Below are 56848 nucleotides of genomic sequence, written 5' to 3'. Positions count from 1 at the left end.
GGATTGTAAACTTTTATTCCCTTTGTAAATTTAGTGTAAATTTTACTAGCAAACCGTTTACAGTGACTCAAGGTTCAGTTAATAATTACATCGTACATGAAATTTAAGGAGTGGAATGCGTGGAATATAATGTTCAAGATATGATCTTCCAGTTCATTGGTGGATTAGGTATTTTCTTATTCGGGATTAAATACATGGGCGATGGACTGCAACAAGCAGCTGGAGATCGTCTTCGCGATATTCTAGATCGTTTTACAACAAACCCACTTATGGGTGTACTAGCAGGTATGTTAGTTACTGTATTAATCCAATCCAGTTCAGGAACAACCGCTTTAACAGTCGGACTTGTAAGTGCCGGATTTATGACATTAAGACAAGCAATCGGTGTTATTATGGGTGCAAACATCGGTACGACAGTTACTGCATTTATTATCGGAATTAAAATCGGAGAATATGCTCTCCCAGTTATGGCAATTGGAGCAATCTTACTATTCTTCTTTAAAAATAAAAAAGTACATTCTGTAGGTCAAGTTGTATTCGGTTTTGGTATGTTATTCTTCGGTTTAGAGTTAATGAGTGCAGGTATGAAACCTCTTCGTTCTTTAGAATCATTCCAAGAATTAACAGTTAGCATGAGTGATAATCCAATTTTAGGAATTGTTGTCGGTACAGTCTTTACTTTAATTGTACAAAGCTCAAGTGCAACTATCGGTATTTTACAAGAACTATTCGGGCAAGGTGCAATCGATTTACAAGCAGCTCTTCCTGTATTATTCGGTGATAACATCGGTACAACAATTACAGCTGTATTAGCAGCAATCGGTACTTCAATTGCAGCAAGACGTGCAGCATTAGTTCACGTTATCTTTAATATTATCGGTACAATTATCTTTACAATTTTATTAATACCATTTACAAGTTTAATTCAATATTTCCAAACATCATTAAACTTGAATCCAGAAATGACTATTGCATTTGCACACGGAACATTTAACGTAACAAATACAATCATTCAATTCCCGTTCATTGCAGTGTTAGCATGGATCGTAACAAAAATTATTCGTGGTGAAGATGCAGCGATTGACTTCAAACCACAACATTTAAATCCAATCTTTATTGAACAATCTCCAGCCATCGCTTTAACTGAAGCTCAAAAAGAGATTATCCGTATGGCTGAGTTCTCATTACATGGATTAAAAGAAGCAAATCAATTTTTAAATACACAAGACAAAAAACACGCAAACATGGCTACTCAATTAGAAGGAGCTATTAACAATTTAGATAAAAAAATTACCGAGTATTTAGTTTTACTATCAGAAAAGCCACTTTCACCTACGGATTCTGAAAAACATTCTGTTTTAGCAGGTGTTGTTGGAGATATTGAACGTGTCGGTGATCATGTAGAAAACCTTGTAGAACTTGTAGATTTCCAAATTTCAAACCGTGTTTCACTATCAGATGAAGCATTAGCTGAATTAAACGAAATGCTTGAGTTAACAATTTCAACACTACAAGACTCAGTTGAAGCTTTAACAAACTTCGATACTGAACTAGCTCAAACTGTTATTGCCAAAGAACGCAAAATCGACCAAATGGAACGTGTTCTTCGTAAACGTCACGTATTACGTCTAAACGAACGCAGCTGTTCAGGTGATGCAAGTATCATCTTCGTCGATATGGTAAGTAACTTAGAGCGCATTGGCGATCACGCTGTAAATATCGCTGACGGTGTTTTAGGTGAACAAGGAAAAATCAATCTAAAACAATCATTATAATAAGAAAGAGACGCTAACTTAAGCGTCTCTTTTTTCATTATATTTTAACAACTGTTCTTCCTTTTAACTTTCCTTGCAATATAAGTGCAAACTTCTTCTCTAATTCTTCTAATGTACATTCTTCTGTATAAGATAGTAACTCTTTATTTCCCCATTCTTTCGCTAAAAGCGTCCAAACATCTCTTCTCACATCTACTGGGCATTGCACGGAATCTATCCCTAAAAGGCTTATGCCTCGTAAAATAAACGGATATACCGTTGTTTGTAGTTCCTGGCCTGCCACATTACCGCATGTCGTTACACAACCACCATACTTTACTGTTTTTAAAGCTGTTTCTAGCATATGTCCACCTACAGTATCGATAACTCCCGCGTATATCCCTTTTAACATCGGTCTTCCTGATTCATCATTCAATTCCGCGCGATGAATCACTTTTTTCACTCCTAGACGTAGTAGCATATCTTCCTCTTCCATTTTTCCTGTCGCTCCTACTACGTTAAACCCTAACTTACTTAATATACTAACAGCTACACTCCCTACGCCGCCTGTAGCACCCGTTACTAAAACATCTCCCATACTAGGCTTGATTCCTGCTCCAATAAGCTTATATACCGACAAAGCCGCAGTAAAACCTGCTGTCCCATACATCATACTTTCCTTTAATGACATTCCTTCCGGTAAAGGCACGACCCAAGATGATGGCACGCGAATATATTCTCCGAAACCACCAGAGGTATTCATACCTAAGTCATATCCCGTTACAATAACTTGATCTCCTGCTTTAATGGTAGCATCTTCACTACTCACAACCACTCCTGCAGCATCAATTCCTGGCGTATGAGGATATGTTCTCGTAACACCCTTATTACCAGTAGCTGAAAGAGCATCTTTATAATTTAATGAAGAATAATGAACCTGTATTAACACGTCTCCTTCAGGTAAACTACTTACTTCTCTCTCAACAACTTTTCTTACAAACTGATGATTTTCCTTTTCGTTCACAACGATTGCTCGGAATGATGTATGATTCATTATGCTCTCTCCTTTATCCGTAAAGTTCTTCTTTATTATATAGAAAAACTTAGTAAACCTACTCGTTTCTTCTTGGCTATATTTCAACAAATCTTACTTCTCTATCACTTTCTCACAATATATATTTTCATTTCTACTAAAACAACTTATACTTATTCTACATCTCAAAAATATAATATAGAAAATCTGACTTTTTATAAATATATTGAATTTTTACGAAATGTAAATGTTTTGTAATGTTTTTTTTCGCTAAATTTCATTATAATAAGTGGATATGAGTGTCGTATTTCAATCCAAATGAAGGAGTACAGGAAATGGAGCAAAACCCATCTTTGCAAGAAAATACACGCAATAAACCGAAAAAAAATAAGAAAAAAATAAAAATTATTATAAGCGCTATACTATTCGTTTTATTAATAGGCGGCGGTTATACTTGGTTTTTAGTAAATAAAGCATCTTCTGCTGTTCGAAATGCCGCACACGATTTAGCACGCGGTGATAAATCTGATTTACGTGATAAGGCTGTAAAACCTATTACAAACAATGTCTCTGTTTTAATAATGGGTGTTGATGAAAGCGATGTCCGTGGAAAAGAATATGGTGAAGCTATAAGAACAGACGCGCTTTTACTTGCAACATTTAATAAAGATAGCAAAACTGTTAAACTATTAAGTATCCCACGTGACACATATACTTATATTCCAATAGAAAAGAAAAAAGATAAAATTACACACGCTCATGCATTCGGTTCTGCTAAAAACGGAAAAAATGGTGGACCACAAGCAAGCATTGATGCAGTTGAAAAATTAATGAATGTTCCTGTCGATTATTTTGTAAAATTCAACTTTAAATCATTTATAAAAATCGTCGATGACTTGGGCGGTGTTGAAGTTGATGTACCAGTTGAATTTACTGAGCAAGATAGCAATGATAATGCTGAGGCTATTCACCTAGAAAAAGGTGTTCAAAAGCTAAATGGCGAAGAAGCTCTTGCTCTTGCTAGAACAAGACACATCGATAGTGATGCAATGCGTGGACAACGTCAACAACTCGTTATCGAGGCTATTTTAAAGAAACTAACAAGTGTTGGTTCTGTAACAAAAGTTGGCAACATCATTGATGATATTAACGGCCAATTCGTTACAAACTTAACATTTGATGATATGCTTTCATTCTATAAATATGGATCGGATTCGGAAATTGAGAAATTACAAATCCAAGGTGATGATTGCTATATGGCAAAAGGTGACGATACTTGTAGCAAATCTGCTGGTGGTGGTCGAACTTACTACTACAATCCAGATAAAAAAGAATTAGCTAATGTTACAAATGAACTTCGTACTCATCTTGGACTACCTGCATATACAAAGTTTGACTCAGACTCTGATTCGAAAAAGACAAAAGAATCTAAGTCTGAAAATTCAAGTGAACGCGAATCAAGTAACAATGAAGTGAAAAATAAGAACAAAAATAGCAGTGAAGATACAGAAACATCGTCTAACGACAATGAATAGTAAAGAAGCCGTACTCTATGGAGGTAGAGTACGGCTTCTTTTTATTTCTTCAGAATTAAAAATCAGAACTTTCTAACTATCTTTTTTAATATTTTTAAATTATAATAAATAGTAGCAATCTATTCCAATTATCAGGGGGCTCATACATATGAAAGCTGCAGTAAAACATAACATCTCAGATTTTAAAGACTACTTAAAATCCAACGATATATACATGGAAGAAAATATAGATGAAAATGATGGCTCTGTTCATTTTTCAGTAGGATTAGAGACTGAAGCTGGCGCAAAAATTCAACTTATCGCTGCTTTCCAAAACGAACATCCTACGGTGGATATATACTGCTTCAATGTTGCTCACGTACCTGATGCAACATCAACAAATGATATTTTACATGTCATCAATGAATTAAATACATCTTATCGCTTTGCAAAATTCACATTAAATAAGCAAAATGCAATTGATATTTCAACATCTCTTGCATTCTCAGAACCAAACTTTAATCCAGCACTTGTCTTTGAACATACGAGAATGCTATATAAATTAGCGAATGACGAATATAAAAACTTAATGAAAGTTATTTGGGCATAAATAAAAGGATGGGCTGCAAGCAGCCCATCCTTTTATTTCGATATCATATCAATCCACATCTTAACAGCAGTGCCGACAATTAAAATCGATAACATATATTGTAGTACTTTTTGATTTATCCTCTTCCCGACTCGCGCTCCAAGTGGCGCAGCAAATATACTTGCAACCGCAATAATTAGAGCTGGAATGATAACTACTTGTCCAGTAATCACTTTTCCAGTCGTAATCCCTACTGAGGAAATAAACGTAATAGCAATAGATGTCGCTATCGTCATGCGCAATGGTAATTTTAAAATAACTAGCATAATAGGAACTAAAAGAAACGCACCGCCAGCTCCAATAATGCCCGAAACACCTCCTACAATAAACGCTAACACACTTGCTAACCATTTATTATACTTAACTGCTCCACTATTATTTTTCTTCGGTACAAACATCATCATAGCTGCAATGGTCGCCAATACTGTATAAACAACATTTACAGCGTGTTCATCTAATAGATTTGCACTAAAACTTCCTATAAAACTTCCTATTAATATACTAGCTCCCATATACACAACTAACATTTTATTCATATCAGTACTTTTCCGATATGCCCAGGCACCTGCAAAAGTTGCAAAGAATACTTGTACTGCTGTAATACCGCTCACTTCATGTGACGTATAGCCAGTAAATCCTAACAATACTGGAATATATAAGATCATCGGATAATTAATAATTGCACCGCCAATTCCAACCATTCCTGATATAAACGATCCTACAAACCCAATTATAAAAAGTAATAATACTCCACTCACCTTACATCCCCCTCCTTCTAAAAAGAAGGTGATTAAATGAATAAGTTTACATTCCCATCCGAAGCATCTGCTAAATATGCCCCTACACCTGCAAACTCTACGCCTTCCATAATCTCTTCCTCTTTTAACCCTAATAAATCTACTGTCATTTGACAAGCTACAAGTTTAATCCCCTGTTCTTTTGCCAAATCAATTAAATCTGGCAAAGGCATTGCATTATGCTTTTTCATAATGCCTTTAATCATCTTTGGTCCCATACCAGCAAAATTCATTTTGGATAACCCCATCTTATCAGCACCGCGTGGCATCATTCTTCCAAATACTTTTTCTATAAATGTTTTCTTTACATTCACATATTCATCTTTCCTTAAAGCATTTAATCCCCAGAAAGTATGAAAAATAGTTACCTCTTGATCATACGCCGCTGCACCATTTGCAATAATATAAGCAGCCATTGCTTTATCGTAATCTCCGCTAAATAAAACGATTGTTGTTTTCTTCTGTTGTTCCATATTGTTCTCCCTCCAATTACCTATAGGGGTATTTTTTTATTTATAAAAAATTGTTTCTCCCTATTCTACTTTTCCTTCCCAAGCTAACATACCACCTACCACATTGATTACTTGAAAACCGTAACTTTCTAAAAATTGAACAGCTCTTGCACTTCTCCCGCCTGAACGACAAACGATAATATATTCCTGATTTTTATTTAATTCATGCATACGAAACTCTAATAGTCCTAGTGGAATATTACATGCTTCTGGAATTTTCCCTTCAGCTACTTCTTCTACTTCACGTACATCCACAATATTTACCGCTTCTTTACGCAACAATTTTTCTTCTAATTCTTTTGTAGTCATTTCTTTCATTTTACATTTCCTCCTCACAAACCATTCATACCACCTGAAACGTTTATTACTTGCTGGAACCCTAGTTTTTTCAATACCTTTGCTGCTTGCTTACTTCTCATTCCACTTTGGCAAATAACGATTACTTCCTTATTCTTATCTAATTGATTCGCCTTACTTGCTAGATCATTTAGGGGGATATTTTGAAAGCCTTTCATATGATTCCCTCTATACTCACCTACTGTACGGACATCAATAAAATACTTCCCCTTTTTCCCCACTATACTTTTCAATTCTTTGCCATTTATATTTTGCACACCTTTCACTGGTAAAAATCGTGAAATAACAAACCCTGCAGCAAGTACAATAAAAAGCATACTTAATATTGTGTTCATATAACCAACCTCTCTATATTTACAAAACTATTGCTTCACTACGCCTTCCTAATCCAAAACTTCAGCACATCGCCTTCTTCTTCAAGCTTTACGATGTCATGGCCACATTTATTTGCCCACGCTGGAATATCCTTAACTGACCCTTTATCCGTTACATGTATTTCTAACACTTCTCCAGTTTGTAGAGCATCCATTGCTCTCTTTGTTCTTACAATCGGCATTGGACATGCTAAACCTTTCGCATCTAACACTTGTTTTATATTCATCATCAATTCCTCCATTTTTTATTTCATTATTCGTGCACTGCACAACGATTTGGACCAATCTCCATTTCACGCTCTTTATCCACACTTGGGTGAATTTTACCCATATTGGTTTGACGAATTTCTTCATATGCATTTGGCTGAGGTGGTAAGTTTTCTGTTACAGTTTTACGGAACTCTACCTCATCCTCAATATTTAACCCCGCATTATTCGCAAACAAATCTTTTAATTTTGCGCTAACAATACCACTTTCGTTCATTTCACTTATTTTTGAATAATGAGCCGGTAACACAACTAAATTTTGAGATAGCTCTTTATATCGGCTATACAAAGTATTACGTAAATCACTCACCCAATCTTCAGCCTTACCAGCAAGATCAGGACGCCCAATTGAATCTACAAATAAAATATCGCCTGATAATAAATAAGAATCATCTACAATGAATGACGTACTTCCAATCGTATGTCCTGGTGAGTATAATGCGTCAATTACAATTTTAGTCCCCCCCACCGTAATAACAGATCCTTCAACAAGCGGTTCGTATGAAAAAACAACTTCCTCTGCATCTTTTGGTGGTAACCAATACGTACCACCTACCTTTTCCGCTAACTTACGTCCTCCGGAAATATGGTCTGCATGTAAATGTGTATCCATTACATTCGTAATCGTAACGCCATGCTCTTTCGCAAATTCTTCATATGCCTCGGCTGTTCTTACTGCATCAATAACTGCTGCTTCACCATTTGAAACGACCATATAAGATAAACAGCCTTTTCCAAGGCGGTTAAACTGATACATACTTCCACCATTTTTTAAATCTCCAACTTTTATAGGCTTTACATATTCACTCCAAGCCTTCATGCCACCAGCTAAATAATAAATATTTTCTAATCCAGCCTCTGTTAATTGCTCTGCCACAAATATAGAAGACCCTTCTTTTGCACATACTACTAAAACATCTTTATCTTTAGGTAATTCACTTACAATATGATCTACACCATCTAACAAGTCAAAGTAAGGTCTATTAATAGAAGAAACTTGTTTCCCTTCAATTTTCCAATCTTCATAATCCGCCTCATTACGAACATCTAAAATGAATAACTCTCCGAATAACACTTTCTCTGCCACATCTTTTGCTTGTAACGGTTTAACACTCATTCTATTACCCCCATAGGTATATTTTTATTCAAAAAAATTTATTTCTCTATATTCCCTTGCCACTCTAACATACCTGGAATGACATTTTTCACATTTGAATAACCTTTTTCTTTCAACATTTGGCAAGCTATATCACTGCGATTACCAGTTCGGCAAATAACATAAATTTGCTCCGTCTTATCTAATACTGCGCTGTCTAATTCACCTAATGGTACCGAAATGGCGGATGGAATATGACCAAAAGCAAATTCCGCTGCTTCGCGAACATCTAATACAATGCTCTCTTCTCCATGAGACAATATAGACTGTAATTCTGCATTCGTAATTGTATGTGGATATTTCACAACTTCATTCACTTCATGCTCGTTTGCTTTCCTAACATAATGCACCAATACATCACCCTCGTGTTTCGTCCCTATATATTGATGTCCTACTTTACCCGCCCAACTTTTTATATCTACCGTAGATCCTTTATCTGTCGCCTTAACTTCAATCACTTGCCCTGGTGCTAATCCTTCTATCGCCTTCTTCGTTTTCACAATCGGCATCGGACAAGCCAACCCTTTACAATCTAAACTCATATCCACTTTTATACTCATAATCGATTCCTCCACAATTCATATACATATACCCGCAGGGGTATATTAAAGTGTTTTTGAAAATCTGTCAACAATTATGTTTGACAGATTATCGGCTTTTTACAAGTAATTGAACAGCTTCTTTAATTAACTCTTCATTTGAACCATTACCACTTTCAAACTGTTCACGCAAACATTGCTCTAAATTCGTTCCAACAACGAGCCCAATTGTACGATCAAGGGCAGAACGAGATGCCGTTAACTGTGTAATAACTTCTCGGCAATCCTTTCCTTCTTCCATCATACGAAGCACACCACGAACTTGACCTTCAATACGTTTCAATCTATTTTTCATATCTTGATTATATTCCATCCTATAATCACCTCATTACCATTATGTCACTATTTATAACCTATGACAATATATTATACCCTATAGGGTATTTTGTAAACCCCTATTTTAAATTTTCACCTTATATGTTCGCAAAACAAAAAATAAAACCTTAATCTATAAGTTTTTATCTTCCACTAAATCTTGAAGTAGAAAATGAAAAATATCAATATACAACACGTTCTGGCAGTACTGTCCCATACAATTTAAAACCACCATCTACATTCTTTACCTTATATCCTTTTTCCATTAACATGCGCGCTGCAACATACCCTCTCATACCAAGTTGACAAGTGATATATATTTCTTTGTCCATTGGCACTTCATCCAATCGATCACGTAATTCATCTAACGGAATATTAATAGAGCCTTTAATCATTCCTTGTTTTAGTTCATTGGGCTCCCGAACATCTATAAGATATCCACCATTGTCAACAATACGATCTATTTCATGCCATTGTACCGTTTCCACAAAACCATCTACTATATTACTTGCGGCATACCCCACCATGTTTACTGGATCTTTTGCAGAAGAATACGGCGGGGCATATGATAATTCTAAATCTGGTAAATCGATTACAGCTAAGTTTGCCTTCATTGCCGTCGCGATAACATCTATACGCTTATCTACCCCGTCACGCCCTAAAGCCTGTGCTCCGTAAATCTTTCCGCTATCTTTATTAAAAATTAATTTTATTAGCACTGGCGTAGCATTCGGATAGTATCCTGCATGAGAATTTGCCTGTACATGTACTACCTCATAGGGTATATTTAATCGTTTTAATATTTTCTCATTTACTCCAGTCGAAGCAACTGTTAAATCAAAAACTTTAGCCACAGAAGTTCCCATCGTACCTTTATATAAAGAATCTGTATGGCCATGAATAATATCTGCTAACATACGACCTTGACGATTAGCGGGCCACGCTAAAGGAATCATCGTTTCTGTTTCTGTAACAAAATCTTTCACTTCAATCGCATCACCAATTGCATATACATATGGGTCAGATGTTTGAAATTTCTCATTTACCTTTATCGTTCCTCTAACTCCTAATGATAATCCTGCATCTTTCGCTAAACTACTCTCTGGTTGTACACCAATTGCTAAAATAATCATATCTGTTTTTATAACTGAGCCACTTTTTAAACGTACAACAGTCCCATTCTCTTCTAACGCATCTACACCATCTTCAAAAACAAGCTCAACATTGTGCACCTTCATATGCTCATGTACATATGCCGCCATTTCGTAATCAATTGGTGGCATCACTTGATTTGCCATCTCTACAAGAGTAACCTCAATCCCGCGTTCTCTTAAATTCTCAACCATTTCCACTCCAATAAATCCTCCACCAATAACCGTCGCATGACGTGGTTTCTTCTCATCAATATACGCTTTTATACGATCTGTATCAGGTACATTTCGTAACGTAAACAACGCCTTCGCTTCTTCAATGCCCGGAATAGGTGGAACAATTGGTTTCGCCCCTGGTGAAAGAATCAAAACATCATATTCCTCGTTATATGTTTCATCTGTAGTTACATTCTTTATCGTAATTGTTTTCTCTTCTTTATTAATCTTTACAACTTCACTCAATACACGTATATCTAAATTAAAACGTTTTGACATCCTTTCAACAGTTTGTACTAATAACTTTTGTCTTTCTGTAATGACACCGCCAATATAATATGGCAATCCACAGTTTGCGAACGAAATGTATTCACCGCGTTCAACCATAATAATTTCATCTTCCTCACTTAAACGACGAAGCCTTGCAGCTACTGATGCCCCGCCAGCAACTCCGCCCACTACAACAATTTTTCTAGACATATTTCGAACCTCCATATTATTTAATTTTCTCATGCATCACACAGAAAAACATATACCTGTATGGGTATATGATAGAGTATAAAAAATTTATTTTCAATCAATATGTCTTTCTTTCACAAATTTGAAACAAAAAAAGAACTTAGATATTTCCAAGTTCTTTACGAATGAAGCAATCCATCGTTCTATCGTCATACTTCCTATAATCTCTTTGTAAAACTATACTCCATATTCCCGCCTAGGGCTGCCGCTGTATCACCAGTTTCTCTAAAATCATGTGTATATATTTTTTCAAATGAACCGAAATCTACTTGCTTATAAAATTCAAAACAAGGGAATCCATCATGCTCCCCTTGAATATCAATACTACCATCCTGTTTCACACATACATTTAATACATAATCCACAGGAGGTGCATATACATTTAATGGATTACTTGCACTCGCACTCATTTTGAATTGCACACCTTCAGAATTCCATGTGATATCAGTGCACACAATATTTTCTGTACTTGCTTTCCCTGTTCTTTTACTCACAGAACCATCTGGACTTGTAATCTTCTCGGTCGTAATACCCGTGTTCGCATATGAAAACACTTCTTCTTTATAGAAATCAACTACTACCTCTTGCTCAACTCTAGAGCGCATCGCATTTACCGCATACGGTGTGAATTCACGTGAATCACCTTCGAATTGAATTACTTTTCCTGTTTCCATATTCTTCTTAGCCTCAGTCCAAGACATTGGAATAAATACACTGGCTCTAATTTTCACGATATTAGTCATAAGAAACACCTCTATAATTTTATTTTAGATGCTGAATGCTTATTAAATAAAACAGACCATAATTTCAATCCTAAAACCACTAGATTTCTCTTTTACTTTTCTATTTCTTTCTAAAAAATAACGCTATATTTATGTTTAGACTGTCGTTTTAAAGCTATATTCCATCTCTCCAGCTAGTGCTGCTGGGGTATCATCCGTTTTTCTGAAATCATGTGTGTATATCAATTCAAACGAACCAAAATCTACTTGTTTATAAAATTCATAGCAAGGGAAACCATCATGTACACCTTCAATATTCACAGTACCACTTTCATTAGCTCGTATAGTCAAAAAATAATCAGCTGCAGGTGCTGCTGCGTTTAAAGGATTACTTGCACTTGCTCTCATTTCAAATGAAACTTCATCTTCACTCCATACAATATTTGTACATACAATGTTTTCTGTACTTGTTTCTCCCTTTTGATACTCAATTGAGCCATCTGAATTTGTAATCTTCACGGTGACGATACAAGCATCTGCATATGTGAAAATTTCTCTTTTATAAAAATCAATATTCACTTCTTGTTCTAACCTTGAACGCTTTGTGTTCACAGCTTGTGGTGTAAACTCACGTGCATCTCCAGCATATTCAAACACTCTTCCTGTTGTAGGGTTCTTAATAGGTTCCAGCGATGCATACGGTGCAAATACACTCCCTCTAATTTTCACGATATTAACCATGTGAAACCTCCATTGATTCTATATTATATAAATCATTATTTGTTCTACCGACATAATATAGTCAATTTGATTGACTATATTATGTATAGTACAATAGGTATTACATATAGTCAACTTAATTGACTACAAGTGCGGAGGTTATATATATGGATCAAACATTTAACGAGTTAGATCTTACATCGCTTTTATCATTATCATTTAGCACATTAATTACTGAGCTACATGACAAATTAAGTGAATTAGGATTTGAGGATATTAGGCCAGCACATGGTTTTATGTTCAAACGCATCCTTCCTAATGGGGCAACTGGTATAGAGCTAGCTGAGTATTTGGGGATTTCCAAACAAGCTGTAAGTAAAATGGTGGATTCTCTTGAGAGTAATGGCTACGTTACACGCAAAACACATCCTACTGATAAAAGAGGTAAAATCATCGTTTTAACCGAACGTGGTTTGTCAGTAATGAAAGCAAAAGAAGAAATAGTAGCTGAAATAGAGCAGCGCTGGATTGAAAACATAGGTACAGAACGAATGCAAATGCTAAAAGAAGATTTAACAACATTCGTTACTAAAGAAAATACAGAGAAATTATCATCAAATATACGACCTGTCTGGTAAACAAAAACGAATCCATTTTAATTCATCTTCTTCAAAATGGATTCGTTTTTCTATAGCTGTATTAAAAATCATGAATTTCTTTACATTTTATTCTACTGAATATATTTTTTACGCGGTATATAATTCCATAACTCTCTTCACAACCAACTCCGCTGTATTCTCCTCCGATGGCATCAATAAATTCGTAACCGGTCCATACACAACAGGGTTTAATTCCACTTCATACCCACCATATGAGAATTCTTCCTTCGTTGGTAAGTAACCAATATATCCATTCGTATATCCACCAAAGAAAGCTAATTCATTTTGAAGATTCTCTTTCACTTCTAATGCCGTTTCCGAAAAAGGTTCCATCGGTACACCTGAAAACATACCATCATTAACTTGAAACAGTTGCACTTCTAAATTGATACTTAATTGCCGAATACCTTGCTTATATTTCTCTAAAACGATAGTAAGCCATTCATCCGTATTCACACCCCACTGCTCTTCAGCTAACTGGGCCATGCTTCGTATCTCATCAATTTCAGGAATATCCTTCAACTTCATTTGCATCGTACTCGAAACTGTTCTTACATTTACAATCGGGCTATAAATAACTGTTGGAAGCATCGTTAATATATGTCCACTAAGTATGTGAGCCATTTGTTTTAATGCTTTCCTTGAACCTCGATACTTCGCATTCACATTACCAGCAGCACCTTGAACAATCATAACAGGACAATTTACGGTCTTCTCAAGAATCTCTCTTGTCATCCCCGGATAGTCTGCTGATAATACATCACTATCACCTTTTAAAACATTCGGATGCGCCGTACAAAATACTACAATCCCAGAGAACTCCTTCGTTTCAGCATCTCTTATTGCTAACATGCCAATTCGTTTATCTACAACACCACCTATATTTGTGCCCATCTTTGCTCTTCCATCAGATGTTCGCTCTCTTCGGTTGACCCCAATATCACCTGTCGTAACACCCCAGCCTACTTCGCATCGCTTCAAGTTTTTATTCGCAGTAACAGCACCGTGTACTACATTATTTACTAAAATCGTTTTATACGACTGTACGAGCGGATTATCACCGACCGTTTCTGGACCAGAGTGGGTATGTGTATAAACAACTGTTATTTGCTCAAATGGAACATGAAGTTCTCTTGCTACTCGCTCACGAATCATATTCGTATCTTCTATTAACATTCCAATATTATCAATGCTTATAAACACAGTTTTCATTTCATCTTTTTCAAATACAAAAACCGTTCCATAAATACGTTCTTCAATATTATTTATTCCTGTCTCTCTATGGTATCCGACAAAATCAATACCTATAGGCGGCGTAATATCCACCTTACCTACCCCTACTTTGCCCATTTGAACCTCTCCATTTCTCTATGTAACTCCCTTTTTTCAAGAATAACATATTTAACTTAGTTCCAAATAAAAAGAACGGACACAGTATCCTATGTCCGTTCTTCCCCTCACACATACTTCCGATGCACCATCTTCCCATCATAAGAAAACACAACGCCCTTACTCTCCACAATAGACTCCATATGCACCGTTCTTCCCCATAGCTGATGAAGATATGGTAATACCTTTTCTAAGTATTTTAAATCGAGCTCGATTCCTTCGTAACTATGTTTAATGTATAATTCTCCGTTCTTTAAGTAGTCTCCATCTTCTACTACTAAGTACGGGAACCCACCATTTGTCCGCATATTTACAAGTTGATCACGCACATTTTCCCATTCTTTATCTATTACTTTATATTCTTTTCCTTGGCGCTGGAATAAGTACATATCTTCTCGCATAACAAGATCTTTATTTAAGTAGTTTCTTAGGAACGATACGTCCCATTCAATTTCGCGTACTTCAAACATTTTGTCACGGCCAGATCCTGGTTTTACGCCTCGTCGCTTCATTTCTTCTGTTGGATTGTTGTACCGTTCTTCAATATCTTCAAAGATTTTAATACCTAGGTAGTATGGATTAATACTTGTTTTTGATGGCTGTACAACACCTGCATTTAATTTCGCAAATTCAATAGCTTCATCAGAGGTTAAGTCCATTTCACGAAGTATGCGTTGATGCCAGTAGGATGCCCAGCCTTCGTTCATGATTTTCGTTTCAAGCTGTGGCCAAAAATATAACATTTCTTCGCGCATCATCGTTAATATATCACGCTGCCAATCTTCTAACTCACGGCTATATTCTTCAATAAAGAGCAGTAAATCTTTCTCTGGTTGTGGTGGAATTTTCTTCTTTTTACGCACATTAGAACGTTCCTGCTTTTTATTGCGATTATCTAAATTCCATAAATCATCGTATTGCGACACCTTTTTCTTTTCTACTTCTTCATCTTCTAAATCATCAATACTCCATGCGAGCTTCGGACGCATAAGCGACGGATCAATATGCTCTTGAATGGCAAGTACGGCATCTAAAAATGTTTCTACCTCTGCCTTTCCGTACTTATGCTCATACGCTTTCACACGGTCCGCTGTTGCCGCCATACTCTCTACCATATCTCGCTTCGTATTTGAAAAACGAATATTATTTTTGAAGAAATCACAGTGTGCTAAAACGTGCGCTACAATTAATTTGTTTTGAATTAAAGAGTTCGTATCTAATAAAAAGGCGTAACATGGATCAGAGTTAATAACGAGTTCGTATATTTTACTAAGTCCTAAATCGTATTGTAATTTCATTCTGAAAAATTGTTTTCCAAAACTCCAATGTGAAAACCTTGTCGGCATCCCATATGCACCAAATGTATAAATAATTTCCGCTGGACATATTTCATAACGCATCGGATAAAAATCAAGCCCAAATCCAGTCGCAATTTCCGTAATTTCCGCAATCGCATATTGCAGTGCTTTATCGTCACTTGCTCTCATTATTTTCCCTCCTTACACTTTCCCTTAAGAAAGTGTATGATGAAGAACAAGCTTTCATGAGGATTGATTGCATAATAAAAAGACACCCCCGCAAAAACGAGAATGTCTCATCTATTAACCTTCAATAATCTCCATCTTCTCCGTAATCGGAGTACGAGCTTTTCCTTCTGGTGCTTTATCGAAATAGCCGATATGAAGAATTCCAACGATACGTTGGCCTCTTGTTAAACCGATTCCTTCTATAAATAATGGATTGTAGTTTAATCCGCCTGATTTCCAAACACAACCTAATCCACGTTCCCAAGCAAGAAGTTGGAAGTTTTGCATAAATGCACATGTTGCAGCGTAATCTTCGTCACGCTGAATTTGACGTGGATCTTCATTCATATATACAACGATTTGTGCAGGTGTGCTTAAAAAACGATCTGATAAAATTTTACCGCGTTTCGCTCTTTCTTCTTCTGTGAAAGAGTTTAATACTGCGTCTACTAATTTCTTGCGGCCTTCTCCGATGTATAGTTTACAATTCCATGGTTCACGGTGCTTATGATTAGGTGCCCATGTTGCGTCGTTTAATAGTTCAATTAATAAATCTTTTTCTACTGCTTTATCTGTAAATGTACGTACAGAACGTCTTTCTTTAATCACATTTGCGATGGAAGTATATGTAGTCATATTTATCTCTCCCTTATTTTTATCTATATGTATAAGTTTATCGTTAGTATTGATATTGATTTTCAATTTCGATTATACCTTAGTTTTTTACTATTAATCAATGTTTTATGTTGGAAAACTTCTAAAAACGTCATTTCATGCTGTGAATAAAAAAACTTAGCTTGTTCACAAGTATTTCACATTTTATGGAAATGATATGTGTACAGTTTTCTACATTATCCATCTAGGAGGAGTTTACATGTACAAAAAAATCGCTGTTTGTATGACTATGGCAGCATTATTATGCGGGATATCCACCTTCCCTATATCCGCTGCCACGCCAAAAGAAGTAACACTGCATCACCATAACCCAATTTCAGAAGAAGAAATGCAATCGCTAGAAAAACTCGGCTATAACAAACATGAAATTTGGAAAGCTGCTCATATTGCAAGAATTAGTAATAAAGAAATAAAAGATGTTTTAGCTTACTATAAGCAAAATAAATCTTGGGAGAAAACAGCCGAGCATTTCGGTATAGATCCAAGTAAGCTGAAAAAGCATCATATGAATAAAGAAACAAAGCAAGCACTGCTACAACAGTTAGCAACTATGCAAAAATCCACACCGGATCAGCTAAAGCAAAAAATGAAAGAATATAACATCAAATTGCGTCATCTTACTGTGTTAACAATCATCTCTCAAAAAAGCAATACTCCTCTTGATGATGTATTAAAGATGAAAAAAGATGGAATGGACATTAAACAAATTGCCGAAAAATTAAATGTAAAAAGAGAAGATATACGAGCGGAAATGATGAAATTAGTGAAGTCTATTAAAGAACAAAAAACAAATTAAAATGCTAAAAAGGAAGAGCCATTCACCACTCTTCCTTTTCTTTATGAACTTTCAATTTTTAAGTATAAATTCCCGTATTTCCCAAAAACTAACACAAGTAAATGATATATGTTAGGGGTGAGAAAATGTTCGGTTTATCATCTAAAAAATCAAAAAAGACTAATACAAAAACACTTTGTTCTATCCCAGAATTTATAAAAACCATGAAAGAATCAAGCGATTTTGTCTCTTATAACATACTTAAAGATGAAACGTTGTGCTTGTTTTATTATAAATCTGTCGTGGAAGCACTTATTATTAAACAATTTATTTTAACTCCTATAAAAAAAGAATCGGAACAAATCCAAAACATCTCTGATTTATGTAATATCATCTCTATTGAAGACATTATTACCTCCCCTTCTATTGATGATATTCGTGAAAAATTATTAGGTGGATATATTTTAATACGCTTAAAAAACAATTCGAATCCTGATCAATATGCTTTAATTCGTGCCGAAAGTACTGTTTTAGGAAAACGATTATATAACGATACAGAAAATGAGTATAGTGTAATCGGGCCTAAAATCGGTTTCGTTGAAAATCTTGATACAAATATCCACTTATTACGCCGAAATATCGTAACGGAGCAACTCATTTTTAAAGAAGTTACCGTCGGATCTATATCAAAAACGAAAGTAGCAGTTGCTTATATAGAAGGAATTACAAATGAACAATTTGTCAACACCGCAATTCAACGGCTAGAAGACATTGACTTTGATGTCCCATTTGATTCAACTATGATTGAGCAATTTATTAGTGATAATAGCAATTCACCTTTTCCTGTTCTATTACCTACAGAACGATTAGATCGAGCTGTATTTGCATTAATTAATGGGGAAGTTTTAATCTTAACAGATGGCTCTCCATATGCTTTATCAGGACCAACAACGTTACTGGATTTTTTCATTTCACCAGAAGATTATTATTTACCGTGGATGATTGGATCGTTCTTTCGTATTATTCGTTTTTTCGGAGCTATATTTTCTCTTTTTTCCTCCGCTATTTATACAGCGGCTTTAACATATCATTATCAAATGATCCCTGCCGATTTACTAGGTCCTATTATTTTCTCGAGAGCTAACGTACCTTTTCCTCCTATTCTAGAAGCACTCTTTTTAGAAATTACAATTGAATTGCTCCGTGAAGCTGGAGCGCGTTTACCGACAAAAGTCGGACAAACAATCGGAATTGTTGGGGGGATTGTAATTGGCCAAGCATCCGTGGAGGCAGCTTTGACAAGTACAATTTTATTAATTGCAGTTGCTTTATCTGCTCTTGCATCTTTCACAACACCAACAGTAAAGATGTCTTCTACTATCCGGTTGTTACGCTTTCCGCTTATTCTTTTAGCCGGTGCATTCGGAGGATTAGGCCTCGCTGTCGGATTTGTATTTATTTTAGCTCATTTAATTAAATTAAAATCGCTTGGATCACCTTATTTGTTACCTTTATATCCATTTCGTGGTTTAGGTACAGCAGAAGGTTTTCTTCGATTACCATTTAGTCAAACGGCACAAAGACCTTCTTTTCTTAGACCAAAATCAAAATGGCGCTACAATCCAAACAAATCGAAGCAAAAACGTGATGGTGAGAATGAATGAAGAAAATTTTATTGCACCTTATTATCATTATCTTCTTCATTTTACAAACTGGCTGTACACAAACGTATATAGTAGATACGCAGCGTATTATTCATGTCGCTGGATTTGACATCACAAAAAACAAAAGATTCCAAGGAACTATTCTCTTCCCAGAGTACACACATGGTGTAAAGTCTAAACCAGAAACTCAATCAACATCTGCCCGTTCACTTGAGACAATCGCTTCACGATTAAATGCAAAATCACCTCACAATGTCGTTGTAGGTCAAATGCGTGTCGTCCTATTTGGAAAGGCTCTAGGAGAACGCGGAATGGGAGAGATTATTACTAACTTACAACGTGACCCAAATATCGGGCGCGATGTACAACTAGCAATTGTAGATGGATCAGCTGAGGAACTTTTAAATTACGGAAAAAAAAATGGATCTTTATACATTGCTGATTTACTTGAACAAAATATCCGAAATGAGAACATTCCACAAACCGCATTAGACATTTTTTTATATAATTACTACTCTTCTGTATGTGATGCCTATGTCCCTTATCTTAAAATGGACGATAATCATTCCGTCGCTGTCAAAGGACTTGCTTTTTTAAAAGGCGATAAAGTCGTTATGTATACGGATAAAAGACATTCTGTTTTAGCAAAATTACTTATTAACCCTACGAAAAATGGACGTTACGAAGCAGCGATAACAAAGGATAAACATAAAGGTATGGTTGTTATACAAAACTTAGCTGGGGAAAATAAGTATGATATAGATCAAACTGGCGACATACCAAAAGTAAAAATCCATTTAAAATTAAATGGATTAATTAAAAACTCTCCAAATTGGATTGATCTAAGAAAAAAAACAAATATCAACTATATAAAAAAACAAATTGAACGAAATGTTGAAAAAGACTGTGAAGATTTAATAAAACAATTTCAAGAAAAGAAAATTGATCCTTTAGGAATACGAGATGAAATTAGAAGCCATACGAGAAAATGGAATATAAAACAAATTCGAAATATGTATCAAAATGTAGCGGTGGATATAAATTTAGATCTTAATATTGTACAATCTGGAATCGGGGAATAGTGAGGTGAAATGAGCAATGAATACAATGAATAAAACAAAAACTGTCTCTCCATATTTTGCATTTATTTTATTGCATTCTCTCCAAATCGGAATAGGAATTCTCGGATATCAACGTGTAATTTTGAAAAATGCAGGTTATGATGCTTGGATTTCTCTTATTATTGCAGGTATTGCAACTCATATTGTACTGTTTTGTATGTTAAAAATGCTTGAAAAAGACGGAGATTTAATTAGCATTCATACAACAACCTTTGGAAAATGGATTGGCTCTATATTTTCTGTAATTTTCACTCTCTATTGCTTATTATTTTGCCTTACTGTTCTTCGTACATATATGGAAGTAATACAAGTTTGGATCTTTCCTACCATTAAGTTATGGAAACTTACCCTAATGTTTTTATTGGTCACTTACTACATTATAAAAGGTGGCTTCCGTTCTGTGACAGGGATATGTTTTTGGGGTATTGTTCTTCCTATGTTCGTTGTATTCTTTTTAGTCTATCCGATGAAGTATGCACATTTTCGTAATATTTTACCTATTTTTACGCATTCCCCTTTCGACATACTTGTGTCAGCAAAACAATCTGCATTAGAATTTCTCGGATTTGAAACAATTCTTATCTTCTATCCCTTTATTGAAAAAGGAAAATCTTTAAAAAGATGGGCTCACGCAGGGATTGTTTTTAGCACTCTAATTTATGTAGTTTTAGCTATTGTATCATTTATGTATTATAGTGAAGGACAATTGAATCACACTATTTGGCCTACTTTAACGATGTTAAAAATAATTAAAGTTCCTTTTATTCAACGGTTCGAATATATTATTATTTTTGTTTGGTTTTTAATAATTTTGCCGAATCTTTGTTTAACTATTTGGTCATCATGTCAAACGATGAAGCGTTCCTTTCATATTTCATTTAAATTTACACTACCATTTTTTATTTTCATCGTTTTTACAGCTTCTTTATTTTTTAAAAATCGGGAAAGTATCAACGCATTAAATACTGTACTATCTCAAGCGGGATTGTATATTGTATACGCTTATATCCCAATTTTATTTCTAGTTCATTCGCTAAGGTGGCGCTTCAAAAATCAGTCAAAAAAATCTTCAACCGATACACCGTAATCTCTGATACAATTTGATTAATACATTTGTAAAGGGGACAAGCGAATGAAAAAGTATGTATTTTCTTTACTTGCAGTACTAAGCTTAATTCTTGCTGGATGCGGAAGTACTGGTACAAATGACCAAAAATCTTCTGAATCAAAAAAAGAAGAACATGACCACGCATCGCACACTCAGCAAGCTGACATTCAAGAGAAAACAAAAGGAGTCGACACACTTCCGACCTTCCTAGATAAGCTTGATCCACAAATGAAAGATATCTACACCGTGGCTGGACAAAATGTAGAGCTATTAGATTGGATTCCATGCTATTGTGGTTGCGGCGAAAGTGTAGGACATAAAAATAATAAAAACTGCTTTATCCGTGAAATTAAAAAGAATGGTGAAGTTGTTTGGGATTCCCACGCAACGACTTGCGTCAATTGCCTAGAAATCGCAGTTGAATCTGCTTCCATGAAACAAAAAGGAAAATCAACGCTAGAAATTCGTAACTATATCGATAATAAATATAAAGAAGGCTATGGCAAACCAACACCTACGCCAATGCCAAAAGCTTAAAAAACGAGGAAACTCCTCGTTTTTTCTTTTCATTCACTTTTTTTCTTAACAAATTCTTTCAAGTGTATTTCTCCTTACTTATCACACACTATATATAACTCTCGGTAAGGAGGGTACACAGTGCAAACATATAACGACTATGATAAAGCTCTCTATTACACGTATTGCTGTAATTGGGATAAATTACTCGTTCTCATGGTTCAAACGAACGATCAATTATTTTCTAAGCGTATTGAGCATTTTTTACACGCTTATCAATACAGCAAGGAACTACCAGAAGTTGATAAACAATTGCAGCTCCTATTTCAATATATTGACCATGCATCCCAAAAGTCGCATGTAGAAGAAGTAGAACAAATTCAAATGTAAAATATAGCGCTATTCTCTTCCGGAGAATGGCGCTTTTTTAAAATGTTTATATCAATAAAAGTTTCTCCTTATAAAACTTTTATTGATAAACATATTTTTTCTTTCTTTTCCATACCACTTCATACTATAATTTAGTATGTAACTATTATAAGAGAGGTATAAAATATGGGACGAGAAAAAAAGCAAGAATATGCTTTACTTACCGCATGGGGAGCTTCTTTTATCGCTACACTAGGAAGTCTGTACTTTTCCGAAATCATGAAATTTGAGCCTTGTGTTCTTTGTTGGTATCAACGTATTTTTATGTATCCATTCGTTTTATGGCTTGGTATCGCTGTAGCAAAGAAAGATTATCGCATTGCAAGTTATTCTTTACCAATTGCAAGTATTGGTGCTTGTATTTCTTTATATCACTATGCAATTCAAAAAGTCGCAGCATTTTCAGCTGCTGGGGCAGCTTGTGGACGTGTACCATGTACGGGAGAATACATAAACTGGTTCGGCTTTGTGACAATCCCGTTTTTAGCACTTATCGGCTTTATTACAATCGCTGTTTGTAGCTTTATTGTCATCAAAAACAAATAAGGAGATGAAAGAATGAAAAAAATGCTTATATTTGGTGGTATTATTATCGCCTTGTTTGCGGCAATTTTCGCTGTAACACAAATGGAAGAAAAAAACGCTTCAACTAGCCAAAAAATTGATAATGCTACTGGTAGTCAAACAGATGGCCCTGACTACTACACAAATAAAATTTCTCTTTCAGATCTTCAAAAGAACTTAAAAGAGAAAAAAGAAGAAACAGTATACTTTTATCAAACATCTTGCGTTCATTGCCAAAAATTATCTCCTGTCGTAGTGCCAATGGCTAAAGACTTGAACGTTGATATGAAAGTTATGGATATTGAAAAATTAGATGTTCCTTGGGATGAATATAAAATTCAAGGTACACCAACAATCATTCATTTTAAAGATGGCAAAGAAGTGAGCCGTATTAGCGGTGAACAGCCGAAAGACAAATTAAAAGAATGGCTTGAGCAAACGAAAAAGTAACGAGAAAAGGAAACTCCTTCTACACATGAAATGGGCGTAAAATCCCACACTAATGTATAAGGAGGGGGTTTTATGCCAGAAGTAAGATGTTCTGTTTCCAACTGTTCTTTTTGGGGACAAGGTAACTTTTGTCAAGCAAGTGCGATCATCGTTCAGCCTGATGCAGATGAAACTGGTCAAACTGAAAATGATTCATATACAGCTGCTGTTTTAACAAACGAAACGCTAGAAAGTTCTGTAGCAACGAGTGTAGAGACTTGTTGTCATACATTTAAGCCTAGATATTAACAATTATTCCACCTCATATACGTGAGGTGGTTTTTTCTTTCTCTCTTCTGGTTTACGTCATCTCTAATTCTCCCTATAATAAAGTTAACATTTTTATGAATACGAAGGTGGAATACTATGGCTAAAACAATTGCAGATATCGCCAAATTGGCTGGAGTTGCAAAAAGCACAGTCTCTCGTTACTTAAACGGCGGATATGTAAGTGATAAAACAAAACTTAAAATCGAAGGTATTATTCAGGAAACAAATTTCTCTCCCAATACATTTGCTCAAAGTTTAAAAGCAAAAACAACAAATTTAATTGGTGTCATCATCCCCCGATTAGACTCCTTCGCTACAATGAAAACACTTATCGGGATCGATAAAACATTACAGGAAAATAACTATCAAATGCTTGTAGCAAATGCAAATCAAACAACCGGAACTGAAATACAAGCAATTGAAAACTTTATAAAACAAAAGGTAGCTGGCATTATTTTATTAACAAAAACATTAACGAATGAACATCAAAAAATTATGGCTAATTCAAACATCCCTATTTTATTCGTCGGGCAAGAATATAAAGATCAATATTGCCTCGTTCACGATGATTATGATGCAGCTTATGAGTTAGGGGCATACGTTTTATCGCAAGGCCATCGACATATTGCCTATTTAGGGATAGAAAAAGATGATATTTCTGTTGGAATAAATCGAAAAAATGGTTTTCAAAAAGCAATTGAAAATTTAGAACCGACTTGCAACGTTTCATATTACGAAACAACTTTCCGCATAGAAGATGCCATGAAACAAGTACAACATATTTTAGATAATAATCGCCCAACTCTTATCGTATGTGCTACAGATAACATCGCTCTTGGCGCAATGAAAGTCATTCACTCCCACTCTCTTTCTGTACCAGGTGATATTTCTGTAACAGGATTCGGTGGATATGATATTTCAGAAATGGTACACCCTAGTTTAACGACAATTGCGTTTGACTATGAGTATGCTGGAAAGCTTGCTGCCACTTCTCTTTCACAGCTTGTTGAAAACAAAACTATACCAAAAATATTACACTCTCGTTATACATTAAAAATCCAAGAAAGCGTTGACAAAATATAAAGGCGCTCTATAATAAAATTAAAACCGGTTCCACATTTTAAAAACAGGATTTTCAACATCATTTCCCTGTTTTTTATTTTAACTTTTTGCGGAACCGGTTCCACAAAAGGAAATTTATAGTAAGGGGGAATTTTTATGGATATGAAACAAATTGCAACTCAAGTAATACAGAATATTGGTGGAAAGGAAAACATTGTTCGTGCCACACATTGCGCGACTCGCCTTCGTCTTATATTAAAGGATGATACGAAAATAAACGCTGCAGAAATCGAAAACATCGATGGAGTAAAAGGTGCTTTTGCAACGACCGAGCAATATCAAATTATTTTTGGAACTGGCATAGTAAACAAAGTATATGATGAATTCTCAAAACTAATTGGAATAGCCGAACTAGATTCTACAACATCAAACGATATACCTAAGAAAAAAATGAATCCTATCGCCCGCCTAGCAAAGACACTATCTAATATTTTTGTTCCAATTATTCCAGCTATCGTCGCAAGCGGTTTACTTATGGGTCTACTCGGAATGTTGAAAGCGTTTAAATTAGTTCCTGGAGATCACTCACTTATCCAATTACTTGATATGTTCTCAAGTGCAGCTTTCATCATTTTACCTATTTTAATTGGAGTTAGTGCCGCTAAAGAATTTGGTGGAAACATTTTCTTAGGTGCAGTTGTTGGTGGTATATTAACTCACCCAAACTTAACAAATCCTTGGACTCTTTCAAATGCAAAACCCACTGTTTTACATTTCCTTGGTATGGATATTGATATGATTGGCTATCAAGGTACTGTTTTACCTATTTTATTATGTGTATATGTTATGAGTACAATTGAAAAAGAACTTCGAAAACGTGTTCCGAACTCTTTAGATTTATTAGTTACACCATTCTTAACAATTATTATAACTGGCTTTTTATCACTTATTATTATCGGACCAATTGGATATAAAATCGGTGACGGCATTACGTACCTTTTAAATACAATTTATCAATTTGCAGGACCAGTAGCTGGACTTATATTCGGTGGATTGTATTCAACAATCGTTCTTACTGGCTTACATCATAGCTTCCACGCTATTGAAGCGGGCTTACTCGCAAATAAAGATATCGGTGTCAATTTCTTACTCCCTATTTGGTCAATGGCGAACGTTGCACAGGGCGGTGCTACTTTAGCTGTCTATTTCAAAACAAAAAACAAAAAAACGAAAGAAATTGCAATTCCAGCAGCAGCTTCAGCATTTTTAGGAATTACAGAACCAGCTATTTTTGGTGTCAATTTAAAACTTGGTAAACCATTTATTGCAGCAGCTATTGGCGGCGCAATTGGAGGCGCTTACGTTGTTTGGATGCAAGTAGCGGCTAATGCATACGGTTTAACAGGTATTCCGATGCTTACAATTGTTGCACCTCTTGGCATGATGAACATGATTCACTATATAATTGGTTTCGCTATTGCAGTTATCACTGCTTTTGTTGCCACATTCATTTTATATAAAGAAAGTAAATAATAACGGGGTGAAAACCTATGTCAAAATATAAAACAATACTGCAATCTAATAAAGACGAATTACATTCTTTATATGAAATTGCAAACCAAGATTCATGGAAACCAATTTATCATATCCACCCACCATTTGGATTAATGAATGATCCTAACGGTGTATCATACTACAATGATGAATATCACGTTTTTTATCAGTGGTATCCATTTGGTCCCATTCATGGAATGAAGCATTGGGGGCATGTGAGGTCAAAAGACCTTATTAACTGGGAGCGTATGCCTGTAGCCATCATCCCTACTGAAAGCTATGAATCACACGGTGCATATTCTGGTAGTGCTATCGTAAAAGATGGCCTTCTTCATCTACTTTATACAGGGAATATAAAAAAGCCTGATGATTCCCGTGATGCAAAACAATGTATGGCAACAATGGATTCACAATATACGATGACGAAATATAGTAATAATCCTGTTATTGATATAATTCCTGACGGATATACAAAACATGTACGTGATCCAAAAGTCTGGAAACATAATGATATGTACTATATGTTACTCGGTGCCCAACGTGAAAATAAAACAGGAACTCTATTACTATACAAATCACAAGACCTATACAATTGGCATTTCCAAGGCGAAATTACAACAAACTTAAAAGAATTCGGATTTATGTGGGAATGCCCCGATTACTTCCAATTATCAGGGAAAGATGTACTTCTCTTTTCACCGCAAGGAATTGAAAAAGACGGAGAAAACTTTCACAATGTATACAATGTCGTTTATGCTATAGGCCATTTCGATATTAAAAATTTATATTTCCATGTTGATTCCTATTACGAAGCTGATAAAGGATTCGATTTTTATGCCCCTCAAACTTTAGAAGACTCTACTAGTCGTCGCCTATTGTTTGCTTGGGCAGGATCAAGTGAAATCACATATCCTTCTGATGATTATATGTGGGCTCATTGCCTAACACTTCCACGTGAATTAACATTAGAAGATAACATCTTAAAACAAAAACCAGTTTCAGAATTAACAAAACTACGAACAACAAAAAAAGACATTTCAGGAGATATAACAGCTGGATTAAATGTATTATCAACGCTTGATGATGAAGACTCCTATGAATTAATTGTTACACTTAAAACAGAAGATGCAAAGCGTTTTGGTCTTTCTCTCTTCCACAATGAGGAGGAATGTTTCCCCATTACATTTAATCGGGAACAAGGTACTATTTCTATAGACAGGGGCAACTTCTACCATCAATTTGGCGGAGAATATGGATTTGAACGCTGTAAAAAAATCAATATTCAAGATACGATAGAACTACAAATATTTGTAGATAAAAGCATCGTGGAAATTTTCTTATACGATGGTTCAACAGTCTTTACGTCCCGAGTTTTTCCCCGAAAAGACATGAAACATCATATCGCAATCTTTTCAGATGCAAAACTAAGCTTTACCATCACACAATATAAGCTGAAAAGAGGGATTGTATGAGAAATGTCTTTTGTATAGGTGAACTATTAATTGATTTTGTGTGCCGAAATACTAACGTTTCTTTAGTAAACGGTTCAGATTTCGAAAAAAAAGCTGGTGGAGCACCCGCTAACGTTGCTGCTGCGATTACAAAATTAGGTGGACACGCTACATTTATGGGGCAAGTAGGAAACGACCCATTTGGTGAGTTTCTTGAACAAACTTTACAGCGTGCGCAAGTCGATACATCCATGCTCATAAAAGATAAACAAACAACACTTGCATTCGTATCCATCGATCAAGATGGCGAACGTGATTTTACTTTTATGCGTGGTGCAGATGGTGAATATCAATTCAATAGCATTGATTTATCAAAAATACAAACGAATGATTTAATACATTTCGGTTCAGCGACAGCTTTACTATCAAGCCCATTAAAAGAAACGTATTTTCAGTTGTTACAATATGCGAAAGATAAAGGCCATTTTATTTCTTTTGATCCAAATTATCGAAGTGCACTCATTACAAATACAGAACAATTCTCTCAAGATTGTCTAACCTTTATAAAACATGCACACTTCGTAAAAGTAAGTCAAGAGGAAGCTACTATGCTCTCTAAAGAGAGTGATTTACAACAAGCTGCACTCAAATTATTAAATTATGGCGCAAAAGTAGTAGCTATTACACTTGGAAAAGACGGTACCCTTCTTGCGACAAATGAAGGTCAAACTATTGTCTCTTCTATTTCCATTCAACAAGTCGATACAACTGGTGCTGGTGATGCTTTCGTTGGAGCAATGTTATATCAGATTGCCCAAAGTGAACATACACTTTCGTATCATTTCAAAGACTTAACAGCATTTATCTCCTTTGCCAATAAAGTAGGCGCTATCACATGTACAAATTACGGTGCAATTGCCTCTCTTCCATCATTAACAGATATAAAAGCATACGATTAATCGTATGCTTTTTTTACATTCCTCTCCAAAAATCATGCATAATAAAAAAGTACAAAATAACGAGAACGGCCGTCCCGCATAGGGTAATGCGCCGATATATACTCTTCTCTCCTTCCCTCGCTTTCACAAACGCCCAAATAAATCCGAAGAACAATATTAAATCAACATATGGAACATAAAAAGAAAAGACGAGAAACGCATATAAATACACGATAAATAAACAGGTTGTTACTAAGAAAACTTTAAACGCAAATTCACTTTTCATAATATAACCGCCCCCTATCTGTACTGTATTATATTCAGCAAAATACAATAGTTGCAGTTAAACTCCAAGTATAAATAAGCTACCGTCTATAATACGGTAGCCATTACGGAACATTGTATTTCCGTTTATATATATTACTTAAAATCGAAGAAGGAATTTGCTCGTAACGAACTTTCTCTCCTGTTTCATCTATAATATACGAATTGTTTCCTATATAATATATTCCATCTTTTCGTTTTGAGTACACTGGATATCTTTCATTTGGCAATACCGTTTTCACTTTCGTTAACTGTCCATTTGGTTCTTGCCAATATATATCCGCGCGGTCTACTAGCGTAAGTACTCCAATTTGTTCTTCTTCTATTTTTCGACCATTCCAGCTCACAACGCGATAACCAAGCTTATTCGCTTCATATTCGGGGCTCGTATGAAAACGAGAAATGATTACTTTTGTTTGTAATTGTACTCGGTCATATAACCATTGTATATCCCTGTCATGCATACGAATGCAGCCATTTGATTCCCTACTTCCAATCGTCCATTCCCGGTTCGTCCCGTGAATTGCATATTCATTCTTATCTAGTCCAAGCCACCTCGTACCAAGAGGGTTATTCGGTGCACCCCCAGGTATTTTTTTTCGATGGTATTCTTTATTTTTAAATTTAGTTATAATACAAAAATTACCTTCAGGCGTAGGTGTACGATCTCTTCCAGTCGTTACTGGAAATGTTTTTGTGTAATTTCCATTTTCAAAAAAAGACAACTGGTTCGTCGTAAGATTTACTAATATTAAATGATCTGTATTAGCAAAAGCACTAACCGGTAGGATGAAAAATAATAGTATGATGAAACATAACTTTTTCAGCTATATCCCCCCTAGCGCTCCCTATAATAAGTGGAATTAACATTACTTTGCTCTTATAAATGAAAACTATCCATTTACAATAACGCCCCCATTTACATGTATCATTTGCCCAGTAACATAGGATGAATCACCAGATGCCAAGTATACGTATGCCGGCGCTAATTCATATGGTTGACCAGGTCTTTGCATCGGAACATTGCTCCCAAACTGAGAGACTTTCTTCTCATCAAAGCTCGATGGAATAAGCGGTGTCCAAATCGGGCCTGGTGCAACACCATTTACCCGAATCCCTTTTTGCACTAACGATTGAGAAAGTGATCTTGTAAAAGCTACGATTGCTCCTTTCGTTGCGGAATAATCAATTAACGTTTCATTTCCTTCATATGCAACGATAGATGCCGTATTTATAATGACATCCCCTTTCTTCAAATGAGAAAGGGCTGCTTTCGTAACGTGAAAATAAGAAAAAATATTAATACGAAATGTTTTTTCTAGCTGTTCTGCTGTAATATACTCTAGCCCTTGCTGCGGATATTGCTGTGCAACGTTATTAACTAAAATATTTAAACTACCTAACTGCCGGGCGGTCTCTTCCACAATATCTTTACAATGCTGTTCATTACTCAAATCCCCCGGCAACAATACACACTTTACACCTTCTTTTTCAACACGTTGTTTCGTCTCATTTGCATCTTCTTCCTCATCTAAATAAGCAATCGCAACATTTGCTCCCTCTTTTGCAAAAGCGATGGAAACTGCTCGTCCAATTCCGCTATCCCCTCCCGTAATTAACACATTCTTCCCTTTTAACTTTTCACTTCCTTTATAGTTTGCATCTTCAAACTGCGGAAGGGGGCTCATTAATGATTCAATACCTGGCTGCTTATTTTGATGTTGCGCAGGCATTGTTATAAAGTTTTTTTGTTGTGGCATAGCTTCTTTCAACTCCTTTTCCTTAGCATGTGCACAATAAAAAGCTGAAATTCACACATCGTTTTACGATTAATATTCGAATTTAAGACACAAAATATGAATTGTTATAAACTTTTTATGCAAAACTATTGCAAAATAGATAAAAAACGAATATTATATATAACTGTTGTGAAAATTATTCGTAAACAGAAAGGATGTTTATATGTTTAACCTTTCAAAACATAAAACTTCTATTAAAACTGAAATTATGGCAGGTATTATTACCTTCTTAACAATGGCATATATCATTGTCGTAAACCCTGTTATCCTTGGAGATGCAGGTGTTCCATTTGAACAAGCATTTACAGCAACAATTATTGCTGCTGTTGTCGGAACATTATTTATGGCAATCTTTACAAACTTACCAATCGCAATCGCGCCAGGTATGGGATTAAATGCTTACTTCTCTTACTCTGTTGTAAAAGCGCATGAAGGCATGACTTTCGCAATTGCATTCTCTGCTGTATTCGTAGCAGGTATGATTTTAATTTTGCTATCATTTACATCTTTCCGTACAAAATTAATGGAAGCAATTCCTGAAAACTTAAAACATGCAATTACTGCTGGTATCGGGCTATTTATCGCCTTTATCGGTTTACGTTTAACAGGTATCGTTACAAAAAATGATGCAAACTTAGTTGGACTTGGTGATCTTCACTCTGCTCCAGTACTACTAGCATTAGCTGGACTTGGAATTACAATTGTCCTTATGTCTTTAAATGTAAATGGCGCACTATTTATCGGGATGTTATTAACTGGTATTATCGCTTTCTTCACAGGACAATTAACATTCTCAAACGGTGTTACATCAATGCCTGGATTACCAGAAGGAATTATCGTTTCAAATCCAATTACTGCTGTATCTGACGTAATTAACTACGGATTATACGGCGTTGTATTCTCATTCTTCCTTGTTACACTATTCGATACAACAGGTACATTACTTGGCGTTGCACAACAAGGTGGATTTATGAAGGACGGAAAGCTTCCAAAAGCAGGACGAGCTCTTCTATCTGACTCATTCTCAGCAACTATTGGTTCTATGTTCGGAACGACACCATCAACAGCTTACATTGAATCATCTGCTGGTGTTGCAGCTGGTGGTCGTACTGGTTTAACAACTGTTACAGTAGCTGTTCTATTCGCATTAGCAGCATTCTTCGGACCATTAGTAAGTGCTGTTTCTGGTGTATCAGCTATTACTGCTCCATCATTAATTATCGTTGGTAGTCTTATGATGGGTTCAGTTCGCCACATCGATTGGGACGCATTTGATGAAGCATTCCCAGCATTTTTAGTAATCTTAAGCATGCCACTTACATCAAGTATCGCAACAGGTATCGCACTTGGATTTATTTCATACCCACTTATGAAAGTGGCAAAAGGTAAATTCCGTGCTGTTCACCCACTTGTGTATGTATTTGGAATTTTGTTTGCTTATCAATTGATATTCTTACCACATTAAAATCCCTCATAAAGAGGGATTTTTTTATACATAAAAAGTAGAGCATCGAAATTCGATGCTCTATTTTCCTTTTTTAAAAGCAATATAAAAAGGCTACAGAGAAATTCTTCTCCGCAGCCTAATATTTATTTTTGCAAGAACGCCTGCAAATCTGCAAACTGTCTCTTTGCATCTTCATAGCCTTGCTCATATAGATTTTGTAGTTTTGCTGTATCTTTTTCCATACGATCTACTTGAAGCGGTACTTCTGGACGAATAACAAATAAATTCCCAGCTTGTTCTTCTTTTTCAATATAGTGAAGTGTTTCATTATACACTTCATAACGATTTAGCATCGTGTTCACAAGGTTCGGATATTTTTTATAAGCTTTCGCAGCAATCCACCCAAATCTTGATTTTTTCTTTGCGTAACCATGATTTCTCGTTAAAATTACGACTGATTTTTTAAATCCATCTTCCTGTGCTTTACGAACTGGAATTGGATCAGAAATCCCGCCATCTAACAGTTGCTTACCACGATAATTTACTACTGGTGCAATGAAAGGCAATGAACTAGACGCTTGTAATAAATTTAGTGCATCATCATTCGTTCCTTCTTTTTCAAAATAAACAGACTGTCCTGTTTCACAATCCGTCGTTCCTACAAGGAAACGTTCTGGGCTATTAAAGTATGTTTCAAAATCAAACGGCACATGCTTTTCTGGAATTTCATGAAAAATGAAATCCATATCAAATAGCTGACGTTTTCTCCATAAATTTTTATACGATAAATATTTCGGATGTGATGCATAATCAATATTGACCGTTTTATTTCTATTTCTTTGTCTGGAAAGATACGACGCTGCATGACAAGCACCAGCTGATACACCGATTACATATGGAAAATATAAATCTTGTTCCATAAAGTATTCTAATATCCCGCCCGTGTATACACCACGCATACCGCCGCCTTCTAATACTAACCCCGTATTTTCAAGCATGTTACTCTCTCCTCTATATATATTGACTCTTTAATTATTCACCATGTTAAGTATCTTTTTCTATTATATATGAGTTCTTTCAGAAATTATATTTAAAAGTCTTGAGAAAAAGGAGTTTTTTCTTCCAATTATATTTCCAAATGACCGGAGACATCCTTTATAAACCTTTGAATAAAGTCTTGCTCTTCTTTCGTATATCCATCTAAAAGTAACAACCACTTTTCTTCAGCTTGCTTATGCAATTTTTCATGAGCTTTATATATTTCATTCCCACTCTCCGTTAAGCTGAAGAAGATTTCTTTTTGATTATCTAACATTTGCATCTTCTCAACGAATTGCTTTTGAAACAACTTTGTACAAATTTTAGAGATTGCTCCCTTCGTCATGCCCATTTCTGTCGTAATTGCCGTTACATTCATCAAACCATTTTTTCCGATACATTCGATTACATGTAACTCAGATAAAGACATACTACTTACGCCTGTCTCACGAAGAAACTTCTCATTTTGTCGTTTTAAATGTTCTTCTTTTTTATGCAAAAGTGTACGAATGTCCGAAAGTATTTCCATTTGCTTCGTTGCATGCTTCAATCCGTTCGCCTCCTAAGTTTCCAAAGAAACAATTTAACTATATACCATTTTAAAACCATTTTTTCATCTTTACAAGTAAGAAAATCATGTTAAAATAAATTTAGTTTCCAAGGAAACTAATTCACAAGGAGGTTAACATGATGAAAAACTCTAAACTAACTTTTATTTTATATGTTGTCTGTATTAGTGCCTTATTCGGTTCCTTCGCGCAAAATATTTACACACCTATCTTACCGATGATTCAAAATTCTTTTCACACTTCTCTTTATCTTGTAAATATAACCGTTTCACTTTTCACATTCGTTCTTGCAATTATGCAGCTCGTATATGGACCTTTAATTGATACAAAAGGAAGAAAATCTGTCCTTATTCCTAGTTTGGTCATTAGTACAATTGGTTCAATCGGATGTGCTTTTTCGGCAAACATTTATTTATTTCTCTTTTTTAGAGCTGTTCAAGCTATAGGAATAGCGGCTATACCTGTAGTTTCAGCAACGATTATCGGCGATTTATTTGAAGGAAAAGAACGCGGAGAAGCGATGAGCCTATACCAAATGTTACTTGCCCTCGCACCTGCAATGGCTCCTCTCATAGGTGGTTATCTTGGCAGTATACATGGTCACTTATCTGTATTTCTCTTTTTATCTACACTTGGCATTATCTTATTAATTATAAACATTTCACTACTCCCAGAAACAAAGCCAAATATAATTAAACAATCTAAAGCACAAAAGAATTACTCTCTTATCTTAAAAAATAAAACTGGATTTTCTATTACTCTTATTGGCTTCATTCAATTTTGTATTTACTTTTGCTTTCTCGTTTTTTTACCGAGTATTTTAACAAATTCATTTCATTTAACTGTAAATAAAATTGGTCTTATGTTTGTACCAATGTCTCTTTCTATCATGCTAGGAAGTTTTTGCTACAAATTTTTGCAAAAACGCCTCACAACAAAGCAAGCTTTATTTATTACGAGTTTCTTCAATATTATATGTGTCGTTTTATTCTCTTTCACATATAACATCAATATCCCATTTATCATTATCGTTACATCTTTGTACGGTTTTAGTATGGGACTTTCTATGCCAACTCACACCACTTTATTAACAGAAGAATTCGTACAAGAACGCGCAACAGCTATCGGTATGTACAACTTCATCCGCTATCTTGGTATGGGCACAGGGCCACTTATAGGTGGATTTCTTTTATTTAACCAAAATTACTTTTGGATTTTCTTCCTAGGCGCAATTATGTTTTTACTTGTAATCTTATATGCAATGAAAATGCTAAGTTTTCATTCTGTACAAAAAGCAAAATAGAGCCCCAAAAAAGGTCGGCTCTATTTATCCTCTTTGATCCGCAACAATATGAATATCAATATACTTTGTTTGTCTCATAATTTCATTTACAATAGAACCTTTTCGAATTTCTTCCCACCGCGTTCTCGCTGATTGCCCAAGTAAAATTTGTGTTACTTGCAATCTTTTCGCGACTTCAATAATAACATCCGCTGGCTTTCTTCCCTTTGCTTCTTCTAATACAAAACTTGCATCAAATTGATTCGTGAGCGCCTTCCACTCTTCGATCGTCTGCTTTTTTCCAGCTGAAATAGAATCTATATTTTCCCTCTCAACGTTTAATACGTACAATTCAGCATTTAACCGATCAGCCATGCGCCATCCCCGTCGTATTAATTTCTCCGCTGTTGAACTGTATTGTACACAAACGAGAATTTTTTCTTTTACGCCAATCGGTTCTATTACTGTTTGGCTAATTTTCTCGTCCATATCATCCGCAACTTCTCGAAGTGATAATTCCCTAAGTGCTCCTAAATTATTAAGTGTAAAGAAGTTTTGTAAGCTTTGCTGAATTTTTTCTTCTTTATATATCTTTCCGTCTATTAGTCTCTTCCTTAATACCTCGGGCGTTGCATCAACGAGCTGAATTTCATTTGCTTTTTGTAAAATAAAATCTGGAATTCGTTCTCTTACTTTTACATTCGTAATTTGAGCTACAATATCATGAACACTTTCTAAATGTTGAATATTAAAAGCTGATAATACCGATATACCAGCCTCTAACAATTCCTGCACATCCATATAACGTTTCTTATGTTTAGAACCAGGAACATTACTATGCGCAAGTTCATCCACTACAACTACTTGCGGCGCGCGTTTTTTTATTCCTTCCACATCAAGCTCATAAAATACCTTTCCTTTATACTGTATTTCTTTCAAAGGAACTTTTTCTAAATCAGCAATTGCTTCTTCCGTCTCTTTTCTTCCATGCGTTTCAATTAAACCAATTACAATATCAATTCCATCTTTTTTCATTTCCCTTGCATCAAAGAGCATTTTATAACTTTTTCCTACGCCTGGAGCTGCTCCTACATATAGCTTTAACTTTCCGCGATTTTGCTGACGAATATATTCTAAATATTCCTCTGGCGTTCGCCTTTGAAACTTCGGTTCATAATCATCTGCATACAAAATAAACACTACCTTTCATTCGAAACAACGCTACCTCAATCCATTAGATTGAGGTAGCACTGTTACTATTTCATTAATTTCTGTAATGCCAAATTTAGCTTTAAGACGTTTACGCGGGTCTCTCCAAATAAACCAAGCGCAGCACCTTCTGTTTGATCTTTAATCAATTGATTAAGTTTTTCTTTCGGAATATTCGTTAATTTCGAGATGCGATCCACCTGCACCGAGGCCGCCTTTGGACTAATATCAGGATCAAGCCCTGAACCTGAATTTGTCACTAAATCTATTGGTATTTCTGTAACCGAAACAGCTGGATTTTTTTCCTTCCAGTCCGCAATACTTTTCTCTACTCGCTTTGCTAAATCTGGATTAGATGGTGCATAGTTATTTGAACCAGATGCTTCAGCCTTATATTCAATACTAGAAACACGCCCTTGAAAATAACGTGGATTCGTGAAGTTTTGACCAATTAATTTAGAACCAATCACTTCATTTTTATCATTATATATTAGACTTCCATCCGCGTTATCCTTCATTACTGCTTGTGCAATACCAGTAACAATAAGTGGGTATACAAGTCCACACAACACTAGAAATGTAAAAGTAATACGGATAATTGGTGATAGTATACTTTGTTTCTTCTCCATCTTTTTCCCCTCTTCCTTATATAAACAAGCCGACAATCATATCAATTACCTTAATTCCAATGAACGGAACGATAACTCCGCCAAGCCCATAAATAAGTAAGTTTCGGCTAAGCAATGCATTAGAACTCATCGGTTTATATGCAATACCTTTCATCGCTAACGGAATGAGTAATGGAATAATAACAGCGTTAAATATTAATGCTGATAAAATTGCTGACAGTGGTGATGTTAGTTTCATAATGTTTAATGCTTCCATTTGCGGAATCGCAAGTGTAAACATTGCTGGAATGATTGCAAAATATTTCGCTATATCATTCGCAATACTAAACGTCGTTAAAGCACCTCGCGTCATTAACAATTGCTTACCGATTCCTACAACCTCAATAATTTTCGTTGGATTCGAGTCTAGATCAATCATGTTTGCCGCTTCTTTTGCTGCTGTCGTACCACTGTTCATCGCTAATCCAACGTCCGCCTGTGCTAATGCTGGAGCATCATTTGTACCATCACCTGTCATCGCTACAAGTTTCCCTTTATCTTGCTCTGCTTTAATAACAGCAATTTTATCTTCCGGTTTACACTCGGCAACGAATTCATCTACTCCAGCTTCTTTTGCAATCGTTGCTGCTGTTAACGGATTATCACCTGTACACATAACCGTTTTAATCCCCATTTGGCGCAACTGTTCAAAACGATCACGCATACCCGGTTTTACTGTATCCTTTAAATAAATTAAGCCATAAATACGATTATCTACTGCAACTACAAGTGGTGTTCCGCCCTCTTTTGAAATTAAGTCTGCTTTTTGATTTACATCTTTCGGAATTGTTCCGCCTTGTGACTCAACCCATTCAATAACGGCACCTACAGCACCTTTTCTCACTTTCGTTCCGTCTTGTAAATCAACACCACTCATTCTCGTTTCTGCTTTAAACGGAACAAACTCACCTTGTTCTGCAAGTTCTCTATTATATGATATAGATTTTCCCTGCACATACTCGATAACAGATCGACCTTCTGGTGTTTCATCTAAAACAGAACTAATAGCGGCCCACTTTCCAACTTGCTCAATCGTTTCATTTCCTACAGGTAATAATGTATGAGCCATTCGGTTCCCAAAAGTAATTGTACCTGTTTTATCTAAAATAATTGTATTAATATCGCCAGCAGCTTCTACTGCTTTCCCTGACATCGCTAACACGTTAAATTTTGTTACCCGGTCCATCCCAGCAATACCAATCGCTGATAGCAAACCACCAATTGTCGTTGGAATTAAACATACTAACAATGCTACGAGTACAGCTGTATCAATTTGAAAGCCTAAATAATTTGTAAAAATCGGCAACGTCACAACGACGATCAAGAAAATAAGAGTTAAGCTCGTTAATACTGTATTTAAAGCAATCTCATTCGGCGTTTTTTGACGAGCAGCTCCTTCTACTAAAGAAATCATTTTATCGATAAATGATTCACCAGGATTACTCGTAATGACAATTGTAATTTCATCACTTACGACCATCGTTCCACCTGTTACGGAACAAAAATCACCGCCTGCTTCTTTTATAACAGGAGCTGATTCACCTGTAATTGCAGATTCATCTACAGATGCTAATCCTTTGATTACTTCGCCATCACTTGGAATCATTTCTCCTTGTTTTACGATAACAACGTCACCTTTTCTAAGATCAGTTGCTGAAACTTGGACAATGTCTCCATTTTCTTTTACTACATTTGCAAACACATCTTTCTTCGACTGCTTTAAAGAATCGGCTTGCGCTTTACCACGACCTTCTGCTAATGCTTCTGCAAAATTCGCAAATAAAACTGTAAATAATAGAATGAGAGAAACTGTTATATTAAACCATCCTGGTATACTACTAGAACTGCTTGGAAGAAAAGATAAAATGAACGTAATGATAAATCCAATTTCCACAACGAACATAATCGGATTCTTTATCATGACCTTCGGATTCAATTTCGCAACGGATTGCTTCATCGCATGTGTTACGATATCACGATCCATCGTTTTCGCTTGTCTAACTTCATCTTCTACAGCATGTATTTGGGACTCATTTAATTGTTTTTCTTTTACTACTACCGGTCTCATCATTTACCCTCCATTACTTCAATGTAAGAAATTCTGCAATTGGACCGAGTACTAACATTGGGAAGAATGTTAATGCACCGACAATTACAATTGTTCCGATGAAGATGCCACCAAATAAACTATTATCTGTACGGAACGTTCCGACTGTTTCTGGCACTACCGTTTTTTCTTTCAATGAAGCTGCCACAGCTAGCATCGTAATTAAACTGAAGTAACGTCCTAAAAACATAACTAAACCAGTCGTAATATTCCAAAACGGTGTATTATCTCCTAATCCTTCAAATCCAGATCCGTTATTCGCAGCTGACGATGTATATTCATATACCACTTGCGTCAAACCGTGGAAACCGGAATGAGAAATAGCATCCGTCCCTAAATTTGTTGAAAGAGCTAATGCCGAAAATCCTAAAATGAGCAATGGATGAAATAAAATCGTGACCGCGATTAATTTCATTTCCTTACCTTCAATCTTTTTACCTAAAAACTCTGGTGTCCGTCCAACCATTAACCCAGATATAAACACCGCGATAATTGCATACATAATAATGTTTACAAAACCTGCTCCAACGCCGCCATACACAGTATTTAACATCATATTTACAAGCGGAACTAAACCGCCAATTGGTGTTAACGTATCATGCATCGTATTAACAGCGCCTGTTTCAGCAGCTGTCGTTACCGTTGCGTATAATGAAGAAAATACTGTTCCAAATCGTACTTCTTTCCCTTCTGTACTTCCTTGTACATGTTCGATACCCATTCCATTTAATGCCGGATTCCCATTTAGTTCAGATGTCGTAATCGTTATAAATCCTAGTAAAAACACCATAAAAAGTGATACGAAAAGGATGCGACCTTGTTTTTTATTTCCTACCATTCGTCCGTACGTAAATGGAAGTGCTGTTGGTAATAACATCATAAGCATCATTTGCAAAATATTACTCATTTGTCCTGGATTTTCAAAAGGATGCGTAGAGTTCGCTCCGAAAAATCCACCGCCGTTATTTCCAAGTTCCTTTATGGAAACGAATGATGCAACAGGTCCACGTAATATACTTTGCTTTGCCCCATCAATCGTTTGTGCTGTAACCGCCCCATCTAACGTTTGGGGTACGCCAAGTGCGACAAAAACTAGTGCCGCAATAAATGCGATAGGAAGAAACACTCTCGTTAACGCTCTCGTAAAATCAACGAAAAAGTTACCAAGTTCTTTTCCAGCAAGTCCTCTTATAAAAGCCATAACGAGCGCTAATGTCGTTGCTGGTGCCGCAAACATTAAAAATGTAATCCCGATTAATTGTGATAAATAGGATAAACCATTTTCACCGCTATAATGCTGTAAATTTGTATCAGCCATAAAACTAATCGCTGTATTAAAAGCGAGCGTAGGCTCCATCCCTTCAATATGCGCTGGATTTAGCGGCAGCACACCTTGTAATCTGAAAATGAAATATACAACAACAATCATAAATCCGTTGAGTAAAACTAATGATAATGCGTACTGTTTCCACGTTTGATTGTATTCTTTTACACCCGTAATTTTAAAAATAAATTTTTCAAAAGGCCCAAATACTTTATCTAGCGTTTTGCTACCTTGAAAAGCTTTTTCTAAATAAACCCCCGTTGGCTTTGCTACTAAAATAAACAAGAGCATTGTAATAATGACTGCAACCCAAATCATAATGAATGATTCCCCCTAATTAAAACTTCTCTGGATTTAATAATGCATACACTAAATACACTGTAATTGCTGCGACAATAACCGATAAGACAATCATCATGATTGCTTTCCTTCTTTCACAACTTTATCTGACCAACTTGCAAGACTTGCCATTGATGCAACTAATAAAATAAAAATCCCGACCATTACAACATCTAACATAGCTATCCCTCACTTTATTTTTGTTAAAATTTACCATTTAAATATTAAAAAAGAACACTGAGCTCTACTCAGTGTTCAAAAAATGAACAACAAAAAGTAAACCTCCTCTCTAAACGCTTACGAGGTTAGCTGTCGGATTCGGGCCTAAAGAGTAGCCCTACTTTCAAAACTGAAAGATTCACCCCAAGTGACGATGCACAAAATTGGTTCCCCCGCTCCATTTCTGGAACTCAGCGATTTTAGGTTTTTTTGGAAATTTTATGAATGATTTATGAGAGTAAATATACTCCTCTATATTTCACTTGTAAAGGAGTAAATTACTGAAAATAATAATATTTACATTCATTTAAACGCTTACATTGAAGATTATTACTATTATTTCATCTATTTTCTTTATTTCTCTTCTCTTTTCTTAAAAATGACCTTTTAAATATGAAATAAAAAGAGCGAATGACATGAAGTGCATAGCTTGTTGCACTCAGCATTCGCTCTTTTTTATTCAACCTTTATTCTCCTCGTAAAAATGCACGTAAATTTCTCCCGCGAATATAAACTTGTGTCAATTCTGCATGTAGCTGCTCATACTCGGTAATATCTACCTCTAAATACAAAGCATCTTTTGATGGTAATATAATATACGGCCCTGGAAAAAGGGGATCGATCTGAACCAATTCTTGAACTCGCTCTACCGATACTGCCCAACGATTTGCTATATCTCCAAGTAATAGTACCTTCATCATTTCTTCCCCCGCCCTATTCAAAAAATAAAAAAGAAATATTATCACAATTTGTAAACACGACAAACTTAGCTCCAATTGTTTCATAGAGCCTCGCTGGATATCGTTTATTCCTTGTAACAACAGTAATAGGTGCTTGAAAAGAAAAGCGAATGTGTTCTGTGAAAAAACTAACGATTGGAAGCTCATCCCCTAGTAAAATCACCTTCTTAATACACTCACAAATACTAGTAAAGTCCTGCTCCTTACTGCAGCTATAAGTCCAATCAAACCCACAATTCCTAACTTCAGCCGCTATCTCTTCATTTGCTGTAAAAATAATTAACTCATGTTGAAATGATACTAAATCTCTTAAACTATTTACCTTACTTTCTTCTCCAACACAAATAAGTGTTAGTTCCATGTACCTCATCCTCCTTAGTATAAAAGAAATCAAACATAGATTGATATTCCCCTATACTAATCAGATCGATGAAGTGATGTATCCATCATGGCACCGTCCTCTCTCAAGACGCTTACGAAGTTAGCTGTCGGATTCGGACTTTGAGAGTAGCCCTACTTTCAAACTTGAAAGATTCACCCCTAGTGACACTGCACAAATTGGTTCCTCCGCTCCATATAATTGGACTCAGCGTTTACAAAAAAATGTATTCTGGCTGATATATTACTCCTGTATTTTGAAAAAGTAAACAGAAAAAAAGCCAGTTATAAAACTGGCTTTTCACTTATCTATACACGCGTTCTATTCACTTTATACGCAAAATGATTCGTCGGTCCATGACCACTACCAATATTCAATGGCTCTTCAATTGCTATACTAATAAATCGTTTTGCTTCTTGAACAGCATCTTCAATTGAGTATCCTTTCGCAAGTCCTGCTGTAACCGCTGAAGCAAATGTACACCCACTTCCATGCGTTTGCTTTGAAGGAATTCGCTCGCTTCTAAACTCAATAAATTTTTCTCCATCAAAGAGGAAATCAATTACTTCATTCCCTTGATATTCTGCATGTCCGCCCTTCATAAGCACATATTTAGCACCTAATTCATGCAATATTTTTGCAGCTTCCTTACTATCTTCAACATTATGAATCTCCATCCCAGTTAACACTTCTGCTTCTGGGACATTCGGTGTTATAACAGTTGCTACTGGTAATAAATATTCTTTTAATGCTTGAACTGCTTCTTGCTGTAATAATGATGCACCGCCTTTTGCAATCATAACGGGATCTAGCACAATATTATTCCAGCCAAACTTTTTAATTTGTTCTGCAACAATTTGAATTATTTCACTACTAAATAACATTCCTAGTTTCACTGCATCTGGTGTTACATCCGTACCAATTGAATTCAGCTGTTCTGTAATACCTTCTAATGGAACAGGATATACCCCTTGAACGCCAAGCGTGTTTTGAGCAGTAATTGCCGTAATAGCCGTCATTCCGTATACACCAAGCTCTTGGAATGTTTTTAAATCTGCCTGAATTCCAGCACCGCCGCCGCTATCAGACCCTGCAATTGTTAAAGCTTTATTCACTTTCATCCCACTCATCCTTTTCTATCCAAAATAGCGATGATAAATCGTTTTTGCTTCGCTTATATCTTTCGTTCCATGTACGAGCACACGGCCATCTTTAAAGGCTACTAACCTCTTGTCTTCAACAGAAAATGATAGTAAATATGGATTTATATTTAAATCATTTACACGACCTTCCAACAACTCTTTATATTGTTCAAAATTCATTTCATCTTTATGAGGTGGTCTAATTTGAACTGTATTTCGCCCGCATAAAACTGCTGTTTTTGATGTGTTTTCTTTATTTAAATACGGATATAATGCATTCTCTCCGCATGAAGGACAATTATGCTGGCGAAGTTTTTGCACATTCATACATGAATACTCATTCTTCCACATATCAAACGATACAAGCCCATCTCGAAGTGATTCGTAATCTTCTACTAACAGTTTAAGAGCTTCTGTTACTTGATGAGAAACGACAAGAGATACAGCAGGTGATATAATACCCGCTGTATCACATGTTGCCCCGCCAAGCGGAATCGACTGTAATAAACATGATAAACATGGTGTTTTACTAGGAAGGATTGTGTAAGAAAGACCGTAACTACCTACACATGCACCGTAAATCCATGGAATAGAATATTTTTGTGATATATCATTTACAATAAAGCGCGTTTCGAAATTATCAGTCGCATCAATAATTACATCAACATTTATAACAAGTTCTTCTAGCTCTTCAGCTGTTACATCTTGAACGAGAGCTTCTATTGTTACATCACTATTAATCTCTTCTAAACGTTTTTTAGCCGCTATAGCTTTTGGAAGATTATTCTTTACGTCGCTCTCTGCATACAATTGTTGTCTTTGTAAATTACTCCAATCTACATAATCACGGTCAACAATTGTTATCTTGCCAACACCTGCTCTTACAAACATCTCTGCATTTGCACTACCTAATGCACCTGCACCGATAATAAGCACATGCTTTTCTCTTATCTTTTGCTGTCCTTCTTCTCCAATTGGAGAAAATAGTTCTTGACGAGAATATCGATTATTCAACTACGCTCATTCCTTCTAAAGGACTACTTGCAGTTGCACAACGCTTACGTGCAATGCGACCTGCTTCAAATCCTAAACGGCCTGCTTCAATACTTAATTTCATTGCTTGTGCCATTTTAATAGGATCTTTTGCTCCTGATACAGCTGTATTTAATAACACGCCATCTGCTCCTAATTCCATTGCAAATGCCGCATCAGCTGGGCTACCAATACCGGCATCAACGATAACTGGTACTGTCGCTTGTTCAATAATGAAGCTCAAATTTAATGGATTTACAATACCAAGTCCTGATCCGATTGGAGATGCTCCTGGCATAATCGCATGCACGCCAAGCTCTTGTAATTTACGTGCTAATACAACATCATCAGATGTATACGGAAGTACGATAAATCCTTCTTCCAGTAACATTTCAGATGCCTTTAATGTTTCTACCGGATCAGGTAATAACGTTCTATCATCACCAATAACTTCTACCTTTATCATGTCACAAAGCCCAGAAGCTTTTGCTAATTTTGCAATACGAACAGCCTCTTCAGCGTTTTTTGCTCCTGCTGTATTTGGTAATAACGTATATTTTTTCACATCAAGTTTCTCTAATAAATTAGGTTGCTTTGCATCAAAGATATCCATACGACGTACTGCAAACGTTAAAATTTCAGCTTCAGAAACGTCAATTGCCTTTTGCTGTACGTCAAAATCAGGGAATTTACCTGTTCCTAATAAAAGTCTAGAATGAAATGAAAATGGTCCAATGTTTAACATAATCAACCGCCTCCTACGAAAGTTACAATCTCAATTTGGTCTCCATCAAAAACAGATGTATCTGTATGATCATCTTTTTGTAAAATATCTTTATTACGCTCTACTACAACAATTCTGTTATCTAGCTCTAAATGTGTAAGTAGCTCAGCTACTGTTTTTACACTCGCTGGCACTTCAATTTGGTTACCATTAATTTTTAAATTCAAACTTCCATCCCCTTTCTAAACTCTTCTAGAAAGCAATGAATCTAGCAAATGATTCTCTTGCTTTCCTTCTATTAAATCAGCCATATATTGGCCAGAAATAGGACTTAATAAAATACCGTTTCGATAATGGCCCGTGCAAGCATATAAACCTTTTATTTCTTCATGCTCTCCCATATAAGGAGCTTCATGATTCGATTGTGGTCTTAATCCTGCCCACGTGCTTTCCCATTCTGCTTCTTTTAAAGCTGGCAATATTGTATAAGCACGCTCTAATATAGAAGTTATACTTTCTGGCTGCACAGTTTTATTGAACGTATGTGGCTTCATTGTTGCCCCAATTACGTAACGTCCACCGCGCTTTGGAGTAATGTAAAATCTTTCTTGAAAAATAGGTGCTTTTAAAAGTTGTTTTCTACTTCTTACCGCAACCACTTCTCCTTTAACTGGATATGTACCCCAATCGCGGTGAAAATAACTGAGTAACTTCGTGCTCCATGAACCTCCTGCAATAACGACTTTCTCACATGTGACAATACCTTCACTTGTAATAACTCCAGTCACTTTATTATTTTCAATACGGATATCAAATCCTTCTGTCTGTTCATATATATCAGCACCGGAAATCGCTGCAGAATGTGCGAATGCTTTCGTAAGCTCTGGTGCAATAACATGACCGTCTTTCGGATAATATACTGCTCCTATAATAGATTCGGATAGATATGGCTCTTTTTCCCGCACATGGTCTCCCGTTAGAAAATAAGAATCTTCACCTGTTTTCTGCTGCCAATCCATAATGTGAAGAATTCTTTCCTTCTCATCTTCATTTTGAGCAATACGATAAATTCCTTTTTCTTCATATCCAATATCAACACCCGTCTTTTCACGTAAAACTGCTGCAAGTTGTGGAAATATAGCTCGGCTTTCTCTAGCAAGTTCAAATAGCGGATCATACGCATCCCATTCTGCCTGAACACCAAGTAAACCAGCAGCTGCTTTTGAAGCTTCCGATGCAATACTTTGCTTCTCCACAATCGCTACTTTATGTCCTCTTTCTGCTAGAAAATGTGCAACTGAACTACCAATTACACCACCACCAATAATCGCTACATCATACTTCTCACACATGTTTTTCCGCCCACTTTCTTATTGATTCCTTATAAGATTTCGCTTTGCTATACGGGTTACTATTACTTACAATTCCAGACATAACTGCTATACCGCTTACACCGTTAGTAAGAACATCCACTGTGTTTTCTGGGGTAATTCCTCCAATTGCTGTAATCGGTATAGATAAACACCTTGCAATGTCTGAAATTTCTTCAAGCCCTCTCGCTGGCACACCTTTTTTACAATCTGTCGGAAATACATGGCCATAAACGAGTGAATCCGCTCCATTTTTAAAAGCTACTATTGCTTCATCTAGCGAATGCACAGAATAACCGACATGCAAATACGAAAACTTTTCTTTCACTGACTTTACATCTGTACTTCGATATCCTAGTTGAACACGAGGAATATTTAATAAAATTGCAATATCAATTCGATCGTTTATGACAATTTTAGAAGCTGGAAAGCCCTCCATTAATAGACTTTCCACACCTTCATATAATTCCTTCGTACTCTTCTCACGCTCACGAATATGCAAATAATCAATCTCACTCTCAATTTGCATCGCTACATTCACTAACTCTTCGAATGGCATATGGCCATTTGAGATTACGTGGAGCTCATTTTTCATATTCATTCGCCTACTTTAAAATATTTTCGAATAATTCATCGGCTGGGACGGTTTCTTTCGTCATTCCTTTGTCCTTCAGCCACTTATTTTGTTTCTCCCAAGATTCTTTTGAATCTGATAAGAATGGCTCATCTTTCGTTTCCATCTTCTCTAATAAAATGTTCATACTTTCCTTTTCAACTTCTGGCACAAGTGGGAAGTTTTCTTTTTCTTGATGATTTAATAAAATATTCAATGCTTCATCTGGGTTTTTCTTCATGAAATCATAGCCTTTTTTCGTACCACGTAAGAAAGCTTGCAACGCCTCTTTATCTTTTTTCAACGTTTTATCACCTGTTACAAACACAAGCTCATGATAGTTTGGTACTCCGTAATCAGCTGGATTAAAGTACGCTGGTTCATGGCCTTCATGACGCATAACAGGTACTTCATGGTTAATGTATGCCCCTGTTACCGCATCTACTTTCTTCGTAATTAATGCTGGTACTAAATCAAAGCCAACATCTACTACTTTCACTGTATCAGGATTACCACCAGCTTCTTTTACCATCGTTTTTAAATACATCTCACTTAATGGTGTTCCAGAGTATCCTACTGTTTTTCCTTCTAAATCTTTCGGTGATTGAATGCCCGCTGATTTCAGTGATACAACATGATTTAATGGTGAACGTACGACAGCCCCAATTGATTTCACTGGAATTTGCTCATTCGCTTTCGCCATAACAACATCTGGCTGATAATACAAGCCAACTGTCACCTTCCCTGCTGCTGCCAGCGTTAATGGATCAGTCGGATTAGAAGGGAATTTAATATTTACCTTTACACCTTCTTCTTTAAAGTATCCTTTTTCAATTGCTGCATAGATAAAGCTATGTACCGCATTTGGATACCAATCTAACATGACTGTTATTTCTTTCTCTTTTTTACTTTTGTCTGATGCTGAATTACTCGAACATCCTGCAATTATTGCAATTAATAATGTAAACACAAAGATGCGCTTTAAAAATTTCATGAATGCTTCCTCCAACTAATGAATTTCTTTTCTAATATGGAAATAATTACGACGAAGAAAATAGCTAATAATGATAACAATACAATAGGTGCAAATACGCCAGCTCCATCTAACTGCGTCATCATTCTCTTACTGAAATATCCAAGCCCAGCTTGTGCACCGAGCCATTCTCCAATTGCTGCTCCGATAACACTAAGCGGAACTGCAATTTTTAAAGCTGAGAAAAAATAAGGAAGAGCAGACGGCAACTTTAATTTAAGAAAAATATCTCTTTTTGTTGCTCCATATGTAACTAAGAGCTCCTCCCATTCTTTTTTCGTACTACGCAGTCCATCATACGTATTGACCGCAATTGGGAAAAACGTAATTAAAACTGTGACAACAACCTTACTCCAAATTGTATATCCAAACCATAAAACAAATAGCGGAGCAAGCGCAGTAATCGGAATCGTTTGTGAAGCAACTAATAATGGATAAAATGCTCTCTCCATCCATGTACTCGCATTCATTAACATCGCTAGCCCTACACCTAATACGATAGAGATAACAACACCTATTAAAACGACGTATAACGTTGCAGGTAAATGAACTGTAAATAATATGTCTTTTAGTTTCCATATCTTCATTAAAATCGCAGAAGGTGACGGTAAAATGTACATCTCATCTACAATTCTTGCTCCTATTTCCCACACAGCTAGTAAAATACTAGAAAGTGTAATAGCAGGAACTAATTCTTTCAATCGGTTCATCACACAAGTACCTGCCTTTGTAACATACTAAGAAGCTCATCTTTCAGCGCTAATACTTCCGGTTTATATAAATCTTTTCGTGTTCTGTTATGATCAAGCGGTACAGTCCGTTCAGTCAAAGTCGTTATCGGCTGCTGTTCCACTACTAAAACTCGGTTTGAAAGAAATAAAGCTTCTTCAACATCATGAGTAATGAATAAAATTGTTTTTTCCCACTCTTGCCATTGTTCAAACAACCATTCTTGCAAAGAGGTCTTCGTTAAAGCATCCAACGCACTAAATGGTTCATCTAACAGCAATATCTCCCCGCCTGTTAATAAAGTTCGAATAAAAGATACACGTTGTCTCATACCACCAGATAAATCTTTCGGATATTTTTTCTCATACCCTTGCAAACCAAATTTATGTAACAGTTCCTTTGCCTTTACTTCTGCTTCTTTCTTCTGTACACCTTGGCACTCTAGCGGCAGGGCAGCATTCTCAATAATTGTTCTCCACGGCAAAAGCATATCTTTTTGCGGCATATATCCTACAGGATGGTGCTTTGTTTCTGTCAGTTCTATCTGTCCAGTACTTACCTTTTCTAGACCTGTAATAAGGCGAAATAAAGTACTTTTCCCACATCCACTCGGTCCGATAATACTGACAAACTCTTTCTCATGTATAGAAGCATTTAATTCATGGATGATTGGTTTCTCATCGTAATGAAAAGAAACATTATGAAACTGTAGTATGTTCTTGCTCCTCAAATCCCCACATCTCCTTACGATAGGACATATCCCAGAATAAATATTCAAATCGACTGGAATATAAGAAGATCTCCTCTAATCTTTCTAGTTCTGTCTCAGACTTTCCAACTGCCATTTCATTTAATAAATCTATTAACCAAATACAAAGATTACCGTATTCTTCCGAACTATATCCTTGAATCCACTCACCAAAAAACTCATGATCTCTTGCTCCAGGAATATCATTTAAACGCTTTCCAATTTCCCAATAGCTCCACATACATGGAAGAAGCGCTGCTATTAATTCCGCAAGTGTGCCATTTTGAGATACAGACATCATGTAATTTGTATAAGCTAAATTTTTAGCAGATGGTTTCGCAGACTCTATCTCCTCTATAGAAATTCCAAGTCTTTTTGCATATTGTTTATGGATTGTCATTTCGCCATTTAATATTCCATCAATTTGTTCAGCGAACTTTCCCATTACTTGTGGATTCGTTGCTTTTACAACACCAATCGCATATAACTTTGCATAATCTAGCAGATATAAATAATCTTGAATAATATAATACTGGAATTTATCTTTTTCTAACGTGCCATCTCCCATACCCACTACAAACGGATGATTATGACTCATCTCCCAAACCGGTTGCACAGTTTCTAATAATCTATCGCAAAATTTCATTTCTCTATCCCCTTTCAATATATGTATCTAAATAAAAAACCACTTCTATATATAAGAAGTGGTTACAGCAAATAAAGTTATACATTTATTCGATGCTCCACTTCCCTTCGCTAGTATTACCTAGATCAGGTGTTGTAAGGGTTAAGGATTATTCCTCTCTCAGCAAGTCAAGCACCCCTAGTGGTTTCAATATGAAATTTTCAAATAAAAAAGCCCCGTTTCTATACGCAAAGAAACGGGGACTCATTGTTAGTGTCCGAATTGCTTCCCTACGCTAGCATAATCTAGATCAGGTAATAAAAAGGATCAAAGGCTTACGGCCTACTCTCAGCTGGCAACACCAGCTCTCCTAGCAAACTATAAAATTATCACTGTCAGTATAACACCCTAATAAGACATCATCAACTTTTTTTAATTTTCTTAATTATCAACATAATATCAAAAGTATACAATACATACATTCTATTTTAGAAAATAAAACCCCGATTAATTGTATAAAAAGGAATCATTATCTTCAAAAAATTTATTTTTATATTGATTTCATATTACATTTATGTGAATACCCCCACTATATTATATCTTTATACTATAATAAAATTACAACTATACAACTAGAGGAGGTCTCTATTCCATGAATATGAAAGCTACTGCTTTAACAGCAACTACTGTAGCGATTGCTTCTTTACTTCCTTCTATGGGTGAAACAAATGTACAAAAAGCAAACGCTGAACAATTATCTAATATTAAAACTGGGTATGTCAAAGTCGATCAAGTAGCATTACATACAGAAGATAACGTAAAAAGCACATCAATTGATACAATTCGCTTTAATACAAAAGTGAACATCCTTGAAACAACTAATGGTTGGTATAAAGTATCTGTTCATAATAAAGTAGGTTATGTACAAAAAGATGCTATTTTACTAAAAAACAAACTTCAATCTAATGATCAATACATCGTTAATGCTAATGCATTAAACGTTCGCTCTGAACCTAATTTAGAATCTTCCATTTTAGATGTATTACCAAATGGTAAGTTTATTACCGTTCAAGAAGATCAAGGCGAATGGTATAAAATATCACATAATGGCCAAACAGGTTACGTACAAAAAGCATTCATCTCTAATGGTTCACAACCCTTAGTAAAAGGAATCACCGTTCAAAATAATACAAAATATACTGTTGCAACACCTAATCTAAATGTACGTAGCACCGCTAGTACAAGTAGCGCTCTACTCGGTTCATTACAAAACGGTACACAAGTACAAGTAGTAGAAACTGTAGGTACTTGGTATAAAATTCGTTTTGGCACAGGATACGGATATGTAGCAAAACACTATGTAGTACAAAATCAACCACAAGCTAAAACAGATCAGCCTTCATCAATTCCAGCTGCTTTCAAATTCCCCGCTCAAGGAAGAATTAGCTCAACCTTTGATATACGCTGGGAACAAATGCATTATGGTATAGATATTGCCGCTCCAGGAAACGTCTCTATCCAAGCTGCTGCTGCAGGTAAAGTTGTGAAATCTTATTATTCAGCTAGCTATGGCAATGTTGTTTTCATTGCGCATCAAATCAATGGGAAATTATATACAACTGTTTATGCTCATATGAAGGATCGCACTGTACAAGCTGGTGATCAAGTACAAACTGGACAATTAATAGGTCATATGGGAAACACAGGTCATTCATACGGGCAACATCTTCATTTTGAATTACATAATGGAGAATGGAATTTTGAAAAAACAAATGCAGTAAATCCACTGCCATATTTAGTTAGGTAAATTGTATGCCACGCAATATACCTCTTATAATTGAATACGTAGCCTTTTTAGGTTTAATCTGTTGTTTAATCATTTACAATACAAATATTGTATTTTTATCTATTATTATTGCTTTTGTTGCATTAGAAATTATGATGGAATCATTTCAAGTGCAACTAAAACAAAAAATTGCCCATATTTATAATGCTATTTTTCTTTTGAGTGCTCTCATAACAAATATAATTAGTAATGGCTTTTATTTATCTACTGTATTTCCAGTATTCTTTATGGCTGTTTTATTATTTGTAGCTAGATATATTAATGTCCCTTATAACCAAAAACAAAAACAAGAAGCTTAGAAAGAGGAGACACTGTGTACCAATCTTTCAAAGATACTCCAATAAAATACATATTGAATTTGTATAAGAAAGCCAATACTTTTTTTGGTATACAAGGAAGTTATACTGCACAACTTCTCCTATATGGAATGTTGTTTCTTATCTTAATCACTTCCTCCTTGTTTTACTAACAAAAAAGGATCTCACATAAACTGGAGATCCTTTTTAATTTATATTAATTTTTCATATCGAAAATATTGTTTATCCACAAGCATATTTTTCATAAATAAAGCTCAGATTATATTTTTTCTCTAAGCTCATTCGTTGTTCGTCATCGCACCAATAGAAAAGAATATCATGAATCGTTGCGTAACGCTTATTTTTAAGAAATAGCCTAAAGAATGATGGTAAACAATCATGTAATTGTATAAATATATAATTGCGTAGTGTTTCTTCTTTATATTCAATGCCCTTACAAATATACAGTAATTCTTCACAATAATATGCATGCTGTGGAACTTGTATCATTTCGAAAAATGGCACATAAGATAGTAGCTTTCCAATAAAATGACCATATCGATCCATTACTCCTATCGTCATATGCTCCATCATTTCTTTCATCACATATAAATAATCATCTACATGCGTTGTCTTTAATGGGTCTAAGCGATCGGAAATTTGAGATAATACAGCTCTTTGACATGCTAAAACTGCCTGACTAGGTCCATAATATGATAGGAAATCTGTACACTTACGATATTTCCGTAATAAATCATGTGTATACAAATCATATACAAAAGTATTACAATACATTGCTAAACTCATCATATCACTATTTAATTGCTCTTTTGATAATGATTTCGCTCTCTTGCACATATAAAAGAATGTAAATTCCAATACTTCTTTATGAGATAATAAATGTTTACAATCGGTTATACACTTCTCATTAAATTTAACTCTATCCCAAATTTCAATATCCCTATCTGTCAATTCACCTATACGATATTTAATAATTAAATAATTTAAAGCAACTGATTGCGTCAAAAGATCCCATGTTTCATATTCCAATGAAGTATGAACAAACTCAGCTAATCCTTGCGCTATCATAAAATCATTTGCCTCTTCATACCAACCAATCTCTTGGCATAAGCGAAGAATACGCACTAAAGTTGGAATTTCATCTTTATGAAACTGCGGTAATTTCTTTGCTTTATTCATGCCATATACGATAAATGCCGCTAAATTTTCTTCTTTATAAAATTCTTTCTCTTTCCATACTAATATAGTTCGTTCTTTCCCCTCACCTTTTGGGTGACAAGGTACAAGCAAAGAAAATAATTCAGCGAAATTATTTGGTTCTATATATGTATCTGTAACCAAATTCCAATTTGGATCGCCCTGTACAGCCTTCATATAATTCCCCTTCCCTTTTCATCTATGTAGGAAATATTAATTTATTATCGCACCACTAAAAATTAATATTGTTATATTCAAAATCTCTCATAATACTTATATCTATCAGTATATCATCTTTTCTCTTATTAAAAATTAAGAATAACAAATTTTAAAAAAATGTCGAAATTATTAACCACATACTTATTATATAATGTCTCAGATACATCACGCTAACATATTAGTTTAATCCATATATACTAGAATAATGTATCTGAAATTTATATATAATTTAGCTCTTTATGAGTGACCATTAAACTCTCGGTTAATGAAAGTTTCAATTTACTCTGTACGCTCTGAGATTTCGCTCAAGGCAAATCCAGCTTGATCATCTGCTGATTCCCTTATAGCTAAATCTCCTAGTGCTAACATGCCAATAAGTTGACCACTATCAACTACTGGTAATCGTCTAATTTGATGCTGTGCCATTAGCTCTGTAGCTTTTTCAATAGAATCATTTGGAGAAACTGAGATAATATTTGTTGTCATTACATTTGTAATCTTATTAGATCCAGGATGTTTTTCAGCAATCCCTCGAACGACTAAATCACGATCAGTAACAAGCCCAACAACTTGCTCATTTTCAACAACAGGAATTAATCCAACCGATTCTTCCTTCATTTTTACAGCTGCCTCATATACATTGTCTAGCGGTGTACAATGTACAATATGGGTACTCATTAAGTCTCTCACTCGTGTCATTATGATTTCCTCCTTTTTATACATACCATAGCTTTTCCAAAATTCCTTTATTTATTTCTGGAAAGTAACGTAATAAAAAGGATTAACAAAATAAAAAAGAGCCAGCATAATGCTGACTCTTTTTGTATGACCCGTACGGGATTCGAACCCGTGTTACCGCCGTGAAAGGGCGGTGTCTTAACCACTTGACCAACGGGCCATGGCTCCGCAGGTAGGACTCGAACCTACGACCGATCGGTTAACAGCCGATAGCTCTACCACTGAGCTACTGCGGAATAATATATGGTGGGCCTAAATGGACTCGAACCATCGACCTCACGCTTATCAGGCGTGCGCTCTAACCAGCTGAGCTATAGGCCCATATACTTTACAGGGGCAGTAGGAATCGAACCCACACTGGAGGTTTTGGAGACCTCAGTTCTACCTTTAAACTATGCCCCTAAATGATGCCGGCTAGAGGACTTGAACCCCCAACCTACTGATTACAAGTCAGTTGCTCTACCAATTGAGCTAAGCCGGCATAAAAAAATGGTGGCTCGGGACGGAATCGAACCGCCGACACGAGGATTTTCAGTCCTCTGCTCTACCGACTGAGCTACCGAGCCAACATAAATGGCGGTCCCGACCGGGGTCGAACCGGCGATCTCCTGCGTGACAGGCAGGCATGTTAACCACTACACCACGGGACCATTTGGTTGCGGGGACAGGATTTGAACCTGCGACCTTCGGGTTATGAGCCCGACGAGCTACCGTGCTGCTCCACCCCGCGACAATATAAAGTTTTAAAAAATGGAGGAGGTAGAGGGATTCGAACCCCCGCGCGACTCTCGCCGCCTGTCGGTTTTCAAGACCGATCCCTTCAGCCGAACTTGGGTATACCTCCATGAAGGAAAAAATAAATATTTTATTATTATATGTCTAAACCATTAAAGAAAAAATGGAGGAGGTAGAGGGATTCGAACCCCCGCGCGATTCTCACCGCCTGTCGGTTTTCAAGACCGATCCCTTCAGCCGAACTTGGGTATACCTCCGAGACATATATTAAATAAAGTGGAGCCTAGCGGGATCGAACCGCTGACCTCCTGCGTGCAAGGCAGGCGCTCTCCCAGCTGAGCTAAGGCCCCATGTTTTTTGGGAATATCGGGAAGACAGGATTTGAACCTGCGACCCCCTGGTCCCAAACCAGGTGCTCTACCAAGCTGAGCCACTTCCCGTTAATAAAAGCGCGCCCGAGAGGAGTCGAACCCCTAACCTCTTGATCCGTAGTCAAACGCTCTATCCAATTGAGCTACGGGCGCATATGGTGCCGAGGGCGGGGGTCGAACCCGCACGGTGGTCACCCACCGCAGGATTTTAAGTCCTGTGCGTCTGCCTGTTCCGCCACCCCGGCATGTCATATTGAAAATTGGAGCGGAAGACGGGATTCGAACCCGCGACCCCAACCTTGGCAAGGTTGTATTCTACCACTGAACTACTTCCGCAAGACATGTATGAGTTATTTTATTAAAAGTGCGGGTGAAGGGAGTCGAACCCCCACGCCAAAGGCGCTAGATCCTAAGTCTAGTGCGTCTGCCAATTCCGCCACACCCGCATATTTCATTAAAATGGTGAGCCATGAAGGACTCGAACCTTCGACCCTCTGATTAAAAGTCAGATGCTCTACCAACTGAGCTAATGGCTCTTAATGGCTGGGCTAGCTGGATTCGAACCAGCGCATGACGGAGTCAAAGTCCGTTGCCTTACCGCTTGGCTATAGCCCATTAATTAAGAATGGTGGAGGGGGGCAGATTCGAACTGCCGAACCCGAAGGAGCGGATTTACAGTCCGCCGCGTTTAGCCACTTCGCTACCCCTCCGACATATATGGTGGAGGATGACGGGATCGAACCGCCGACCCCCTGCTTGTAAGGCAGGTGCTCTCCCAGCTGAGCTAATCCTCCATTTTGCCTGGCAACGTCCTACTCTCACAGGGACAAGGTCCCAACTACCATCGGCGCTAGAGAGCTTAACTTCCGTGTTCGGTATGGGAACGGGTGTGACCTCTCTGCCATCATTACCAGACTGTATTCATTTAAGACAAGAATCATTTTAACTCATTTGACCTCGAAAGTCAATAAGTTTTTTATATTCTTTCAAAACTAGATAACATTTGCTACATATTATATGGTTAAGTCCTCGATCTATTAGTATTCGTCAGCTCCACATGTCACCATGCTTCCACCTCGAACCTATCAACCTGATCATCTTTCAGGGATCTTACTAGCTT

General features: G+C 36.1%; 62 protein-coding genes, 20 tRNA genes, 2 rRNA genes and 4 riboswitches. Of the genes, 21 read left to right on the top strand and 63 right to left on the bottom strand.

The annotated features are described in order from the left end of the window. Positions 1–119: 119 nt before the first annotated feature. Complete coding sequence (locus ACTFRU_RS07165) at positions 120–1775, top strand: Na/Pi cotransporter family protein (RefSeq protein ID WP_000456269.1); 1656 nt, start codon at positions 120–122, stop codon at positions 1773–1775. A gap of 37 nt (positions 1776–1812) precedes the next feature. On the opposite strand, the gene ACTFRU_RS07160 is transcribed toward ACTFRU_RS07165, so the two are convergent. Beyond that, positions 1813–2808: a YhdH/YhfP family quinone oxidoreductase gene (locus tag ACTFRU_RS07160; RefSeq protein WP_001016961.1), complete on the bottom strand. Its 996-nt coding sequence runs from the start codon at positions 2806–2808 to the stop codon at positions 1813–1815. Positions 2809–3122: 314 nt separating this feature from the next. Here ACTFRU_RS07160 and ACTFRU_RS07155 point away from each other — a divergent pair, with 314 nt between their 5' ends. After that, the gene (locus ACTFRU_RS07155) at positions 3123–4322 is read left to right on the top strand and encodes an LCP family protein (RefSeq protein WP_000437390.1); all 1200 of its coding nucleotides are present in this window, start codon (positions 3123–3125) and stop codon (positions 4320–4322) included. A 148-nt stretch (positions 4323–4470) separates the two neighbouring features. Continuing rightward, on the top strand, positions 4471–4911 hold the full coding sequence (locus ACTFRU_RS07150) for a hypothetical protein (protein WP_000642362.1): 441 nt from the start codon (positions 4471–4473) through the stop codon (positions 4909–4911). Positions 4912–4943: 32 nt separating this feature from the next. Here the strand turns inward: ACTFRU_RS07150 and ACTFRU_RS07145 are convergent, their stop codons facing one another. The 11 genes from ACTFRU_RS07145 to ACTFRU_RS07095 all read right to left on the bottom strand — a co-directional run bounded on the left by ACTFRU_RS07145 (position 4944) and on the right by ACTFRU_RS07095 (position 12676). Then, the gene (locus tag ACTFRU_RS07145; protein ID WP_086395480.1) at positions 4944–5708 is read right to left on the bottom strand and encodes a sulfite exporter TauE/SafE family protein; all 765 of its coding nucleotides are present in this window, start codon (positions 5706–5708) and stop codon (positions 4944–4946) included. A 32-nt stretch (positions 5709–5740) separates the two neighbouring features. Continuing rightward, a complete protein-coding gene (locus ACTFRU_RS07140; RefSeq protein ID WP_000437746.1) occupies positions 5741–6220 on the bottom strand; it encodes a DsrE/DsrF/DrsH-like family protein in 480 nt (159 codons plus the stop codon). A 60-nt stretch (positions 6221–6280) separates the two neighbouring features. Then, entirely contained in the window at positions 6281–6577 is a 297-nt protein-coding gene (locus ACTFRU_RS07135; protein WP_000661810.1) for a rhodanese-like domain-containing protein, read from the bottom strand. Between the two features lie 14 nt (positions 6578–6591). Next, positions 6592–6951: a rhodanese-like domain-containing protein gene (locus ACTFRU_RS07130; protein ID WP_079245093.1), complete on the bottom strand. Its 360-nt coding sequence runs from the start codon at positions 6949–6951 to the stop codon at positions 6592–6594. Positions 6952–6989: 38 nt separating this feature from the next. Next, complete coding sequence (locus ACTFRU_RS07125; RefSeq protein WP_002093886.1) at positions 6990–7220, bottom strand: sulfurtransferase TusA family protein; 231 nt, start codon at positions 7218–7220, stop codon at positions 6990–6992. Positions 7221–7243: 23 nt separating this feature from the next. Beyond that, positions 7244–8374: an MBL fold metallo-hydrolase gene (locus ACTFRU_RS07120; RefSeq protein WP_149149333.1), complete on the bottom strand. Its 1131-nt coding sequence runs from the start codon at positions 8372–8374 to the stop codon at positions 7244–7246. A 38-nt stretch (positions 8375–8412) separates the two neighbouring features. Further along, on the bottom strand, positions 8413–8973 hold the full coding sequence (locus ACTFRU_RS07115; RefSeq protein WP_440037552.1) for a sulfurtransferase TusA family protein: 561 nt from the start codon (positions 8971–8973) through the stop codon (positions 8413–8415). Between the two features lie 88 nt (positions 8974–9061). Next, positions 9062–9325, bottom strand: a complete 264-nt coding sequence (locus ACTFRU_RS07110; RefSeq protein WP_000456206.1) for a metal-sensitive transcriptional regulator — start codon at positions 9323–9325, stop codon at positions 9062–9064. Between the two features lie 184 nt (positions 9326–9509). Next, positions 9510–11174 carry a CoA-disulfide reductase gene (cdr, locus tag ACTFRU_RS07105; protein ID WP_434713526.1) on the bottom strand — a complete coding sequence of 555 codons (1665 nt, stop codon included), beginning with the start codon at positions 11172–11174 and terminating at the stop codon, positions 9510–9512. A gap of 197 nt (positions 11175–11371) precedes the next feature. Beyond that, a complete protein-coding gene (locus tag ACTFRU_RS07100; RefSeq protein WP_000182103.1) occupies positions 11372–11956 on the bottom strand; it encodes a DUF3238 domain-containing protein in 585 nt (194 codons plus the stop codon). Between the two features lie 135 nt (positions 11957–12091). Then, a complete protein-coding gene (locus tag ACTFRU_RS07095; protein WP_102956470.1) occupies positions 12092–12676 on the bottom strand; it encodes a DUF3238 domain-containing protein in 585 nt (194 codons plus the stop codon). 146 nt (positions 12677–12822) lie between these two features. Between ACTFRU_RS07095 and ACTFRU_RS07090 the strand changes: the two genes are divergently transcribed. Continuing rightward, positions 12823–13293: a MarR family winged helix-turn-helix transcriptional regulator gene (locus ACTFRU_RS07090; protein WP_065224725.1), complete on the top strand. Its 471-nt coding sequence runs from the start codon at positions 12823–12825 to the stop codon at positions 13291–13293. Between the two features lie 108 nt (positions 13294–13401). Here the strand turns inward: ACTFRU_RS07090 and ACTFRU_RS07085 are convergent, their stop codons facing one another. The 3 genes from ACTFRU_RS07085 to ACTFRU_RS07075 all read right to left on the bottom strand — a co-directional run bounded on the left by ACTFRU_RS07085 (position 13402) and on the right by ACTFRU_RS07075 (position 16865). Next, a complete protein-coding gene (locus ACTFRU_RS07085) occupies positions 13402–14664 on the bottom strand; it encodes a neutral/alkaline non-lysosomal ceramidase N-terminal domain-containing protein (RefSeq protein ID WP_069604138.1) in 1263 nt (420 codons plus the stop codon). Between the two features lie 107 nt (positions 14665–14771). Then, on the bottom strand, positions 14772–16190 hold the full coding sequence (gene spoVR, locus ACTFRU_RS07080; protein WP_001202693.1) for a stage V sporulation protein SpoVR: 1419 nt from the start codon (positions 16188–16190) through the stop codon (positions 14772–14774). A gap of 114 nt (positions 16191–16304) precedes the next feature. Further along, positions 16305–16865: a nitroreductase family protein gene (locus ACTFRU_RS07075; RefSeq protein ID WP_000214821.1), complete on the bottom strand. Its 561-nt coding sequence runs from the start codon at positions 16863–16865 to the stop codon at positions 16305–16307. A 238-nt stretch (positions 16866–17103) separates the two neighbouring features. On the opposite strand from ACTFRU_RS07075, the gene ACTFRU_RS07070 reads away from it, so the two are divergent. The 13 genes from ACTFRU_RS07070 to ACTFRU_RS07010 all read left to right on the top strand — a co-directional run bounded on the left by ACTFRU_RS07070 (position 17104) and on the right by ACTFRU_RS07010 (position 28866). Continuing rightward, positions 17104–17700, top strand: a complete 597-nt coding sequence (locus tag ACTFRU_RS07070; RefSeq protein ID WP_000276964.1) for a hypothetical protein — start codon at positions 17104–17106, stop codon at positions 17698–17700. A 125-nt stretch (positions 17701–17825) separates the two neighbouring features. Then, entirely contained in the window at positions 17826–19343 is a 1518-nt protein-coding gene (locus ACTFRU_RS07065; protein ID WP_434713522.1) for a spore germination protein, read from the top strand. After that, the gene (locus ACTFRU_RS07060; protein ID WP_000722252.1) at positions 19340–20425 is read left to right on the top strand and encodes a Ger(x)C family spore germination protein; all 1086 of its coding nucleotides are present in this window, start codon (positions 19340–19342) and stop codon (positions 20423–20425) included. Before ACTFRU_RS07065 ends, ACTFRU_RS07060 begins: the two co-directional genes overlap by 4 nt. A 16-nt stretch (positions 20426–20441) precedes the next feature. Further along, a complete protein-coding gene (locus ACTFRU_RS07055; protein WP_001095034.1) occupies positions 20442–21551 on the top strand; it encodes a GerAB/ArcD/ProY family transporter in 1110 nt (369 codons plus the stop codon). Between the two features lie 45 nt (positions 21552–21596). Then, positions 21597–22109, top strand: coding sequence for a PCYCGC domain-containing protein (locus ACTFRU_RS07050; RefSeq protein WP_000761027.1), 513 nt, complete (start codon positions 21597–21599; stop codon positions 22107–22109). A gap of 120 nt (positions 22110–22229) precedes the next feature. Continuing rightward, positions 22230–22478, top strand: coding sequence for a YhdB family protein (locus tag ACTFRU_RS07045; protein WP_001195459.1), 249 nt, complete (start codon positions 22230–22232; stop codon positions 22476–22478). Positions 22479–22643: 165 nt separating this feature from the next. After that, positions 22644–23063, top strand: a complete 420-nt coding sequence (locus tag ACTFRU_RS07040) for a disulfide formation protein C (RefSeq protein ID WP_000532263.1) — start codon at positions 22644–22646, stop codon at positions 23061–23063. Between the two features lie 12 nt (positions 23064–23075). Beyond that, complete coding sequence (locus ACTFRU_RS07035) at positions 23076–23531, top strand: thioredoxin family protein (protein ID WP_000738436.1); 456 nt, start codon at positions 23076–23078, stop codon at positions 23529–23531. Between the two features lie 72 nt (positions 23532–23603). Then, positions 23604–23819 carry a DUF1540 domain-containing protein gene (locus ACTFRU_RS07030; protein ID WP_001115482.1) on the top strand — a complete coding sequence of 72 codons (216 nt, stop codon included), beginning with the start codon at positions 23604–23606 and terminating at the stop codon, positions 23817–23819. Between the two features lie 117 nt (positions 23820–23936). Then, positions 23937–24923 carry a LacI family DNA-binding transcriptional regulator gene (locus ACTFRU_RS07025; RefSeq protein ID WP_001140402.1) on the top strand — a complete coding sequence of 329 codons (987 nt, stop codon included), beginning with the start codon at positions 23937–23939 and terminating at the stop codon, positions 24921–24923. Positions 24924–25058: 135 nt separating this feature from the next. Continuing rightward, on the top strand, positions 25059–26435 hold the full coding sequence (locus ACTFRU_RS07020; protein WP_000367318.1) for a sucrose-specific PTS transporter subunit IIBC: 1377 nt from the start codon (positions 25059–25061) through the stop codon (positions 26433–26435). A 17-nt stretch (positions 26436–26452) separates the two neighbouring features. After that, the gene (gene scrB / locus ACTFRU_RS07015; RefSeq protein ID WP_000049751.1) at positions 26453–27928 is read left to right on the top strand and encodes a beta-fructofuranosidase; all 1476 of its coding nucleotides are present in this window, start codon (positions 26453–26455) and stop codon (positions 27926–27928) included. After that, a complete protein-coding gene (locus tag ACTFRU_RS07010; protein WP_001246640.1) occupies positions 27925–28866 on the top strand; it encodes a carbohydrate kinase family protein in 942 nt (313 codons plus the stop codon). Before scrB ends, ACTFRU_RS07010 begins: the two co-directional genes overlap by 4 nt. Before the next feature lie 13 nt (positions 28867–28879). Here ACTFRU_RS07010 and ACTFRU_RS07005 read toward each other — a convergent pair whose 3' ends face one another. The 3 genes from ACTFRU_RS07005 to ACTFRU_RS06995 form a co-directional block, all read right to left on the bottom strand. Beyond that, a complete protein-coding gene (locus tag ACTFRU_RS07005) occupies positions 28880–29131 on the bottom strand; it encodes a hypothetical protein (RefSeq protein WP_000834195.1) in 252 nt (83 codons plus the stop codon). Between the two features lie 103 nt (positions 29132–29234). Next, positions 29235–29996: a L,D-transpeptidase gene (locus ACTFRU_RS07000; RefSeq protein ID WP_025709928.1), complete on the bottom strand. Its 762-nt coding sequence runs from the start codon at positions 29994–29996 to the stop codon at positions 29235–29237. Positions 29997–30062: 66 nt separating this feature from the next. Continuing rightward, a complete protein-coding gene (locus ACTFRU_RS06995; RefSeq protein WP_001136261.1) occupies positions 30063–30929 on the bottom strand; it encodes an SDR family oxidoreductase in 867 nt (288 codons plus the stop codon). A 202-nt stretch (positions 30930–31131) separates the two neighbouring features. Between ACTFRU_RS06995 and ACTFRU_RS06990 the strand changes: the two genes are divergently transcribed. Beyond that, a complete protein-coding gene (locus ACTFRU_RS06990; protein WP_000482715.1) occupies positions 31132–32433 on the top strand; it encodes an NCS2 family permease in 1302 nt (433 codons plus the stop codon). 125 nt (positions 32434–32558) lie between these two features. On the opposite strand, the gene ACTFRU_RS06985 is transcribed toward ACTFRU_RS06990, so the two are convergent. Beyond that, a complete protein-coding gene (locus ACTFRU_RS06985) occupies positions 32559–33413 on the bottom strand; it encodes a patatin-like phospholipase family protein (RefSeq protein WP_000892679.1) in 855 nt (284 codons plus the stop codon). Between the two features lie 128 nt (positions 33414–33541). Further along, positions 33542–34003, bottom strand: a complete 462-nt coding sequence (locus ACTFRU_RS06980; RefSeq protein WP_000679681.1) for a MarR family transcriptional regulator — start codon at positions 34001–34003, stop codon at positions 33542–33544. Between the two features lie 140 nt (positions 34004–34143). Between ACTFRU_RS06980 and ACTFRU_RS06975 the strand changes: the two genes are divergently transcribed. Then, on the top strand, positions 34144–35325 hold the full coding sequence (locus ACTFRU_RS06975; protein WP_440037551.1) for an MFS transporter: 1182 nt from the start codon (positions 34144–34146) through the stop codon (positions 35323–35325). Between the two features lie 24 nt (positions 35326–35349). Here the strand turns inward: ACTFRU_RS06975 and kdpDN are convergent, their stop codons facing one another. The 19 genes from kdpDN to tenA form a co-directional block, all read right to left on the bottom strand. Further along, positions 35350–36504, bottom strand: a complete 1155-nt coding sequence (kdpDN, locus tag ACTFRU_RS06970; protein WP_074619043.1) for a KdpD-like non-kinase potassium sensor — start codon at positions 36502–36504, stop codon at positions 35350–35352. Between the two features lie 56 nt (positions 36505–36560). Further along, entirely contained in the window at positions 36561–37142 is a 582-nt protein-coding gene (gene kdpC, locus ACTFRU_RS06965; RefSeq protein ID WP_197323490.1) for a K(+)-transporting ATPase subunit C, read from the bottom strand. 16 nt (positions 37143–37158) lie between these two features. Next, positions 37159–39249: a potassium-transporting ATPase subunit KdpB gene (kdpB, locus tag ACTFRU_RS06960; protein WP_001248002.1), complete on the bottom strand. Its 2091-nt coding sequence runs from the start codon at positions 39247–39249 to the stop codon at positions 37159–37161. 13 nt (positions 39250–39262) lie between these two features. After that, complete coding sequence (gene kdpA / locus ACTFRU_RS06955) at positions 39263–40930, bottom strand: potassium-transporting ATPase subunit KdpA (protein ID WP_440037550.1); 1668 nt, start codon at positions 40928–40930, stop codon at positions 39263–39265. Between the two features lie 19 nt (positions 40931–40949). Further along, positions 40950–41027 carry a K(+)-transporting ATPase subunit F gene (kdpF, locus tag ACTFRU_RS06950; protein WP_223153441.1) on the bottom strand — a complete coding sequence of 26 codons (78 nt, stop codon included), beginning with the start codon at positions 41025–41027 and terminating at the stop codon, positions 40950–40952. Next, on the bottom strand, positions 41027–41131 hold the full coding sequence (locus tag ACTFRU_RS06945; RefSeq protein WP_000887894.1) for a SipW-dependent-type signal peptide-containing protein: 105 nt from the start codon (positions 41129–41131) through the stop codon (positions 41027–41029). The genes kdpF and ACTFRU_RS06945 overlap by 1 nt, the downstream gene beginning before the upstream one ends. Before the next feature lie 100 nt (positions 41132–41231). Continuing rightward, positions 41232–41377, bottom strand: a riboswitch (cyclic di-AMP (ydaO/yuaA leader). Between the two features lie 134 nt (positions 41378–41511). Further along, positions 41512–41634, bottom strand: a complete 123-nt coding sequence (locus tag ACTFRU_RS06940) for a hypothetical protein (protein WP_001034421.1) — start codon at positions 41632–41634, stop codon at positions 41512–41514. Positions 41635–41637: 3 nt separating this feature from the next. Continuing rightward, positions 41638–41871, bottom strand: coding sequence for a hypothetical protein (locus ACTFRU_RS06935; protein WP_001985933.1), 234 nt, complete (start codon positions 41869–41871; stop codon positions 41638–41640). 13 nt (positions 41872–41884) lie between these two features. After that, on the bottom strand, positions 41885–42271 hold the full coding sequence (locus ACTFRU_RS06930) for a hypothetical protein (RefSeq protein WP_000424090.1): 387 nt from the start codon (positions 42269–42271) through the stop codon (positions 41885–41887). 93 nt (positions 42272–42364) lie between these two features. Continuing rightward, positions 42365–42512, bottom strand: a riboswitch (cyclic di-AMP (ydaO/yuaA leader). An 85-nt stretch (positions 42513–42597) separates the two neighbouring features. Further along, on the bottom strand, positions 42598–43410 hold the full coding sequence (gene thiD, locus ACTFRU_RS06925) for a bifunctional hydroxymethylpyrimidine kinase/phosphomethylpyrimidine kinase (protein ID WP_000867387.1): 813 nt from the start codon (positions 43408–43410) through the stop codon (positions 42598–42600). A gap of 15 nt (positions 43411–43425) precedes the next feature. Continuing rightward, positions 43426–44445 (bottom strand): thiazole biosynthesis adenylyltransferase ThiF, encoded by a 1020-nt coding sequence (thiF, locus tag ACTFRU_RS06920; protein ID WP_001065417.1) that lies wholly within the window; start codon positions 44443–44445, stop codon positions 43426–43428. Continuing rightward, on the bottom strand, positions 44438–45208 hold the full coding sequence (thiG, locus tag ACTFRU_RS06915) for a thiazole synthase (RefSeq protein WP_000931981.1): 771 nt from the start codon (positions 45206–45208) through the stop codon (positions 44438–44440). Before thiG ends, thiF begins: the two co-directional genes overlap by 8 nt. Positions 45209–45210: 2 nt before the next feature. Continuing rightward, positions 45211–45414: a sulfur carrier protein ThiS gene (gene thiS, locus ACTFRU_RS06910; RefSeq protein WP_001049502.1), complete on the bottom strand. Its 204-nt coding sequence runs from the start codon at positions 45412–45414 to the stop codon at positions 45211–45213. Between the two features lie 15 nt (positions 45415–45429). Continuing rightward, positions 45430–46539: a glycine oxidase ThiO gene (gene thiO, locus ACTFRU_RS06905; RefSeq protein ID WP_440037549.1), complete on the bottom strand. Its 1110-nt coding sequence runs from the start codon at positions 46537–46539 to the stop codon at positions 45430–45432. After that, positions 46532–47152: a thiazole tautomerase TenI gene (tenI, locus tag ACTFRU_RS06900; RefSeq protein WP_139849181.1), complete on the bottom strand. Its 621-nt coding sequence runs from the start codon at positions 47150–47152 to the stop codon at positions 46532–46534. The genes thiO and tenI overlap by 8 nt, the downstream gene beginning before the upstream one ends. Positions 47153–47162: 10 nt before the next feature. Next, entirely contained in the window at positions 47163–48164 is a 1002-nt protein-coding gene (locus tag ACTFRU_RS06895; protein ID WP_088345612.1) for an ABC transporter substrate-binding protein, read from the bottom strand. Further along, a complete protein-coding gene (locus tag ACTFRU_RS06890; RefSeq protein ID WP_001080853.1) occupies positions 48161–48913 on the bottom strand; it encodes an ABC transporter permease in 753 nt (250 codons plus the stop codon). The genes ACTFRU_RS06895 and ACTFRU_RS06890 overlap by 4 nt, the downstream gene beginning before the upstream one ends. Continuing rightward, positions 48913–49662 (bottom strand): ABC transporter ATP-binding protein, encoded by a 750-nt coding sequence (locus ACTFRU_RS06885; protein ID WP_001256791.1) that lies wholly within the window; start codon positions 49660–49662, stop codon positions 48913–48915. Before ACTFRU_RS06885 ends, ACTFRU_RS06890 begins: the two co-directional genes overlap by 1 nt. Beyond that, positions 49631–50326 (bottom strand): thiaminase II, encoded by a 696-nt coding sequence (tenA, locus tag ACTFRU_RS06880; RefSeq protein WP_000666828.1) that lies wholly within the window; start codon positions 50324–50326, stop codon positions 49631–49633. The genes ACTFRU_RS06885 and tenA overlap by 32 nt, the downstream gene beginning before the upstream one ends. 85 nt (positions 50327–50411) lie before the next feature. Further along, positions 50412–50515: riboswitch (TPP riboswitch) on the bottom strand. A 60-nt stretch (positions 50516–50575) separates the two neighbouring features. Further along, positions 50576–50687, bottom strand: a riboswitch (TPP riboswitch). Between the two features lie 270 nt (positions 50688–50957). Here tenA and ACTFRU_RS06875 point away from each other — a divergent pair. Both ACTFRU_RS06875 and ACTFRU_RS06870 read left to right on the top strand, forming a co-directional pair. After that, positions 50958–52112: an SH3 domain-containing protein gene (locus ACTFRU_RS06875; protein ID WP_001056037.1), complete on the top strand. Its 1155-nt coding sequence runs from the start codon at positions 50958–50960 to the stop codon at positions 52110–52112. Between the two features lie 5 nt (positions 52113–52117). Next, positions 52118–52450: a hypothetical protein gene (locus tag ACTFRU_RS06870; RefSeq protein WP_001137823.1), complete on the top strand. Its 333-nt coding sequence runs from the start codon at positions 52118–52120 to the stop codon at positions 52448–52450. Between the two features lie 240 nt (positions 52451–52690). Here the strand turns inward: ACTFRU_RS06870 and ACTFRU_RS06865 are convergent, their stop codons facing one another. The 24 genes from ACTFRU_RS06865 to ACTFRU_RS06750 form a co-directional block, all read right to left on the bottom strand. After that, positions 52691–53842 (bottom strand): DUF3965 domain-containing protein, encoded by a 1152-nt coding sequence (locus ACTFRU_RS06865; RefSeq protein WP_000648912.1) that lies wholly within the window; start codon positions 53840–53842, stop codon positions 52691–52693. Positions 53843–54163: 321 nt separating this feature from the next. Continuing rightward, positions 54164–54583 carry a CBS domain-containing protein gene (locus ACTFRU_RS06860; protein ID WP_000199011.1) on the bottom strand — a complete coding sequence of 140 codons (420 nt, stop codon included), beginning with the start codon at positions 54581–54583 and terminating at the stop codon, positions 54164–54166. Positions 54584–54710: 127 nt separating this feature from the next. Next, positions 54711–54782: transfer RNA gene (locus ACTFRU_RS06855), tRNA-Glu, on the bottom strand. Between the two features lies 1 nt (position 54783). Continuing rightward, a tRNA-Asn gene (locus tag ACTFRU_RS06850) sits at positions 54784–54858 on the bottom strand. An 8-nt stretch (positions 54859–54866) separates the two neighbouring features. Next, positions 54867–54943, bottom strand: a tRNA-Ile gene (locus ACTFRU_RS06845). 10 nt (positions 54944–54953) lie between these two features. Continuing rightward, positions 54954–55024, bottom strand: a tRNA-Trp gene (locus tag ACTFRU_RS06840). A gap of 6 nt (positions 55025–55030) precedes the next feature. Continuing rightward, positions 55031–55103: transfer RNA gene (locus ACTFRU_RS06835), tRNA-Thr, on the bottom strand. A gap of 9 nt (positions 55104–55112) precedes the next feature. After that, positions 55113–55188 (bottom strand) — tRNA-Phe (locus tag ACTFRU_RS06830). A gap of 8 nt (positions 55189–55196) precedes the next feature. Then, positions 55197–55272: transfer RNA gene (locus ACTFRU_RS06825), tRNA-Asp, on the bottom strand. A 3-nt stretch (positions 55273–55275) separates the two neighbouring features. After that, positions 55276–55352 (bottom strand) — tRNA-Met (locus ACTFRU_RS06820). Between the two features lie 21 nt (positions 55353–55373). Further along, a tRNA-Ser gene (locus ACTFRU_RS06815) sits at positions 55374–55466 on the bottom strand. A gap of 55 nt (positions 55467–55521) precedes the next feature. Beyond that, positions 55522–55614, bottom strand: a tRNA-Ser gene (locus ACTFRU_RS06810). 20 nt (positions 55615–55634) lie between these two features. Further along, positions 55635–55707 (bottom strand) — tRNA-Ala (locus ACTFRU_RS06805). Positions 55708–55723: 16 nt separating this feature from the next. After that, positions 55724–55797: transfer RNA gene (locus ACTFRU_RS06800), tRNA-Pro, on the bottom strand. Positions 55798–55807: 10 nt separating this feature from the next. Further along, positions 55808–55881, bottom strand: a tRNA-Arg gene (locus ACTFRU_RS06795). A 3-nt stretch (positions 55882–55884) separates the two neighbouring features. After that, positions 55885–55973, bottom strand: a tRNA-Leu gene (locus ACTFRU_RS06790). Positions 55974–55989: 16 nt separating this feature from the next. Beyond that, a tRNA-Gly gene (locus tag ACTFRU_RS06785) sits at positions 55990–56064 on the bottom strand. A gap of 29 nt (positions 56065–56093) precedes the next feature. Next, positions 56094–56174, bottom strand: a tRNA-Leu gene (locus tag ACTFRU_RS06780). A 14-nt stretch (positions 56175–56188) separates the two neighbouring features. Further along, positions 56189–56264 (bottom strand) — tRNA-Lys (locus ACTFRU_RS06775). 4 nt (positions 56265–56268) lie between these two features. Then, positions 56269–56343: transfer RNA gene (locus tag ACTFRU_RS06770), tRNA-Gln, on the bottom strand. 11 nt (positions 56344–56354) lie between these two features. Next, positions 56355–56438: transfer RNA gene (locus ACTFRU_RS06765), tRNA-Tyr, on the bottom strand. Between the two features lie 8 nt (positions 56439–56446). Then, positions 56447–56522: transfer RNA gene (locus tag ACTFRU_RS06760), tRNA-Val, on the bottom strand. Positions 56523–56527: 5 nt separating this feature from the next. After that, positions 56528–56643, bottom strand: a 5S ribosomal RNA gene (gene rrf / locus ACTFRU_RS06755). 102 nt (positions 56644–56745) lie between these two features. Next, positions 56746–56848, bottom strand: a 23S ribosomal RNA gene (locus ACTFRU_RS06750); the annotation flags it as partial.

Origin of the sequence: Bacillus cereus group sp. MYBK220-1, assembly GCF_051916445.1 — a bacterium.
GTDB lineage: Bacteria > Bacillota > Bacilli > Bacillales > Bacillaceae_G > Bacillus_A > Bacillus_A cereus.
This window is presented reverse-complemented; position numbering and strand designations above follow the sequence as displayed.

Coding starts and splice junctions, on each gene's coding strand:
- ACTFRU_RS07160 (WP_001016961.1), bottom strand. CDS start 2,808: ATGAATCATACATCATTCCGAGCAATCGTTGTGAACGAAAAGGAAAAT.
- ACTFRU_RS07155 (WP_000437390.1), top strand. CDS start 3,123: ATGGAGCAAAACCCATCTTTGCAAGAAAATACACGCAATAAACCGAAA.
- ACTFRU_RS07150 (WP_000642362.1), top strand. CDS start 4,471: ATGAAAGCTGCAGTAAAACATAACATCTCAGATTTTAAAGACTACTTA.
- ACTFRU_RS07140 (WP_000437746.1), bottom strand. CDS start 6,220: ATGGAACAACAGAAGAAAACAACAATCGTTTTATTTAGCGGAGATTAC.
- ACTFRU_RS07135 (WP_000661810.1), bottom strand. CDS start 6,577: ATGAAAGAAATGACTACAAAAGAATTAGAAGAAAAATTGTTGCGTAAA.
- ACTFRU_RS07130 (WP_079245093.1), bottom strand. CDS start 6,951: ATGAACACAATATTAAGTATGCTTTTTATTGTACTTGCTGCAGGGTTT.
- ACTFRU_RS07125 (WP_002093886.1), bottom strand. CDS start 7,220: ATGATGAATATAAAACAAGTGTTAGATGCGAAAGGTTTAGCATGTCCA.
- ACTFRU_RS07120 (WP_149149333.1), bottom strand. CDS start 8,374: ATGAGTGTTAAACCGTTACAAGCAAAAGATGTGGCAGAGAAAGTGTTA.
- ACTFRU_RS07115 (WP_440037552.1), bottom strand. CDS start 8,973: ATGAGTATAAAAGTGGATATGAGTTTAGATTGTAAAGGGTTGGCTTGT.
- ACTFRU_RS07110 (WP_000456206.1), bottom strand. CDS start 9,325: ATGGAATATAATCAAGATATGAAAAATAGATTGAAACGTATTGAAGGT.
- cdr (WP_434713526.1), bottom strand. CDS start 11,174: ATGTCTAGAAAAATTGTTGTAGTGGGCGGAGTTGCTGGCGGGGCATCA.
- ACTFRU_RS07100 (WP_000182103.1), bottom strand. CDS start 11,956: ATGACTAATATCGTGAAAATTAGAGCCAGTGTATTTATTCCAATGTCT.
- ACTFRU_RS07095 (WP_102956470.1), bottom strand. CDS start 12,676: ATGGTTAATATCGTGAAAATTAGAGGGAGTGTATTTGCACCGTATGCA.
- ACTFRU_RS07090 (WP_065224725.1), top strand. CDS start 12,823: ATGGATCAAACATTTAACGAGTTAGATCTTACATCGCTTTTATCATTA.
- ACTFRU_RS07085 (WP_069604138.1), bottom strand. CDS start 14,664: ATGGGCAAAGTAGGGGTAGGTAAGGTGGATATTACGCCGCCTATAGGT.
- spoVR (WP_001202693.1), bottom strand. CDS start 16,190: ATGAGAGCAAGTGACGATAAAGCACTGCAATATGCGATTGCGGAAATT.
- ACTFRU_RS07075 (WP_000214821.1), bottom strand. CDS start 16,865: ATGACTACATATACTTCCATCGCAAATGTGATTAAAGAAAGACGTTCT.
- ACTFRU_RS07070 (WP_000276964.1), top strand. CDS start 17,104: ATGTACAAAAAAATCGCTGTTTGTATGACTATGGCAGCATTATTATGC.
- ACTFRU_RS07065 (WP_434713522.1), top strand. CDS start 17,826: ATGTTCGGTTTATCATCTAAAAAATCAAAAAAGACTAATACAAAAACA.
- ACTFRU_RS07060 (WP_000722252.1), top strand. CDS start 19,340: ATGAAGAAAATTTTATTGCACCTTATTATCATTATCTTCTTCATTTTA.
- ACTFRU_RS07055 (WP_001095034.1), top strand. CDS start 20,442: ATGAATACAATGAATAAAACAAAAACTGTCTCTCCATATTTTGCATTT.
- ACTFRU_RS07050 (WP_000761027.1), top strand. CDS start 21,597: ATGAAAAAGTATGTATTTTCTTTACTTGCAGTACTAAGCTTAATTCTT.
- ACTFRU_RS07040 (WP_000532263.1), top strand. CDS start 22,644: ATGGGACGAGAAAAAAAGCAAGAATATGCTTTACTTACCGCATGGGGA.
- ACTFRU_RS07035 (WP_000738436.1), top strand. CDS start 23,076: ATGAAAAAAATGCTTATATTTGGTGGTATTATTATCGCCTTGTTTGCG.
- ACTFRU_RS07030 (WP_001115482.1), top strand. CDS start 23,604: ATGCCAGAAGTAAGATGTTCTGTTTCCAACTGTTCTTTTTGGGGACAA.
- ACTFRU_RS07025 (WP_001140402.1), top strand. CDS start 23,937: ATGGCTAAAACAATTGCAGATATCGCCAAATTGGCTGGAGTTGCAAAA.
- ACTFRU_RS07020 (WP_000367318.1), top strand. CDS start 25,059: ATGGATATGAAACAAATTGCAACTCAAGTAATACAGAATATTGGTGGA.
- scrB (WP_000049751.1), top strand. CDS start 26,453: ATGTCAAAATATAAAACAATACTGCAATCTAATAAAGACGAATTACAT.
- ACTFRU_RS07010 (WP_001246640.1), top strand. CDS start 27,925: ATGAGAAATGTCTTTTGTATAGGTGAACTATTAATTGATTTTGTGTGC.
- ACTFRU_RS07005 (WP_000834195.1), bottom strand. CDS start 29,131: ATGAAAAGTGAATTTGCGTTTAAAGTTTTCTTAGTAACAACCTGTTTA.
- ACTFRU_RS06995 (WP_001136261.1), bottom strand. CDS start 30,929: ATGCCACAACAAAAAAACTTTATAACAATGCCTGCGCAACATCAAAAT.
- ACTFRU_RS06990 (WP_000482715.1), top strand. CDS start 31,132: ATGTTTAACCTTTCAAAACATAAAACTTCTATTAAAACTGAAATTATG.
- ACTFRU_RS06985 (WP_000892679.1), bottom strand. CDS start 33,413: ATGCTTGAAAATACGGGGTTAGTATTAGAAGGCGGCGGTATGCGTGGT.
- ACTFRU_RS06975 (WP_440037551.1), top strand. CDS start 34,144: ATGAAAAACTCTAAACTAACTTTTATTTTATATGTTGTCTGTATTAGT.
- kdpC (WP_197323490.1), bottom strand. CDS start 37,142: ATGGAGAAGAAACAAAGTATACTATCACCAATTATCCGTATTACTTTT.
- kdpB (WP_001248002.1), bottom strand. CDS start 39,249: ATGAGACCGGTAGTAGTAAAAGAAAAACAATTAAATGAGTCCCAAATA.
- kdpA (WP_440037550.1), bottom strand. CDS start 40,930: ATGATTTGGGTTGCAGTCATTATTACAATGCTCTTGTTTATTTTAGTA.
- kdpF (WP_223153441.1), bottom strand. CDS start 41,027: ATGATTGTCTTATCGGTTATTGTCGCAGCAATTACAGTGTATTTAGTG.
- ACTFRU_RS06945 (WP_000887894.1), bottom strand. CDS start 41,131: ATGTTAGATGTTGTAATGGTCGGGATTTTTATTTTATTAGTTGCATCA.
- ACTFRU_RS06935 (WP_001985933.1), bottom strand. CDS start 41,871: ATGATGAAGGTACTATTACTTGGAGATATAGCAAATCGTTGGGCAGTA.
- ACTFRU_RS06930 (WP_000424090.1), bottom strand. CDS start 42,271: ATGGAACTAACACTTATTTGTGTTGGAGAAGAAAGTAAGGTAAATAGT.
- thiD (WP_000867387.1), bottom strand. CDS start 43,410: ATGAAAGTGAATAAAGCTTTAACAATTGCAGGGTCTGATAGCGGCGGC.
- thiG (WP_000931981.1), bottom strand. CDS start 45,208: ATGTTAAACATTGGACCATTTTCATTTCATTCTAGACTTTTATTAGGA.
- thiO (WP_440037549.1), bottom strand. CDS start 46,539: ATGTGTGAGAAGTATGATGTAGCGATTATTGGTGGTGGTGTAATTGGT.
- tenI (WP_139849181.1), bottom strand. CDS start 47,152: ATGAAAAATGAGCTCCACGTAATCTCAAATGGCCATATGCCATTCGAA.
- ACTFRU_RS06895 (WP_088345612.1), bottom strand. CDS start 48,164: ATGAAATTTTTAAAGCGCATCTTTGTGTTTACATTATTAATTGCAATA.
- ACTFRU_RS06890 (WP_001080853.1), bottom strand. CDS start 48,913: ATGAACCGATTGAAAGAATTAGTTCCTGCTATTACACTTTCTAGTATT.
- tenA (WP_000666828.1), bottom strand. CDS start 50,326: ATGAAATTTTGCGATAGATTATTAGAAACTGTGCAACCGGTTTGGGAG.
- ACTFRU_RS06875 (WP_001056037.1), top strand. CDS start 50,958: ATGAATATGAAAGCTACTGCTTTAACAGCAACTACTGTAGCGATTGCT.
- ACTFRU_RS06870 (WP_001137823.1), top strand. CDS start 52,118: ATGCCACGCAATATACCTCTTATAATTGAATACGTAGCCTTTTTAGGT.
- ACTFRU_RS06865 (WP_000648912.1), bottom strand. CDS start 53,842: ATGAAGGCTGTACAGGGCGATCCAAATTGGAATTTGGTTACAGATACA.
- ACTFRU_RS06860 (WP_000199011.1), bottom strand. CDS start 54,583: ATGACACGAGTGAGAGACTTAATGAGTACCCATATTGTACATTGTACA.